Consider the following 55,910-nt stretch of genomic DNA (forward strand, 5'->3'; position numbering starts at 1 on the left):
CCCTGGACGGTGACGGCGGTGATGATCAGACGAGCCTTCGACACTCCTCAGAGCGTGGCCGAGGGTTTCCTATGTCTTGAGACATCGGTTTCCTATGTCCTGAAACCAGACACCACCGGTACCGCCAAGTAATACCGCTACTGACCAGGTCTTTTTCCTGAACTAGCGTTCGCTGCCGCGGCGCGGGGTCCACACGACGATGTGGGCTCCGTGCCCTGGCCGTGCCCCGGGCGGTTTCAAAAGCGACCACCTGACGCGGCAGTTCGTCGTAGATTGATCTCGGTTAGTACCAGCAAGCCGACATGATCCCCGACGAACTCGGGAGAACAGGTTGCTGGTACATGACTAGACGCAGTCACTTCGGAGCTGTGCGGCGGCTCCCCTCTGGCAAATGGCAGGCCCGCTACTTCGATGCTTCCGGCAGACGCCACACCGCAGGGACCTTCGGTAGTGAACATGACGCCCGCCGCGAGCTCGCCCGCGTCGAGGTAGGGATTGATCGCGGCGACTGGATCGACCCCGAAGCCGGCAACGTCAACTTCGAGAAGTTCGTCGCCGACTACCTCGAGACGCGCTCCGCCAATCTCCAGCCGACGACGATGAGCGGCTATCGCTCCTCGCTCAAGCACCTGCTGCCGACGTTCGGTCAGGTCCGCATCAAGAACATCACCCCGCTCCTCGTTGAGAAGTGGTGGGCTCAGATGACGAAAAGCGCGGCCGGTCCCCAGGTGCGACGCGCCGCCTACGTGTTGCTGTCGGGCTCGATGCGGGCGGCGGTGCGGTGGGGGATGATTCTCAACTCGCCGTGCAAGATCGAAGGGGCGTTTAAGGACGGCTCCCGTCCTCGCCCGCATCTGTCGGCCGAGCAGTACGCCGTCATCGTCGGGTCGATGCCCGAGCACTACCGGGTGATTTTCTGGACGATGCTCGGTGCTCACCTCCGGCTCGGCGAACTCGTTGGTCTCAACGCGGGGGACTTCGACCCCAAGGTGGGGACCATCACGGTTGAACGTCAGGCCACCCCCGGCGACGGAGGAGTCGAGCTGCGTGCTACTAAGACGGGTACGAGCCGTACTGTCGAGGTCCTCGAGCCGGCGCTCGGGATGCTGCGTGCCTACGTCGCCGCCCGTCCCGCGCACCCGAAGGCGCCGCTCTTCATCGGCGGGCTCGGCACGCGCATCTCGAGAAGCGTGCTCCGTGCGGTCTGGAACAGAGCTCGAGTCGTCGCGGGCCTCGACTGGGCTCATATGCACGACGTCCGGCACACCGGCCTCACCCTCGTTGCTGCCTTTGCGAGCGTGGCCGAGACGATGGCCCGCGGCGGTCACTCCAGCTCGGCCGCGGCGATGCGGTACCAGCACGCGGCACGGAGCCGCGACTCGGTGGTCGCGAAGGCGGCCGGCGCCGAACTCGCCTCGCTCGTCGGGGTCGGTACGTGATGGCCACGCATCGCAGACCGCTCCTTGCCTTGAGTAAGAGACCTTCTTCCCCCTTGTTCGGGCGTGACCTGACGAAGTTGAAGGATCTCGACATCTTTATGTTCGAACACAGCACGATCAACGCAATGAAGTACTGCACCTGGCGGTTCCCCTGCCGCCGCGCGATCTGCCCCTTCTGCGCGTCGCGCAAGGCTCGCCGGCAGTTTCGCGAGCTTGGGGAACTTGTGGACCTCGACGTGCCCGCCCTCATGTGCAGACTTTCTGTTCAGTCGTCTGACGACCTCGACCGTGCCTGGACCGACCTGGCTGCTGCGCGGAACGCCTTCGGCGTGCGTACGTGGCTGAGTTCGGTATCGAATCGTTGGTGGAGAAACACTGAACTCACTCTGAGCGTGCAGGGCATGTGGAACTTCCACGACGCCCTCATCGTGTTCGGCGACGACGGGGCGCTCTCCGTCGTCGAGAAGAGCATCGCCAGCAGATGGGCCGAGGCGGCGGACCACGGCTTCCTCAGAGTGCCGGGCAGCAAGAACGAGAAACTTGATCACCCCGTGATCGGCGGTCGTGGTGTCCAAGACGTGTCGCGTGTGCGCCTGCCCGAAGGAGCGCGCCGCTACTCGACTAAGGGTCTGATGAAGAGCGGAGAACTGGGGAAGGGACGCACTCCCGGGGACGTGCTCTGGGAGTTCTATCACGGCGACGCCGATGCCGCGGAAGCGTGGAGTGAACTCGAGTCCTTCGTCGATCGCCATCCTCGTGCTCTCATCTGGTCGCAACGGGGCAAGGGGCTGCAGCAGGCGACGAAGGAGAAGTTGCGTGCCGATTACGCGCTCACTGCCTAGCACCCGATCAACCCGGGCGACCGCCCTGGTTCAAGAACAGGAGCACTACCTAACGAACGACTACACGATCCTTGTGGACTCGTGCAGGGCTTGTCGCGGAGGCCGCAGATACTCGCGCGCAGTGGCAGGCCACCTGGGCTCCCCAGTGTCGAAGCGCAGTCGCCGGGCGTTGGCTAGGCGTACTCGTGCTCGATCCCGTTGCCCGGTGCGAGGAGACGATTGTGTACTCGCACCCGGCAGCACGGCGGCCGCTGAGCGGACCAGCGCGCAAAATCGAGAACTTGATGTCAAGTCGACTTTACGTTCTGGTAGTAAGTGGCTTTACATTTTGTAAGTTGCCTTCGCGTCGGATGACACCGGGTGCACGGATTCGATGGCACCCGGTGGTCCTTTGGAGGCAGCTCCATTCAGGACGTGAAGATCGCCGTGTCGTGTGCGAAGTCGATTCCGACTTCAAGCACGAGATCCTCTGGGTCAGAGACCCCGAATGCGAGCGGGAACGTCACCTCGCGGCCGGGTAGCAGCGTGGTGGTCGGACCTCCGCTGACGCCTTGGTCGATGTCGAAGACCTGCTCCGACTCGGTGTTCCCCGACTGCATGGATGCCGTGAACGCCGGCTCGTAGTTCTCGTCGCTTCCGTTGACGATCGTCACAGTGAACACGACGTACGCGGCCGCCTCCGGCGCATAGGCGCTTGCCGAGGGCTGGTAGCCCGCGGGTGCGCTGACCGTAATGGCCAGCCCGTCGCTCCATTCGAAGGAGTCACCGAACACCGGGTTGCCTGCTTCGGGCGGCGCCTCGGTTGTCTCCGCCGGTCGGTTGGTTCCGGTGGGTGTGTTGGTCGATGGTGAGCCGCTGACACATCCCGTCAGCATCACTGAGACGAGAACGAGGGCTGCGGCCGAGGCCATTCGAGCTGGTGCGATGCGCATCATGACTTCCTCCAAAGGTCGGGTGACTTCAGATAATGGCACATTTGTGCACTGTGCCGAGGGAGCGCCTTCGATGGGATCGTAGGCGTGCAACTTCCTCGACAACCGACGGACCCCGACATGGGTCTGTTGGCCGCGAGGCTGAAGGCTTTGCGCGAAGACCGCGGCCTCACCTACGAAGAGCTCGCCGAGGCGACGGGTCTCAGTCGGCGCGGCGTGATTTCGCTTGAACGCGGCGAGCGCAGCGGCAACGTCAGATCCTGGTTCCGGGTCGCCCGGGCCCTTGGGATCTCGATGGCCGACCTGATGTCGTCGCTGGACTCCGACCCTCCGCCGAGGTCACTCAGAAAAAATATTCCTGAAAGCTAGGAATTTCCCGCAGTTCGGGGTAGGGTCGTCGGTGAGACGAGGTACCAGTGTTCGTAGACCCCCGGATGATCACTCTGGCCCGCGAGGCGCAGGGCTGGAATCAGACGCATCTCGCCGGTCTGCTCGACGTCACTCAGGGCTACCTGTCCAAGATCGAATCGGGCAACGCCGAGGTCAGCGACGAACTCCTCGCCAAGCTCGCCCAGCACCTCGAGACTCCAGCGGCGCTCTTTTCCTACGTGGGCTCGGCCTCCACGATCGAGGTGACTTGCCTGCACCACCGCCGTCGCGCGAGCACGATGTCCGCACCGACGAAGAAGCGGATCGAAGCGCTCGCTCGGCTCACGCGCATCTCGGTCGAGGAGCTCATGAAGACTGTGCGGATCACGACAGACAAGTCGATCCCTCGGCGTGGCGATGTCGACCTCACGCCCGCGGACTTCGCCCGCGTCGTGCGGGAGTACTTCGCGATCCCGGATGGCCCCATCGAAAACCTGCTGAGCTACGTCGAACGCGCTGGGGTCCTGGTGGTTCACCGGCCGCTCGGGACGGCGTCTCAGGATGCAGTGAGCACGTGGCCGGATGGCGGCGCCCCGATGATGATCGTGAACACCGGCCTCTCGCCTGACCGCGAGCGGTTCACCGTCGCCCACGAACTCGGCCACCTCGTTATGCACGGTGCCCCAGGGGACGATCAGGAGACCGAGGCCAACGACTTCGCCAGCGAGCTCCTCGCGCCCGCCGAGCAGATCCGTGAGGATCTGGTAGGCCTAGACCGTCGCGACATGGGGCGGCTGATGCGCCTCAAGACGAAGTGGGGAATGTCCATCGCCGCACTCGTCCGGCGCGCGTGGTCGATCGACGAACTCAGCGACGAGGACTACAAGAGCTATCAGATCCAGCTGACGAAGCTCGGGTGGCGGCAGGCAGAGCCGGGTCACGTGCCCGCCGAAGATGCCACACTCGTCCGCCGCGTCATCGAGGCACGTCGTCAGCACGAGTCTCTTGATGACGACGCACTCGCGGCGATCGCGCTCATGAAGCCCGAGCAGTTCCGAAATGTGTTCCTTCCCGCCGACGAGGCGGGCCCGAAGACGGAGGTCACCATCAGTGCCTGAGCCGCTTGCCCCACTGAAGACTCCCGTCCCAAGCGCACTGCGCCCGCTCGCGATCCAAGCGAGCGTCGAGAACCTCGACCTTGCGGTCGGTCTTCATCTCGAGTTTGGATTCGACATCGTGCTCACGGCTTCGTCGGACCCGCGCCGCAACCCGTACGCCACACTCGAGGCGGCCAGCCGCACCTTCTACGAGCGCACTGGCTCGTACGCGCAACTCGATGCGAACCGCTACGCCGGCCCGAACCGCAAGATGGGCGCCTCGGATCTCCGGGTCGACTGGGCTCAGAAGCAGATTCAGCTGGGTGCTCCGCTGATCCTCACCGACGCCGGCTACATCGACGGTGACATCGCCCAGGTGCGCGAGGCCATCGCGAGCGCAGAAGAGCTGCAGAGCATCCTCGACAAGCCAGTGCTGGCGACGCTCGCCGTGGCAGCGCCGATGCTCCGCAACTTCCGTACCGAACTCGTCGACCTGGTCGGCAACAGCACTGTGTCGATTGGGCTCGCTCTTGGACACGCCGCCGACCCCCTGTCGTCGATTCAGGTCGTCGGAGCGCTCATCGAGCTGCTCTCGCTGGGCAAGGTTCACCCGCGTCGTATCGACCTGTCGGGAATCGGCGCGCTTGCTTTCGGGGCTCCCGGCGTCTCGATCGGGACCACGGCTACTCTGCGGCACGTCTACCCCGCGAAGAAGGGCGGTGGCAATACTTCGCAGTGGTGGTCCACCCTCGTTCCCGGCACGATGAGCTGGCGCACCCACGACAAGGTCATGGACGCCGCGTCGACTTTCACTGACCACCATTTTTGGCAGTGTGGGTGCGACTACTGCTTCGGCCGCGCCATCAGCATCGCGATCCAGTCGGAAGCCGCGGCAGTCCTCCACAACTTCGCGACCATCAAGTCCCTCGCGGAGCGGGTCCTGTCCAGCCCGGATTCGCGCCTTTCCTGGTTCGAGATGTGCCAGCACGCCCAGACCTATGCGTATGAGGTCATGTCCGAGAGCGGGCCCGGGTGGGAGCCGCAGGACTACCTGGGCGCCTGGCTCAGCAACAAGCCAGTGCGGGTGCCGAACTAGGCGCGGGCAAGATCCCGGAGCTGGTCCTCGCGCGTCTCGCGCCACCAGGCTTCGAGCACGTATCCCTCGGGGACGCCCTCCGCTACGACCACCCTCTCCACCGAGCCGTCGTCGATTGCGGCCACAACGCCGATCCCGCGGACGTCAAGCTCGGCCACATCAAAGAAGTGCGGCTGGTAGGACGGCGGGAGCAGGACGAAGGTATGACCGTAGGCGCGAAGTTGAAGTAGTTCTTTCAGGGCTCGCGCCGGCGGCGAGACACTAACCAGCGCGATCTCGAGTGTCGGTCGAGTTCCCTCACAGGTGCCCTCGAGCTGCGACTTCTCAAGAACCGGGAACACGAGGGAACCCGAAAGGCGAGTGAGCGGTAGTACGACCGGCTGGCTGAGCACGCCTTCTACGGCGGCCGAAACCCACGAATTCGGGTCAACGTCGCGCCAGTGCTGGCGCACGTATCGCGGCGTTTCGGCCCGCGACAGAGTCGGCTTCGCCCTCATCGTTCGTGCTCCCCAGGTCCCCGGTCCGTTCCGCCGGTTGGTCCGAACTCTAGTGGCGACGACCGGGGCTAGTCGAAGCGGCTAGCACCCGGGCGCGTCGGATGCCACGCTGGATAAGGCCACGGAACGACGATGGTGTCGCGCTGGTGTTCGTTGCTGACTCCGCAGCACATCCACCCAACCGTCCGAAAACGATCGTTTCAGACATGGAGGTTGCAGCTGATGGCTGCTGACGGTGGCATTTGATAAAGTTCTATCGATTGATTATGTCAGTTTCAACCTGTCTGAACCTGCGGTACAAAACGAGAAGTGAGGGCCTCATGCTCATCGGATACGCGCGAGTTTCAACCTCCGAGCAGAACATCGATCTACAACTTGACGCCCTGCAAGCAGCCGGCTGTAAGAAGATCTTCCAGGACATCGGCATCAGCGGATCGACGAGTTCACGGCCTGGCCTTGATGCAGCACTCGACCACGCTCGCGACGGTGACGAACTCGTCGTCTGGCGTCTGGACCGCGTCGGACGCTCAACGAAGAACGTCCTCGGGCTAGTTGACGATCTCAGTTCCCGCGAGGTCGGCTTCCGATCGCTTACCGAAGACATCAGCACATCGGGTCCGACGGGCAAGTTGCTGCTGACTCTGATCGCGGCGCTCGCCGAGATGGAGCGCGCGGTGCTCGTCGAGCGCACTCATGCAGGACTGGCGGCCGCCCGTGCTCGCGGGCGAGTCGGTGGTCGAAAGAGGTCACTCTCTCCGAAGCAAGACCGGGCTATTCGGACTATTTACGACGCTCGTCAAACTCCGATTGCGGAGATCGCCGCGGCATTCAAGGTGTCCCAGCCGACGGTCTGGCGCTCACTGAGTCGGACGCGCCCGGAGATCGAAGCCCTCGCTTGAGGCCGAAGCTCGACGATCGCCTTCTCTGGCTAACGGCGTGGCGGCTGATTGCCGCGGTTGAGAAGGATGTTGCTGGTACATCGTTGCGGGAAGTGAGCGATGCGCTCGACGGGCGCACCTTGCTCCTGAGCACCGCTGACCATCCATGCGTGTTTGCGCTCAACCAGCGTCGCGGCGTCACCGTGCTCGCACCGATCCTCATCGAACAGCGCGGCTGGCTAGAGATCGTGTCCTCGTCACTTTCGGAGTTCGTTACCGACCTGAAGTTGACGCTAGCGTGGCCGTCAAACCCGACCGGTGCGAACGGCGCCGCACGAACCCATGCTGTTATCGCTCGCCTTCTCGCGGCCGTTCTGGACGAGCAAGAGGAGTACTGGCTGAGCGGCGTCTCAAGGCTCGACGAATCGTCTAACGCATTTCAAGTGTTCCCGCTGTGGGCCGATCAAGTGGCTGCGAAGTTTCAGGATGCAGCGCTCGCAGGTGGAGAGACCAGTTCTGGCGAGGCATGGATCCTCTGGCGCGACGCGTCGCCCGTCGCGCTGTTCGATGACTCGATGGGAGTCTTCGTGGGCGGCTGCCGCTGGGATTACGGCGACCTCGCGATCGAAGTCGCCTACGACTTCCGATACATTGCTCACCAGATCCTCGGCGTCATCCAACACCACACCGAGAACCTTTTACTCCCACCTCGCGAGGTTTGAGAGCGCGCCGGCATTGGCGAAGAACTTTTTACTTGGCAGGCACGAGTCCGCACCTATCGCATTTCTCTTTTGGGTCCCATCCGCGGTAGCGAAAGCATGCTTTCCCGACCGAGGCTAAAGGCCCTCGCGCCAAGGCCGGCTGCCCGCGCTACCCTTCCGGTCATGGCGAACCCCAGGGTGCACGAAGTCGCTGCTGCGGCTGGCGTCGACCCGAAGATCGCTCTTCGTGTTCTCCAAGACATGGGTGAGTTCGTCAAAAGCGCCTCGAGCAGCATCCCACCGCCCGTCGCGCGGCGGCTCCGCGCAAATCTTGATGGAACTCGCGAGATCACCCTGCCAATGACGCAGGCAGCAGTTCGTGCATTCGAACGACTGCCCGCTGGCCTGCCGTTGCTCGTCGAAGAACTTCTCGGGCGAGAGGCCGACGTACGACGGACACTCTCGGTGCTGCGCGCCGCCGTTCCCTCGCGCTTCCTTCTTCACGTAGGTCCCGCGGCGGCGGCGGCCCTCGCTAGCCGTATCGAGACGACCCTGACCCTCGAAGACTTAGTCGAACCACGCGGAGTGGTGGCGCTGCGCACAGGTGCGGAGGCGCTCTTGCTGTCCTGGCGGCTCTCCGACGTACGCCTCGAACTGTCGCTCATCCGCGTTGAGTCCGGCCGCGCAACTGTCGTCGAGCGGGGACGCGCGGACATCCTCAACCAACAGTTCGTTGCCGTAGGTCGAGACGAGATCTCAAGAAGTCTGGCTGTGCTCGCCCGCATCCCTCACGTAGTCCCCGTCCGGATGACCCCGGGGCCGGCTGACATTGATGATGTCACCGGCCGGCCAGGATCTCCGACGCTCGAGCCGGATGTTCGAATCGTCTACCTCAGCCGCACCGTCGGAGATCCGAGCGGCCTTCGCTCGGCAGTGCTGAGGATGTCGCGCTGGATCGTTCGCGGGCACTGGCGCAACCAGTGGTACCCGAGTACGAGCAGTCACCACCGAATCTGGATCAGCGAGCACGAGTCCGGGAATCCGGACGCACCAGTGCGCATCCGCTGTATCGTCTACGCCCTCCGCTGACTCGGCGTCGTGCCGCCTCCGTCTCGAATCGGCAGCGTACGAGGCAGCCACGAAGGGCGAACTGACTCAAATCGGGTGATCTCGTCGACGTTCTTGAGGGTCGTGTCTATCTCGTCCAGGCCTTCAAGGAGTCGTGTTCGCGTGTATTCGTCAATCCCGAAGTCGTAAGCCACGCCACCTAAGGTCATTTGGCGATCGATCAAGTCGACGGCAACTGGGGTATCCGGGTGCCGGTCGAGGACGTCCCAGATCTGATCGAGAGCGGCAGGTTCTATTTCTCCGGCCAACAGGCCTTGCTTGCCGGCGTTGCCTCGAAAGATGTCGGCGAAGCGGCTACTGAATACAGCCCGGAACCCGAAATCGCGTAGCGCCCATACCGCGTGTTCCCGGGACGATCCTGTGCCGAAGTTCTGACCGGCGATCAGGATCGTCGCGTTTCGGTACAGGTCCTGGTTGAGCACGAAGTCTGGTTGCTGGCGCCACTCGTAAAAGAGACCGTCTTCGTAGCCCGACTTGGTCAGACGCTTCATGAACCGGGCCGGGATGATCTGATCGGTGTCGACATCCGTTCGTCTCAGCGGGACAGCGATCCCGTCGAGTTTTTCGAACGGCTGCACTGCCGTTCCTTAGAGGGCGACGGTCGGGTAGTCCTGTCCGAGCCAGTGCGAGAGCTTGGTCGCGTACTCGCGCTGGAATGACAGGGGGCCGGACTTCGCCATGTAGTCCTCGTCGTAGATGGCGATGTAGATCGTGAGGCAGAGGAAGAAATGAACCCCGAGCTCGAACAGCTTCACGTAGTCGTGTTCGACCAGCGCCTGGCGCTCCTCGTCCGTGAAACTCAGCCACGTGGTGCGCTCGATCGTGTGATTGGTCCCGAGTCTGGTGCCGTAGTCCCGCTCCCAGCGCTCAATGAGAGTCTCGGGTTCGGCCTTGTAGGCCGCGAGCAATTCAGGATCCCCGTCCACCTGGAACAGGAACTTATTGACGTAGTACTTGCTCATCGCGGGTCACCTTCCGGGTACCAGGTCATGTACATCTCGCGCGTGTGGAAGAGGTCGAGCTCGTCGACGTAGGCCGCCTCGATGCGTCCCGCGATTCCCATCATCAGGATGAGATCCATGAATCCGTGCGTGGCGTTGCCCGCGCCGGACATGCTCTCGAAGGTCACGTTCTGCAGGATCGAGTCGATGTCGCCGTGGGAGAGCCAGTCGATCGCATTGCGGTCGAAAACCGGGTCGGGGCCGGTCTCGCCGAACTGGCGTGGCCCGCCCAGCTCGAGGGAGAGGTGCCCGCTGCCGACCGCGGCGATGGTCTTGTCGGTGGGGTACTCGTCGATGATCTCGCGGATCGCGCGACCGAGATCCCAGAACCGCTTCGGGCTCGGCAGCGGGGGCGCGAAGATGTTCGTGTAGATCGGCACGACGGGCAGATCCGCCGCCGGTCGGGTGGTGATGATCGGGCAGATGATCGAATGGTCGATCTTGAGTTCGTGGCTGATCGAGAAGTCGAAGCCTCGGTCGAGCAGCCCTTTGAACATGAAGCCCGAAAGGTCCTCGTCGCCCTCGAGCACGTACTTGGGGATACCGAACTCGCGTTCCTCGTTGTAGAAGGTGGCGTCGTAGCGGGGCTGTTTGCCGATCAGGAAGGTTGGGTAGTTGTCGGCAAAGAACTGGTGGAAGTGGTCGGCGCCGACCATGACCAGGATGTCGGGCTCAGCAGCAGTGAGCGTCTCACGGTACGCCTCGACCTTGGCTTTCCATTCCGCCGCCTGCGGGATCTGCTCGGCGGTCGGCGTGAGCTCTGTTGCTTTGTAGAAGAACGGGTGGTGAGTGGTCGCCAGGACCGCTGAAAGTTTCGCCATGGGTGCTCCTCGTGATCTCTCGGTTCAGTTGGCGGGTTCAGGGGCAACGAACGTCGCGTTGCGGTCGACGGCGTTGTAGATCGCGGGGGCGATCGGGGTGCGTTGTTCCTCGGCGATCTGGCCGACCAGGCCGGCGGTCCGAGCGAGCAGCGAGAACCCCCGCAACATCGTGACCGGCAGGCCGAGATCGGCGAGCGCAGCACCGGCAACGCCGGCACCGTTGAGGGGGAGGCTGCGACCCAGTACCTGGTGGTGTGCGCGGCCGATAGCCGCGAAGAGTTTGAGGTGCGGGCCGAGCACCGCCTCTTCGTCGGCGATCGAGAAGATGACCGGAACGCGCGGGTCACCGTTCTTGTGCACGGGGTGGCCGATGCCGGGAACGAACTGGCCAGCCGCCTTGGTGCGCGTCACGACGTCAAGCGCCAGGGCATCCCATCGGTCCTCAGACCACCCCGTCGTGTCGTCGCTCAGATCGGCGAGCACCCGGTGAAGGAAGCCCCCCGTGTCTTCCGTGACTCCGAGGAATCGGGAGCCGCCGCCCAGCAGGCCAGCCGCGATCGCGCCCTGGATCGAGTCGGGAGCGCTGTAGTACGTCATCCGCGCAGCGATGGCGGTCGGGGTGAAGCCATGGTCGGCGAGCGACACCAGGACGGCCTCGAACAGCCGCACCTCGCCTGCCGTGGGACGACGCTGCGCCACCATCCAGAACGCCAGCTCGCCGAAACCGACCTTTCCCATGAGGTCGGTCGCGACGTTGTGGCCCATCAGCATGATGGTGTCGGCGTCGGAGGTTCCCAGCGAGGTCGGGAAGGTGTGGTCATCCGTCATTGCGGCACCTTCTCGCGTTCCAGCCAGGCCCGAATGTCTCTCCCGTGCTCGTCGAGCGCGGGCGGTGCGAGGTCATAGCGCGGGGGCGTCGCGGAGAAGGTGATCGGGTTGCGCACAGAGGGCATCGCGCTCGCGCCCTCGCCTGCGAGCACGACCGGATCCAGCCCGAGCTCTTCCGCGTAGGCGATCCCCTCGTCGATCGTGTTGATCGGGCCGCACGGCACCCCCGCGTCAAGCAGTTCGCGGAACCATTCCATCTTCGTCCGTGTCTTCAGTCGCACCAGCAGCAGCGGTCGCAAGATGTCGCGGTTCGCGGTCCGGCCTTCGTTGCGGGCGAATCGCGGGTCGTCGGCGAGTTCGGGTACGCCGAGCACGCGGCACAGTTTCTGGAACTGGGGATCGTTCGCCGCGGTGACGATGAGGTCGCCGTCGGATGTCGCCAGAGGCTCATACGGAAAGACGCTGGGATGCGCGTTGCCCATCCGGAACGGGACGACTCCGCCGGCGACGAACGCGCTCGAGTGGTTGGCCAGCCCCGAGAGGGCCGTCGAGAGGAGATTCACCTCGACGTGCTGGCCCACTCCGACAGCGTTGCGGTGGTTGAGCGCCGCGAGGATGCCGATGGTCGCCTGCAGACCCGAGGTGACGTCGAACACGGACATCCCGGCGCGAAAGGCGGGGCCGTCAGGATCGCCGGTCAGGCTCATCAGTCCTGAGATGGCTTGCACCATGAGGTCGTAGCCCGGGATCGACGCGCCGAGGCCCGTGCCGAATCCGCTGATCGAGGCGTAGATGACGCCGGGATTGGTGGCGGCGATGGAGTCGTAGTCGAGTGAGAACTTCGCCAGCCCCCCCGGTTTGAAGTTCTCGATCACGATGTCGGCGCGGGCGGCGAGTTCGCGCGCGACGTCAGCATCCTCGGGGTCGGTGAAGTCGAGTGCGATCGAGCGCTTGTTGCGGTTGATCCCGAGGTAGTACGTCGAGATGCCATCCCGTTCCGGCGGCGTCCAGCTGCGAGTGTCGTCGCCCTGTGTGCTCTCGACCTTGATCACGTCCGCACCCATGTCGGCGAGCAGCATGGAGGCATAGGGGCCGGCGAGTATGCGCGAGAAGTCGGCGACGAGCAGGCCGTCGAGTGGGCCCACAGCGTGGGGAGCCGAGTGCGAACTGAGATCGCTCATCGTTGATTCGGCCTCTCGACATCTTCGGTGGTGTCCACTACGCGGACGAGTGTCCGCAGAAGTAGTTTCCGTTCTCGAGTTTGCTTTTGTCAACCCGGCTACCGCGTCGCGGGCTCACTCACCTTCGGGATCGAGAGGTAGATGGCCCAGTCCGCGCTGATGTCGCTGGCGGCCTGCAATAACCAGGGAAGGTACTTTTCGGTGAGCGTCTCGACGCTGGTTTCGGCGGCGTTCACGGTGACGTTCAGCGCAGCGACGATGCGACCCTCCCGGTTCCGCAGCGGGGCGGCGATCGAGCGGATGCCGGCGGCGAGTTGACCGTCGGTCAGGGCCCAGCCCTTCGCCCGGATATGCGCGAGGGTCGCGTCCAGCTCCGAGCGGTCCACGACGACGCGGGGGGTAACCCCGGAGCGGCTGGGCTCGGCGAGGATCTCGTCGAGTTCTTTCGTATCCATTCCCGACATGATGACCTTGCCGAGGGAGGTTTCGGCCGCGGGGAACCGGGTGCCGACCTCCACCGCGAGGGCAATGATCTTGGGAACCGCGACACGTGCCACGTAGACGATGTCCGACCCGTCCAGCTGGGCGATCGAACTCGACTCGTGAGTCTTCTCGACCAGCTTCTCCATGTGCGGGCGCGCGACGCCCCAGAGCCCGCTCGACTGGACGTAGGTGAAGCCGAGCTCGAGGACCCGCGGCGTCAGAGTGAAACCGCCCTTCAGGGTTCGCACGTAGCCGAGGGACTCCAAAGTCAGGAGCATGCGCCGAGCGGTCGGTCGTGCCAAGCCGGTCGCATTGGCGACCTCGACGAGGGTCATCGGCTCCGGGCCGGCTTCGAACGACCTGATGACGCTGAGCCCACGCGCGAGCGCCTCGACGAAATCGGGATCGGTGGTGCGTTCCGCCATGGCTGCTCCCTGTTGCTGGTCTTGGCCCAGAGTACAAGCCTGTCGGCGATCTGTCCGCTAGGTGGACAATCTGGGCTTGACAGCCTCGCGTCGGGGGACGAATATGATGCAAACGCGCAACTGACCGCGATGCGGACAAGCGTACGCAAGTCAGCGAGACCGGGACACAGCAGTTCCGGCTCCCAATGAAGGGACCCGCTTCAGATGGACAACTACGACGTGATCGTGATCGGCTACGGTCCGGTCGGTCAGATGGCCTCAGCGTTGCTCGGCCAGTCAGGCCACAAAGTCGCCGCCTTTGAGCGGCACGCGCAGATGTACGGGCTGTCCCGTGCAGGCCACATCGACGACGAGATCATGCGGATGCTCGACCGCGTCGGGGCCGGCGAGGAGTTCCGCGAGGACGCCGTGGAGTGGGAGCTCTACGACATGCGCAACAAGGCGTTCGGGGGCGACCTGCTCATGAGCCTCGACTGGTCGGTGATCGGCCCACACGGCTACCGTTCGCACTGGATCTTCTATCAGAACAACCTCGAGCTCGCTCTCAACCGCCAGGTCGAGGCCACCGGCAACGTGGAAATCAACTTCAGCACCGAGCTGATCGCGTTCGATCAGGACGCCGACGGGGTCACCGCCACTGTTCGCAGCCGGGTGACCGGCGAAGAACGTCAGGTCCGCGCCAAGTACCTGCTGGGCGCGGACGGGGCGAACAGTTCCGTTCGACAGGCTCTGGGTATCAAGACCGTCGAGGGTGCCGTGGGCCCCAACCAGCTCGTCATTGACACCCTTCAGAAGCGTCCGTTGAAGTTCGAGTTCGACAACGGACAGTTCGCCGACCCGGAGGCACCGGGCTGCCTGTTCCAGCTCGGCAAGAACCACCGCCGCTGGGAATTCACGCTCCGTGAGGACGAGGACCCGTCCGACTACACGATTGACACCGTCTGGGAGCGCTTGAAGCCTTGGGTCGGACCGGAAGACGTCGAGATTCTCCGGTGGCCGATCTATCGCTTCCGGGAGTCGATGACCACGGAGTGGCGTCGCGACCGCATCTTCCTCCTCGGAGACGCCGCCCACACGCTGTGGCCCTTCGCTGGCGAAGGGATGTGCAACGGCCTTCGCGATGCCGCTGCTCTTGCCTGGCGCCTTGATCTCGTGCTGCGAGGCATCTCGGACCCGACGGTGCTCGACAGCTACGAGGAGGACCGCAAGCCGAACATGCAGGCCTGGATCGACTACTCGCGTGAGATCGGGTTGCCCTGCATCATCATGGACAAGGAGGCCGCCGCGCATCGCGATGAGTTCCTCTTCGCAGTCCAGAAAGACCCGTCGATCATGCCGCCTCCGACGGCGATCCCCGGGCCGCTCGCTTTCGCGCGCGACGGTGACCCGGCGGCCGGCCTGGTGGCGGTCCAGGGGCAGGTGACCAACGCCGGCCCGCGAGGCCTACTCGACGACATCGCCGGACGGGGCTTCAATCTCATCACCATGGATCGCGCCGTGGTCGATTCCCTGTCGGACCAGGAGCGCGCGGTCTTCGAACGAATCGGCGGGCACGTCGTCCTGGTGGGCGCCCCGGGGTCGGGCGCTCCGTTCGAGGACGTCGATGGGACATTCGCCGACTGGTTCGCATCGATCGGTCGCATCGCAGTGATCGCACGCCCCGACTACTACGTGTACGGATCGGCCGCGGACGCCGCCGATGTGCATGCCCTCGTCGATGCGTTCAGCGTCTCGCTGGGCCTCAAAGTCAACGCGTAATCGGAGCGACGATGACACCCGCGGAGGTGACTCCGGAATGGCGTGCGGAAGCCGATGCGCACAAGCGCGCCATGCCGCTGCAGCGACTCAGCGGGAACGGCATGGACTACGCGGACGTCGTCGAGCTCTACCACCTCGTCGATGACGGCATCTACTGGTCGGAGGCCGCCGAGCGGCTTGGCGATCGAAACTTCGCGCGCGCTACTGAGGCCCTGACTGCAGGGCATCAGCTCACGGCCGCGACGTGGTTCCGATTTGCAGCAGCATGCTTCCGCGTCGGGCAGGTGCCGCTTCTCGACGATGACCCCCGAAAGTCGCGCATGTACGGGAAGTTGATCGACGCGTTCGGCCGAGCAGGAGAGGTGGACGACCCACCGGTCGAGCACGTCGAGATCCCGTGGTCGGGCGCGGCTCTCTGCGGCTGGCTGTTGCGACCCGCCGGAGTGGTGGCACCCCCAACGGCGATTGTCTTGGGTGGATTCGACGGGTGGCGCGAGGAGTACTACGTCGGTGCGACGTACCTGCTCGCCCGAGGTATCGCGGTACTGCTCATCGACGGGCCTGGACAGGGTGAGACGCGGCTCTCTCACGGTCTCGTGATGGACGCTTCGGTCGCTGACGCGTTCAGCCGGATGGTCGACTTCCTGATCGACGATTCTCGGTTGTCGGATGTCGTGGCGATCTGGGGCAACAGCATGGGTGGCTTCCTCGCGGCGTTGACGGCGACCCAAGATGAGCGGATCGCGGCGTGTGTCGTGAACGGCGGCACGGTGCGTCCGGGCGAGATTCTCGACAGGTTCCCCCGCTTCGTCAGCAAAGTTCAGCCCCTCCTGGGGGTCGGGGACCCTGAGGAGGCCCGCGCAGCCATGGGGCAGTTTGAACTCGCGCCGGATCAGCTCGAACGGCTGACCTGCCCGCTGCTCGTTCTTCATGGCACTCCCGACCAGGTGTTCCTCGTGGAGAACGCGCGCGCGCTGTTCGACGCTGCCGGTTCCCAGGACAAGACATTCCGTGAGTGGCCCGACGGGGACCACTGCATCTACAACCACTCGCACGAGAAGCACGTACTCGTTGCGGACTGGCTCGGTGATCGGCTGAAGACCGGCCGCTAACCGATCCCCCTGAGCGGGCGAGCAAACACCAGCTCGCCTCTGTGGGCACGCCTGTGCCTGCACCCGAATGCATCACACATCCAATGGAGGAAGTAGTCATGCGCAGCACCCGAATCGGCGTCGCCGCAGTCGCGGCACTCGCCCTGTTCCTGGCGGGTTGTTCGACCGCCGAAGACACCAACGATGACGCCGGAGGCGTCGACGTCGAGGCCGCTCAGGCAGCGATCCAGCCCTACCTCGACGCTCCGAGCGCCTTCCCGGTCACCGAACCGCTGGAAACGCTGCCGACGGGCAAGCGCGTCGCGCTCCTCGACTGTGGCTCGCCCGTTTGCGGGCTGTTTGCCGCGATCGCGGTAGCCCCGGCCGAAGCGCTCGGGATCGAACTGGTACGGATCGAGGCAGGAACGACAGCCGACGGCGTTGCTGCGGCCTTCGACTCGGTCCTTGAAGGCGGCTTTGACGGGGTGTTCGTGCCCGCGTTGGCGCCGTCGCTGTGGGAGCGCCCGCTCGCCGAGCTGAGCGCGGCAGGGATCCCGGTGGTCACGTCGGGTGTCACCGGAGTCGACACGACTGCGGTCGCCGTCGCAGGTGCCTCGGAGCCGTCGACGGAGCTCAGCGGGCGCCTCATGGCGCTCTGGGCGATTGCGCAAGACGGTGCCGACACCGACGTAGTCTTCTACGTGACGCCGGAGATCACCTTCCTCAACCTGCTCGGCGAAGTGTTCACCGAGACCGTCACGGAGGAGTGCCCCGGCTGCTCGGTACGCGTCGTCGACATCCCCGTCGCGACGTTCGGGAGCACCGCGCCTCAGATCGTTGTCGATGACCTCCTCGCACACCCGAACACGACAGCTGCCGTGTTCGGAGCCGGCGAGCAGGCGATCGGCCTGCCGTCCGCGCTGACGACGGCGGACATCGAGGTGAAGACGCTGTTCAACGCGCCCGACCCTGCGGTGCTCGCCGGCATCCAGGACGGCTCTTACACGGCAGGCTTCGGGCTCGACCTTCCCGTTCTCACCTGGACGATGGTCGACTCGCTCGCGCGACTGATGACCGATCAGGAGCCTGCGGAAGCAGCCACGAACGACGAACTTGTTCGTCAGTTCTTGACCATCGACAACCTCGAGGGCGACGTGAGCCACGGCTGGACGGGATACCCGGACTTCGCCGACCGGTTCCTGGCCCTCTGGGCGGACGCGAACTAACCCCCGGCGGCCCCGGCCAATCGCCGGGGCCGCCCCACCCCCAACTCACGAGGTTGCCCACGATGTCTGATCACCTGTTGGAAGTCCGAAGCCTGTCGAAGGCGTTCGGCGACAACTATGCGCTCCGCGACGTCTCGCTGACAGTCGCGTCCGGTGAGATTGTCGCCCTTCTGGGTCACAACGGCTCAGGCAAGTCGACACTCGTGAAAGTGCTCTCCGGGGTCTACCAGGCGGATTCCGGCGACGTGTCCTGGGGAGACGCCGAACGACCTACCTCGTTGCACGTCGTTCATCAGAATCTGGGACTCATCGGCGGCCTTTCGATCGCAGAGAACATCGACCTGGCGACATCCCACCGGCCGGGTTGGATCGTTCCCACACGACGCGGCAAGGAACGACGTGAGGTGCGGGACCGATTGCGCCTGTTCGGCCTCGATATCGACGTCGATACCCCGGTGGGCCGACTCACGGCGGCCCAACAGTCGATCGTCGCGATCGCCCGAGCGTTCCAGATGGGGGGCTCGGGGCGGAACGTCCTTGTGCTCGACGAGCCGACAGCAGCGTTGCACGGCGAAGAGGCGACCCTTCTGCACGACGCGGTGAAAGCCGCCGCAGCAGCCGGGTGCGGGGTGATCTACATCAGCCATCGGTTGCCCGAAGTTGTCGACCTGGCTGATCGGGCGATCGTCTTGAAGGATGGCGAGGTTGTCGCAGAGAAGGACCGAGGGTCCTTCGATCAATCCGATCTCGTGCGGATTATCGCGGGCGGTGAGCCGCCCAAGCATCACGCGAGCACGTCGGCCGCCAGCGACGACGTGCGCTTGAAGGTGTCGGACCTTTACGCACCGTCGATTCGCGGAGCCGACTTTGAGGTGCGCCGAGGCGAGGTTCTCGGCGTTGCGGGCCTCGTCGGATCGGGGATGGAGGCTCTCAACGGGACACTCTTCGGTGCGACGACCGCCGCGTCGGGCACGATCAAGGTCGACGGGCGACTCGTCGGCGCCTCGGCAGCTCAGGCCGTGGATGCCGGCGTTGCTTTCGTTCCAGCCGATCGTCGGCTCCGCGGGAGCATCGGTCAGTTCTCAGCACGCGAGAACTTGACCCTGACGAGTCACTCGGGCCTGCTTTCTCGGCTCGGAGCCATTCGCATCTCGCGGGAGCGGACTGAGGCGACGAGCTGGATGGGCCGCGTGCGGGTTCGTCCGCTCGGGGCCGCCGAACAGCGATTCGATCTCTTCAGCGGAGGGAATCAGCAGAAGATCGTGCTGGCCAAGTGGCTCCGAACGAGCCCGGGCGTCATCCTCCTCGACGAGCCCACTCAGGGGGTCGACGTCGGCGCGCAAACCGAGATCTACCGCTTGATTTCCGAGGCCGCCGACGAGGGCGCGGCGGTCGTCGTCTGTTCGAGTGACTCCAAGGAGCTTGCTTCCCTCTGTGATCGGGTGATCGTCTTTCGCGACGGCGTGATCTCCGGCCAATACTCCGGAGCCCGCCTCACGGAGTCCGCCCTGGTTGCCGCGACAATCGCTGACGGTGCCGCCGTCCCGAAGGAAGGTGTCTCATCATGAGTCAGGAACCCACGATCAGGTCGCGTGTGCTGCGCGCCATCGGATTCCGGAACGCGAGTGCGATCTGGGTCCTCGTCGTGATCGTCGTGGTCTTCTCGATCACGATTCCTGAGACCTTCCTGGCGGCCCGAACCTGGACATCGCTCCTCGACACACAGGTCGTCGTCGCGATCACCGCGCTGGCGCTCGTGATCCCGCTCGCGGCCGGGTCGTTCAATCTCGCGGTCGGTGCGCAAGTCGGAGTGTCGTCCATGATGGTCGGTTGGATGCTGGTTAGCATCGGGCTGCCGGTCGTGCCGGCGATCGGGCTCACTCTTGCGGCGAGCGCACTCATCGGACTGCTGATGGGGCTCGTCATCGTCCGTTTCCACATCGACTCGTTCATTGCGTCGCTGGGATTCAGCTCGCTTCTCGCGGCGCTCGTCACCTTCATGTCCGGCGGGCGGCAGATCCTCGGGATGCCGAGCGAACTCGTCGACTTCGGCACCGCTCGGGTGGTCATCTTCACCTACCCGTTCCTCATCCTGATTGCACTGGCGCTGGTGTGCTGGCACGTGCTTGAACGGACGCCGCTCGGCCGCCGGATCTACGCGACCGGCGGCAACCTGGAGGCGGCACGTCTCGCGGGAATCCGCACGAACCGGATCATTGTCGGAACGCTCGTTGCGTGCGGCCTGCTCTCCGGCGTCGCCGGGGTCCTCGTCACCGCCCGGCTCGGGAACTCAGACCCGACGATCGGGCCGGCGTACCTCATCCCCGCGTTTACCGCCGCGTTCCTGGGCTCCACCCAATTCAAAGGTGGTCGATTCAATATCTGGGGGACCTTGCTGTCCGTCTACGTCCTCGCCGCCGGGGTCAAGGGCCTCCAGCTCTCGGGAGCGCCGACGTGGATCCCTGATGCGTTCAACGGCATCGCGCTCCTGGTCGCCGTCGGACTCGCGTCATCTGCACGCCTGGGTGGCCGCCCCTCTCTCTTCGAGCGACTACGGCATCGGCGCGTGACGGCGCAGCCTCTCGAACCCCTCCAACAGAAAGACGCATGACGATGACCAGTGACATTCCCGGCGGCCGCATCCTGATCCGCGGAGCTCGTATCCTCACCCAGGACCCCAAGCTCGGGGAGTTCACCGGCGACATCATCGTCGACGGTGGCGTCATCGCCGAGATCGGCCCCAAGCTCGACGACACGGGCGCGACGGTGATCGACGGGACCGACAGGGCCGTGCTGCCCGGCTTCGTCGACACCCATCGGCACACCTGGCAGGGCGCCGTGCGGCAGACCGGAATCGGGTGGGACTTTCCGTCGTACCGGCAGCACATCCAGCTCACCTGGGGCCCCGAGTACACCCCTGACGACGTCTATTGGGGCAACCTCCTCGGCGCTCTCAACGCTCTCGATGCAGGCATCACCACGTTGCGCGACGAGTCCCACATCCAGAACAGTCCCGCCCACACCGACCAAGCGATCACAGCGCTACAGGACTCCGGCATCCGCGCCGCTTTCGCGTACGGGTGGCCGTCCATCGACTCGAACACGTGGATGCTGCGCGGAGAAGCCACCCATCCGGAAGACATCCGACGGGTTCGTTCCGACCTCCTGGCAGATGACAACGCCCTGGTCACGTTGCAAGCCATGCTCCGCGGGCCGGAGCTCTCGACGACCGAGGTCAGCGCGAAGGATCTCGGCCTGGCCCGCGAGCTCGGCATCCGCTCGAGCATGCACGTCGGCAACGGGGTGTGGGGCCCGATGTTCCGCGGCATCGGCTCGCTCGGCGAAGCGGGGCTCCTCGGCGACGACCTGCTCTTCATCCACTGCTGCACGTCAGACGACGACGAACTGAAGATGCTCGCCGACTCGGGCGGCACGGCGTCGGTTGCTGCTGCCCTGGAAGCCGTGATGCCCGGGCTCGGAGCTCCTGCAACGGGTCGTCTGCTGAAGTTCGGCATTCGGCCGAGCTTCAGCATCGACACCGAAGCAACGGTGGCCGGCGACATGTTCAACGTCATGCGCGCCGCCATCGCCGCCCGCGGCGTCGGGCTCTCGCTCCTCCCCGAGGTCTACGACGACCTCCCGAGCTTCACTCCGGCTGACCTTCTCGAATTCGCGACGCTCCAGGGGGCGCGGGCGACCGGTCTCGACGGGCGCACCGGGAGCCTCACGGTCGGCAAGGCGGCCGACCTCATCGTCATCAGACTGCACGACCTGGCGACCCAGCCGGCTACCGACGCCGCAGCAAGCATCGTGGGAGCAGGAAGTCCCGCACTGGTCGAGACCGTTCTCGTCGCCGGCGAGGTCAAGAAGTGGAAGGGTGCGCTCACCCACCCGAGCCTTGCGACGGTGCGCGCGCGGGTCGAGGAGTCACGCGACAGACTGCTCGCGACCCCGCTCGTCGATGGGTGAGCACGGGGCGAACTCGGCTCACGGCGACATCAACTTCCGCAGCCGCAAGTGGGTGCGCCCCGAAGATCTCAACGCCCACGGCACCCTTTTCGGCGGCAGCCTGCTGCGTTGGATCGACGAGGAGGCGACGATCTACGCCATCCTCCAGCTGGGCAACGGGAGGGTCGTCACGAAGTACATGTCGGAGATCAACTTCGTGAGTTCGGCGCAACAAGGCGATCTCATCGAGATGGGTCTGCTCGCGACGAGCTTCGGCCGCACGTCGCTGACCATGCGCGCCGAAGTCCGCAACATGATCAGCCGATCCAGCATTCTCACGATCGACAAGATCGTCTTCGTGAGCCTCGACGCGACCGGGCGCCCCGCGCCCCATGGTTTCACCGAAATCACCTACGCCCGAGACCGGATCCCGAGCAGTAGTTCGCTCGGCTAGGCATGCCGCGGAGACGGAGTCGGTGCGCGCGTGCCCTAGCCGTGCCCTCCAAGTCGGCCGAGAGGACTACTGTGATCCCGGGCACCGAGTCCGCTATTTCTTGAACTTGTCGAGTGTCGGAGGGCACGGGCCGGAACTCAGGGAGAGACCGAAAGGTCTCGAAAACATGTGAGGTTCATAGCCTCCGTGGGTTCAAATCCCACCGGTACCGCCAAGAAAAACCCCTGTTGATCAGGGGTTTTTCTGTCGCTAGCGACCTTCGAGACGCCGCACTCAGGTCTCTTCCGAGCGCTTCGGCAAGGTCGAGCCAACTGGCTGCAATTTGCAGTCCGCCGCCTAGAACTTCGTGAGAGTGTCGCGATGACGGTCGCAGCGCTAAGGTCCGAGGATGCTCTCGGACGAAGAGATCGCGGCCATCATCGAACTTGGGTACGAGCAGCGGTCGATCGAGTTCAAGGCTGCCGGTTCCCGGACGGATCGTCGGTTCCTTGCGCTGATCGCGCGTGCCGCGCTTGCGCTCGCAAATCAGCGCGACGGGGGTCACCTACTCATCGGCCTGTCCGAAGAGGGTATCGACGCCGACTCCTCGGGCCTGTCCGATGAGCAGGTCGACGAGTGGCTCTCATACGACGACTTGTCGGATCAGATCAACTCGTACGCTGACCCGCCTGTGGCCATTCAGGTTCAGAGGCGGTCGCTCCCAAATAGTCGCCCAATTGTGGTCATCGAGGTCGCCGAGTTCGCAGAAGTCCCGACCCTCTCGAAGAAGGACTATCCGGGCGTGATTGCGAACAGAAGTCTTTACACACGTTCGATGGCCAAGCCCGAGAGTTCAGCGTCGCACTCACAGAACGAGCTACGGGAGATCTTGAACCTCGCCACCGAGAAGCAGCTCTCGCGTTTCATCGAGACAGCTCGGCGAGGCGGGCTGTCCTTCTCCGGGCTCCCGACTGATGCGGACGCCTTTGGCGCACAGGCTGCATCGGTTCAAGGCGGCCCAACCTACTTCGCTGTCCCCGAGGTTGAGCACGCCCTGATCGAGATCCACCCCTCGACGTTTGACCCGGAATTGATCGAGTACAGGGCGCTTGCCCGCTCCGTGCGCGAGCGCGCGGTCAGTTGGCGAGGTTGGCCCTTCCCATTCGTACGAGACCCCCAACGAGGAGACGACTGGGTCGGCGAGAGCGTCGATACGCTCGACGGAATCGAGGTGTGGCAGTTCTTTCGCAGCGGACTGTTCGTTCACTACGAGACGATCGGGACTCGCCCGCCAGACTTCGGGTCGGCGGAAGGCGATCGTCTGCTCCCGATCTGGATGCCACTCCTGCACTTCACTGAGGCGCTTGAGTTCGCCAGTCGCCTTCAACGCGCTCACTGGCCAGAGTCGAGCACAGTGGTTCGAGTATCGCTGAACAACATCGAGGGGCGTCACCTTGTAGCGGGTCGGCACCGTAACCCGCTTCATGGCCAATACGTCTTCAACGGTGAGCAGTGGTCGAGAGAGATCGTCCTCACAGCAGAGCAGGCGCTCACAAGTACCCGGGGGAATGCGGTGCGACTTGCCCTCGACCTCGTCGAGCGTTTCGGCTGGATGCGCGGTAGTGAAGATGGTTTTCGAGCGATTCAGGACGAGGTTTTCGGTCGCGAGTCTGCTTAGACGCCGGCGCGGCTAGCATCTCGCCATGAGCGAGCCCGAAACCATGACCGAGCGACAGCAGCCGATCCCGAAGGCGCTGGGCCGCGTGTTCGGGCACATCGACTTCTGGCGCGCTCTCATTGCCCAGATCTTCGGAACCCTCGTCGGCGGCTTCTTCGCCGTGCAGGTGGCGCTTGGCGTCAACGGTCTGACTCGGTTCGACGGATGGACAACGGTCGGCCGAGTGGCCTTCATCGTTGGAGTGGTCGTAGTTTCCCTCGGCCTCCTGCTCGGCTTCGCCATCGGCATGAGCGTGGTGCTCCGACCGATCACGCTGAAGCTCAAACACACCTACTGGCGTCGGCTTCTTTGGGAGTTGTTCCTGATCCTTATCCCCATCGGAGGATCGCTGCTGCTCGTGACAGTCGCGCTACGTGAGGTGATCGAATGGACGTTCACTTGGTAGTTCGCCTCCGCGAGCATCGCCGCATTGGTCACCACTTACGCGAACGGATCGAGGGCCACAAGCGCCAATCCACACCCCAGGATGGCGGCTGACCGGTGGAGCCTGCTGATTATGGGGACTTCCGGGTCAATCGCAATGTCTCGGTGAAGACTTCGTATGCTGCTGGCAAGCAGATCGTCCAACTGGCCGATTGTGAGACGCGCAGTCGGCTCCCGGGAAGCTGCGAGATGAGCCTTTTGCCGCGCCCGAGTTTCGAGCCGATCCCAGGTAGTGGCGGTCTCGGCCGCGCGGGCGTCTGACATAACGGTCGCAACTCCGGGCGTTGTCGCAACCAGGTGATGTGCCCCGTCGTCTTCCCCGAAGTCGCTGGGCGAAACCATGGAAGAGGAGGCCAACACCTGCCCACCTGAGTAGGCGTTGTCGAACTCCAACTGGCGATGAAAGACCGGCGCTGCGTAGTAGATGTCGCCGGTGCCTGGCGACAGAGCGAGCTTTTCCTCAAGACGAAGAAGAGCACGATGCTGATGGCCATCCGTGTCAATCGAGTAGCGATAGTGGGGCGCCATGACCCCATCCCAAGTCGGGGACTTGGGATGCCTTCTGCTGACGAACGCTGGTCGCTTGAACTGGAGGAACAGGGCGTAGTCAACGAAGGCAAGATGGACGTCCCACCCCAGCAACTCCTCTTCGACCAAGGATGGAAGCTTGGGCGCGTGAGCTAGTTTGTAAATCGTTCCGAGACCGACCTCCGCCTCTCTGATGGCCGCGTAGCCATACGAGAATTCTGAGAACTCGGCGTCCATGAGACGAAGTTAGCGGAGAGCGTCAGTCCCAAGAAGAGACAACGAGGTTGCCGCTCCAGCCAGGAGTATGCGCGGATGGCCGCCCGACGAAGCCCTCAGGTTCACGGGCCCAGCGGAGCCGCCTCAGCGACGCTTCCTCTTCAATCCCTTGCGAGCCGAGGTAGACCCGGGCTTCGCACTAGGCGGCGGTGGGCTCGCCATTGCGCCGACCGGGAGTAGCTTCGCTATTACGCGATCCATCTGGGGGTCAGGATGAGGGAGCGTCCCGTCATAGGCAACGTCGAGCAGCTCCTTTGTCCCCTCGTCATAGATGAGGACCGCGCCGCGGGGGAACTTGAGTTGGTACTTCTTGGCTTTCAGATAGTCGTGCGCCAACTGTGTGATCTCACCTATGTCGCGCTGCGTTGGCCTGGACATCCAGACGAGAAGCCAAGAATCACCGAGGGTGTTTCCAATGGGAACAGTGAGTGTTCGTTCGCGGCCGTCGCGTGAGGATCGGGCGAGCAGTTGCTTCGGCGCACGTGACCAACCCGCCTGCACTTTGGTGGAACCAGATAGCAGGGTCGCCCCGAGGCTCAGCCACGCGTAGAAGCCCCGCGATTGAAGCTCGTCCGCTAGTCCGATCATCGGGCTACCGCTAAGGGTCGGTTTGGGTGCTGGGGGCAGGGCGCTGTTGACCCGGGAGTAATGCCACGCATCTAGGGGGTCGGTCCGAGTGCTGATAAGGGCGCGCCCTTGCTTGGCGCGTCGGCGAAGGTCGCCTGTGCTTGGCGCTGACAGGTGCGGGAGCGCCGCAACCATCTTGACGGGGTCAGGTGCAACGTAGAGCCCTCGTTCATAGAAGTAGAGGAAGAGGTCCAACTCGTCCGGGGCTGTGTACGCGAGTGAAACTTCAGGGTCACGACGGCGTCGGAGGTAAAGCAGAAACTCCGCGGGACGATCGACCACATCCACAATGATTTGGAGGTCATGGATGGAGACGACCCACGGGATGTGACTCTGATCAAGAAGCCCTGCGTCGATCAGGTCACTAGTCGCGGTAGCAACCCCGGAGAGGTCTTCGAGGCTAAGCGCGACAGTGTGGATCTCACGAACGTGACTCAGGTCGAGCCACCCCCCAGCGTGCAACCGGGCTCCGCCGTCCTCTTCGATTCGTCGCTGCAACCGGGCAGCCTGCTCCGACGCTTTGCTGATCAGGTCCGTCAGGTTGCGGCGGAGCTTGCGTGTGTCTCCGGCGCGAGCCGCGGGAGTGATAGCCACCGCTTTAGCCTCGACAATGATCGCGACATCATCGAGAACGAAGAGCATGTCCCCCTCGACCTTCTTCGTGTACGAGGCAGGATCCGCGAGGCCTTCCTGGTCGTTGGCCGGAACAAAGTAGTCAAAGCCCAAATAGGCGGTCGCGCCTGGAAGTACCTTTTCAAGAGCGACCTTGCCGATGTCCTCAAGCAGATCGCCGCGCCATTTCGCGTACTCATCCCACGCTGGTAGCCCCTTGAGCGCTTGCTCAAGGTTCTCCCTGATGGCTGGTTGGACAAGTGCGTCGTGAACCAGCATGAACTGCCCTCGGTCGGTACGGATGACCGGGTTCGTACGAAGCGGGTTGTCGCCCACCATGAACCCGTCCACGATCTCGCGGGTGGTTTGCGTGTGAAGATCGACAGCGAACCGGTCAAGCACTGCTTCGACAACCTGGATATCGAGTCCTGTCGCGGATGCGACATCCGTCGATGAAATCGCGACGAGGTTGGCAGTCGGTTGCCAAGCGGTGTTCCACATCTCCCGCATCTTCGCAACGTGCGCAGGATCCGGGTCCGAAGGCGGAGTCGCAGAGGCCTTGTCCAGGAATCCAAAGCTGGCCTCCAGCCGCTGATTCATGCCTTCAGTCTGGAGCTCGTGCAGTTTGGTCATGACGCTGTGGGCGTCTCGAGCGTCGAACCCCAGGGCAGCAGTAAGTGCCGACGGGGTCGAACCGTGGCCGAAAAGCCGATCATGGGTGGTTTGAATCATGTCGGGATACGACGTGTTACGAATCCAGACCTCGCGCGCGCGCGCATGCATGCTCACTCGCTCAAGGTCCTGCTCTGGCGCGCCTTTCAGGGTCAGCAGAAGGCGGGCCTCAAGCAACTGAATGATTCGACCGACTGCCTCAGCCCACTCGTGAGCCTCCTGGTAGAGAGCGTTAGGAACTTCGTCCGCAGCGGATCCATCAGTCGCTGCGCCGGAGCTGGTCAGTGCGATGAGCGAAAGAAGCTCCGCCTTTACAATCCCACCCTCGGTATCGGGCTTGATCAGACCGGCGATGGCCCACGGGAGGCAAGCCAACCTCGCCAACTCGACCACGCGCTCCGGTCGGTGTTGTTGAAGTTTGATCTTCAGGCCATCTAGTTCTAACTCGATCTGTCGGTCCGCCTCGTCAAGGGGAGCATCGGCGGACAAGAGCTCGTGCATGACCGCCGCCAAGCGCGCAACGGAGTCGGCGACGGCTTCCGCGTGAATGTCCGGTGTGCGCTTGGACGCGGCTCGCGGCCCCCTGCTTCTTCCCTTTTTGCGCCGACTGCCGCTCATGGAGTCACTGAATCACACGCTGCCGACAACGGCTTTGCCGATCTTGCCCGATATCGAGACGACGCGAACTCCCGTCGACCCATCGCAGTTACGTCCTCCGAGGTTGGACGACTTGCGGTCAGAAGTTCGTGGTCGGCTGGTATGCCTCAACTGCTTGCAGTGATGCCCGCGCGAATAGACGCCACCACCCAACGCGTGCTGAGGTAGCACGTGGCTGATCTCGTCTACTACTCCCACTGCTCGCTCGACGGACTCATCGCGGATGAAGCGGGCGACTTCTCGTGGGCCTTCCCGCCCGAGGATGTGCATCGCGCCGCCAACGAGGCGACCGCCGGCACCGGCATCCACCTGCTCGGCCGCCGCACCTACGAGATCATGCGCTACTGGGACGAGCCGCAAGACGGAGGATCCGACATCGAGGCCGAGTTCCAACGCGCGTGGGCACCGGCGAAAAAGGTCGTCTACTCCCGCACCATCGACGAGGTGGGGCCGAACGCGCGGATCGAGCGGGAGTTCAACCCGGCATCCGCGCGGGCGCTCGCCAACGCATCCGATTCTGATGTCGCGATCGGTGGCGCCGATCTGGGCGGGCAGGCGCTGCGGGCCGGCATCGTGGATGTGCTCACGCTCGTGCTGTTCCCGGTGATCGTCGGGCGCGGGCTGCGGGTGATCCCCGACGACGTGCGGGTCGATCTCGACCTCATCGAGCGGCGGGACTTCAGCGGCGGCATCGTGCGGCTCAGCTACCGAGTAGCCCGAGCGCGCTAGCTCTGACCTCGTACGAGGTGTACGTGCGCGGGCGGCTGAAGTTCCGCGTCGGGCAGATGGTCGACGCGGCGTTCTCGCTCGTGGTCGAGGCGTGGCGGATGGTCGTGCTCCAGAAGGTCTCTCGCGCCTACGACATCGCCCACCCGGACGGACCCAACTAGGGCTTGCCTCCGGCTGACCCGGAGGCGGCCTCGACTGCGGCCTCGTCCGCCGGAGGAACTATGTCGGCGGCTCGGCGGCGCAGTCTCCAACTCCGAGTGAGGCCGACGACGATCGTGACGAGAATCACGACGACCCCGGCCAAACCCACCCATTCGATGCCTGGAATCGAATTGAGGAGTGGGGTGAAGAAGCCCAGCACGGTCAGGACCGCCCCGAACACCAGGAGCACAACGACGAGCGTGACGCCCGGCCGACGCCGTGAGTGCCCGAACAGCAGGATGCCGGCCACGATGTCCGTCACGAAGATGAGGAGCAAGAAGCTGTAGAGCACGGTCAGCCCCGTGCCGATGACCCGATCCCGCCGCAGTTGCACGATGCTCGCCCAGCCATAGACCGAGGTCGAGACCATCGCCAGGTAGGTGAGGGCGACCTCGAGCGGCACAAAGGCCAGAAACACGATGCCGGCCGCGCGCAACATCACGGTGCCCGCGGCGGTGATCACCGCAAGCAACGCAAAGTTGATCAGGAAGAAGGGGATGGCGCTGAGCTTCACCACGAAGAGGTCGGTCGCGAGCTGTCGCGTCTTTCCCGCTCGGACCTTCCGCACGCCGTCGATGGCCACCAGGATGAACGTGACGAAGACGAGGATGTTCCAGCCGATGAAGGCGGCGGGGACGACCCACAGCGCGTCCGCCCTGGAGAGTTCACCGAGAAACTTGATCACGAGGACGTAGATCACGGCTCCCAGCAGCATGACGCCGGCCTGAACGAATCTCACGGTCGGCAGCCTAGGGGCTCGGGTCGGCTCCGACAGGTAGGGACAACCCCCGGATCACGCCCCATCCGCCGGCAGGCTGTGCCAGATGTCGAAAGCCACGGCTGACGCCTGCTGAGCATCCCGGCTCGCGAGCAACTCGATCAGCTGCTCGTGCGCCGCGACGGACTCCTCGCCGCCGCGACTGAAGCGCTGGCGTTCCGCTCGCCGCACGAGGGGGCCGAAGTGGTCGAGCACGGTCTCGAGTGCATGGTTGCCGAGCGCTTCCACCGGGATGCGATGGAGTTCCTCGTCGGCGTCGAGCGCCGCCCCGACATCGCCGGCCGCCAGCGCTTTGGCGAACCGGCGGTTGGCATCCCTCATGCGATCCAGTTCGTCGGTCCGGAGGCGGCCGGCCATCTCGCGCACCGCGAGCGCGTGCATCGCGGCGATGACATCACGGGCGTCGCGCACGGCGGGTGCGTCGATCGCCGAGACGGTGGTCGACCGGCCGGGCACCGCCACGACCAAGCCGCTGGTGGCGAGACGCAGCAATGCCTCGCGCACGGGCGTTCGACTCACCCCGAGCCAGTCTGCGAGTTCGCCGTCCTTGAGCTGCTCGCCGGGGCTGAAGGTTCCGTCCACGATGGCGTCGCGCAGGCGATTGAAGACGTCGTCGCGGAGGAGCGAGCGATCGACGCGGGCGGCGTCTGCGGGAATCGGCATGCAATATGTTGCGCACGCTTCCTGGCCAGATGCAAGTCAGGAAACCTTTGGGAATATTTGCGGCATGCAATATATTACACATCACAGACAGGCAGAAGCCGTCGCAACGAAAGGGAAGATCATGAGCAACACCGACCACGCCATCAAGAACGTCGTGCTCGTCCACGGCGCGTTCGCCGACGGATCCGGATGGCGCAACGTCTACGACAACCTGACGGCCCAGGGCTATCGGGTGTCGATCGTGCAGAACCCGCTCACCTCGCTGGAGGACGACGTCGCGGCGACGACCCGCGTGCTCGAGCGGCAGGATGGGCCGACGATTCTCGTCGGCCACTCGTGGGGCGGCACCGTCATCACCGAGGCCGGCGTGCACCCGAATGTGGCCGGTCTGGTCTACGTCTCGGCGCTCGTGCCCGACGCCGGTGAGACCACAGCGCAGCAGTACGAGGGTTTCGCCGCGACGCCGAACTTCGTGATCGACGTCGGTGACGACGGCTTCGGCTTCCTCAACCCCGAGAAGTTCAAGATCGGGTTCGCCGCCGACACCAGCGACTCCGACGCCGCGTTCCTGCGCGACTCGCAGGTGCCGATCAACATGTCGGTGTTCGGAACCGCCGTGAAGAACGCCGCCTGGCGCGACAAGCCCACCTGGGCTGTCATCGCGACCGAGGACCAGTCGTTCGATCAGGCGATGCTGCAGCACATGGCGGCTCGCGCCGGCGCCACCGTCACCAACGTCTCGGCGAGCCACGCGCTCTACGTGACGAAGGCGGATGTGGTCTCCGACGTGATCGCCACCGCCGCGCAGGAAGCTCTCGCCGGCGTCCGCTGACACGGCTCGGGACCGGCCCGCCGATCGCGCGGGTCGGTCCCGCCACACACGAAGGAGACACGCATGGCCATCGCACCGTTCCAGGTGACGCTGGGGATCGAACTCGTCGCCGCGGGCCTCGGAGGCCTTCAGGGTGCTCTCATCGCGGCGGGCGAGCGCCATCGCCGCATCGACGTGCTCGGTGTCATCGTCATCGGACTCACCGTGTCGCTCGGCGGGAGCCTCCTGCGGGACGTCGTGCTCAACCAGCCTCCGGTCGTGATCTGGGCGAACTGGTACCTGCTCGTGGCTGCCGCATCCGCCATCCTCGGCATGATCCTGCAGCCGCTGTTCGCGCGCGCCGACTGGGCGATCACCGGGCTCGATGCCGTCGTGATGGGCCTCTTCGGCGCGATCGGCGCCTCGAAGGCTCTCTCGCTCGGCGTCGGTCCCGTGGGCGCGCTGGTGGTCGGCGTCATCGGCGCAATCGGGGGAGGGATGCTGCGGGACCTCATCCTGGCGCGCCCGGTCTCGATCCTGCAGGTGGGCACTCTCTACGCCGTCGCCGCCGGCGCGGGCGCCGGGTCGCTCATCGTGCTCGTCGGATTCGACGTGCCGGTGCTGATCGCGGGACTCGTCGCGGTCGTGGTGACGACGGCGGTTCGGATCCTCGCCGTCGTGTTCGGGTGGGCGTTCCCCGAGCAGCGCTCCCTCATCAGCGGACACTGACCCCGCTGGGTGGGTGCCGTCAACGCACCGCTGGTCTCGCTTTCGCGCGGTGGATGGCGGGGATCAGCGATCACGATGCGCGGGACGACGGGATCCGCTTACGGGGCGATGGCCGCCGTGCATAGACTCGCCCATCACGTGGTCGGACACCCCGCTTACGCACACGGAAGGCGATGAAGCCCATGGCGCACGAACAAGCCGCGCCCCTGCGCATCGGCATCCTCGGGGCCGCGGGGATCGCCGAGCGCGCAATGGTCGAGCCGGCGCGACAGCTCGACGGGGTCAGTGTCGAGGCCGTCGGCTCGCGCGATCCAGGCCGTGCGCGCGCACTCGCCGACCAGCTGGGCGTCCCCTCGGCCGGCACCTACGATGCCGTCCTCGAGCATCCGGACATCGACCTCATCTACATCGCGCTGCCACCGACGGAGCACGTCCGCTGGGCGAAGCGAGCCCTCGAAGCCGGGAAGCACGTGCTGTGCGAGAAACCCCTGTCGGCGAACGGGACGACGGCGGCCGAGATCGCCGACGCGGCCAAGGAGCACGGCCGCCGAGCTTTCGTGGGTTTCCACTACCGCCTGCACCCCTTCACCCAGCAGCTCCTCGAGGTCATCGGGAGCGGCGTTCTCGGCGACGTCAGGCAGGTCGAGTTCGACTTCAGCATCCCGCACTTCGTCGTGAAGCCGGGAAACATCCGGCTTGACGGTGCACTGGGTGGCGGCGCGGTGATGGACGTCGGGTGCTACGCCATCGATCTCACCCGGGCCGCCTACGGCGAACCCGCCGTCGAGTCGGCCACCTGCGTCCTGTACCAGGACGACCCCCGGGTCGATCTGCAGACCGATGCCGTGCTCCGGATCGGGGACGGCGTGCCGGTATCCATTCGGTCATCGTTCATCGGGGATGACGCCGGCAGCATGACGTTAAGAGTGTCCGGCACAGACGGAGTGCTGGATGCGAGCAGCGTCATCGTGCCGCAGTGGGGCGCCGAACTGCGCGTCACCGCCGGCGACCGGGTCGTCCGGGAGATCACGGCCGACCCGGCAGACAACAGCTATCGGGAGCAACTGGCGCACCTGGTCGGCGCGATCCGCAGCGGCGACCCCAGCATCCTGGACGCGGAACGGGGAGTCGGCACCATGCGCACCGTCGATGCGATCTACCGCGCAGGCGGCCTGCAACCGCGCTAACAAAGTCGCGGTGACCGAGCCGCCGGGTGTCGCACGTGCGTGCGACGATCCGGCCATCGAACGGCGGGAGGCGGCATGCGGGGCGAGGCGACCGTGTTGCACGCTGACCTCGACGCCTTCTATGCCTCGGTCGAGCAACGGGATGCGCCGAGGCTGCGCGGTCGGCCGGTGATCGTCGGCGGCGGGGTGGTGCTCGCGGCGAGCTACGAGGCGAAGGCTCGCGGGGTGCGCACCGCGATGGGCGGCAGGCAGGCGCTCGACCTGTGTCCGGATGCGGTGGTCGTTCCGCCGCGGATGGATGTCTACTCCCAGGCCAGTAAGGACGTGTTCGCGATCTTCCGTGACACGACCCCGCTCGTGGAGGGCATCTCGATCGACGAGGCGTTCCTCGAGGTCGGCGGGCTGCGTCACATCGTGGGCACGCCCGAGGAGGTCGCGGTGCGGCTGCGGGAGCGAGTGCGGGTGGAGGTCGGGTTGCCCATCTCGGTCGGCATCGCCCGCACCAAGTTCCTCGCGAAGGTCGCCAGCGCGGTGAGCAAGCCCGACGGGCTGCTCGTGGTCGAGCCCGACCGGGAGCGGGAGTTTCTGCACCCCCTGCCGGTAGAGCGACTGTGGGGCGTCGGCAAGGTGACCGCCGAGAAGCTGCACCGCCTCGGCATCCGCACGGTCGGTCAACTGGCCGAACTCGAAGAGGCGACGGCCGAGCGGCTGCTGGGTAAGGCATCCGGAGCCCACCTGCATGCGCTGGCCCGGTTGCGCGACCCTCGACCGGTCGACACCACGCGGCGCCGCGGGTCGATCGGCTCGCAACGCGCCCTCGGCCGACGCCCGCGTTCCCCCGACGAGCTCGACCTCATCCTCACCCAGATCGTCGACCGCCTGGCCCGCCGCCTGCGCGACGGCGATCGCGCGTGCCGCACGGTCGTGCTGCGTCTGCGGTTCGGCGACTTCGCGAAGGCGACCCGATCGCACACCGTCGGCGCCCCGACCGATCGCACCGCCGTGCTGCTCGCGGTCGCCCAGGGTCTTCTCGCCGACGCCCTGCCCGAGATCGCCGAGCGGGGCATCACCCTCATCGGCGTCTCGCTGTCGCAGCTGCGTCGGGCCGGCGACCTTCAGCCGGAGCTGCCGATCGACTGGGGCGAGGGGGTGCGCCTCGACACGGTGCTGGATGCCGTGCGCGAGAAGTTCGGCGCGACATCTGTCGCCCGTGCCGGGCAGCTCGGTCGCGATCCGGGGTGGTCGACCCCGCTGCTGCCCGAGCATGAGTGAGGAGAACATCCTCGGTGCGGGCCTCGTCAGTCGGAGACGAGCGTTCCGCCGTCGACGACGATGTTCTGCCCGCTGGTGAACGAGCCGGCCGGCGACGCGAGCCACAGCACGGTTCCGGCGATGTGCGAGGGCTCGCCGAACCGGCCGAGCGGCGTCTTCGCGAGACGGGCCTCGGCAAGGGCGGGGTCGTCGGTGATGCCGCGCGCGAACTCGGTTGCGATGACTCCCGGGGAGATCGCGTTCACGCGGATGTTGCGGTCGCCCCACTGCACCGCGAGGTTGCGGGCGAGCTGGGCGTTGGCGGCCTTCGTGATGCCGTAGAGGCCGATGGTGCGGTTGCCGCGCAGTCCGGCGAGGCTCGACATGATGATGAAGCTGCCGCCGCCCTTCTCGGCCATGAGCGGCAGCGCCAGGTTCGCAGTGCGCAACACGCTGCGCACATGAAGGTCGATCATCGCGTCGAGTTGCGCGTCGGTGCTGACCAGGTGCGGGCCTTGGTCGAGCGCGACCCCGGCGTTGCAGAAGACGGTGTCGAGGCGTCCGAACTCGTCGCGCACGCCCGTGATGAGCGCCGCGAGCTGGTCGGCGTCGGTGACGTCGCAGTCGACGCCGCTCAGCCGGTCGGCGTAGGGCGAGGCGGCCGCCACCTCGGCCGGACGATCGCCGGGCAGTGACGCGATGATCGTGCGAGCACCGGCGGAGGCGAGAACCTCGGCTGCGGCCAGGCCGATCCCCGACGCGCCGCCGGTCACGAGAGCGACGGTGCCGTCGAGCGAGAACAGCTCCTGCGCCGACGGGGTGGAAGTCACCCGACCATCCTCGCTCAGGCGGGGTGTGCCGGCGCGCCGATTTCGACGCGGCGGGCGGGCGCGTCGGGCGCCAGGAATCGCAGCAGCGACGAGCCCTCCTCGATCAGTTCGGCCACGTCGGCGTCGGCGAACGGCTCCTCGAGCGGTCGGATGGTCAGCGTCGCGGTGCCGTCGTCGCCGCGCTCGACGACCCAGTCGCCGGCGGTGAACCCGTCGACCAGCACCGCTTGCGGAATCACCCCGCGCCGCTGGAAGCTGCGCGTGTGCGCCTCGGTGACGATGCGCGACCGGTCGGCGAACGACAGCAGCGCGTTGTCGAAGTCGTAGAGGAACCGCGGGGATGCCGGGGTCGCCTCATCCGGCCGCGACGCGTCGGGCAGGTCGAAGAGTTCCACGCCCTGCTCGTCATGGAACGTCAGCAGCTCGGGCCGCATCGGGTCGACCACCTCGCGCAGCTTCGTGAGACCCGACCAGGTCTGCATGTCGCGGATGCTTGCCGGGCCGAACGCCGCGAGGTAGCGCCGGATGATGCGGGCCGGGTCGACCGGCGGGGTCGGGGCATCGCCGAGCCAGGCCTCGGCCGACGTGTGGGCGATCGCGCCGCTGCGGCCCCACACCCCGCGCGGCGGCACCTGCACCAGGGGCAGCTGGTTGCGCACCGCGTAGACGAGGGTTCCGGGTGGGGTGTCGGGCCAGTGCGGGGCGAGGATGTCGCCGAGTTGCTTGTTGGTCAACGCCCCGTCGGCGAGTGCCGCCCGGGCCGCCGCGACGACGGCGGGCACGTCGACATCCGCGATCGGTTTGCCGTGCAGCTGATTGCGGTACAGGTCACGGTCGAGCACCGGCTGGATCCACGGCCGCAGCGCCGCGAGGTCGCTCGGGGTGACGAGGTGCAGGGTGGAGCGCATGAGCGCCAGACGCACCAGCTCGCGCCGTTCGAGCAGCGCGCCCACGGCATCCGCATCGAAGTCCGCGAGCCGTGACCACAGCCCGACGTACCAGGTGTGCGGCGTCTGCGCCTGCACCCCTACGAGATGCTCGACGGCGTCGGGCACCGGCAGGGGGGAGCGTTCCAGCAGCAACTGCCGTTCGAGGGTGGCACGGTTGAGCGAGCGCCGCCCGAGCACCGTCGTCATCACCTTGGACGATAACGAAGGCGTGCGACATCCACCCGATCAGGACGGGTGGCTGCCGTCCCGTTGAGACGACACGTGCCACGCCGTGCGCCGCACCACGCGCTCAAGCTCATCGGCGCGCGAGCGGAACTCGTCGGCCGAGACCGACACCGAAACGGCACCCACCGTCGAGCCGCGTGCCGACCGCACCGGTGCCGCGATGCAGGCGAGGAGGGGCATGTACTCCTCCACCTCGATCGCGAGTTGCTCCCGGCGAACGCGGGCGAGCTCGCCGCGGAGTCCCGACGTCGAGGTGATGCTGTGCCGGGTCAGGGCACGGCGTTCCGTGCTCTCCAGAGCATCGTCGAGGTCGCCCGGGTCCATCGAGGCGAGCATGAGCTTGCCGAAGGCGGTGGCGTGGTTGGCCTCCGCGAAGCCGACATGGAGTTGTCCGATGCGCGGATGCTCGGGGGAATCGGAGATGTGCGAGACGACCACCTCGCCCCCCTGAAAGGCGGTGAGGTAGACCGGCGCGCGCAGCTCGTCCCGGGCGGCGTTCAGCAACCGCTGCACCGCGGGGGTCGCGAGAACCTGTTGCTGCAGTGCGATTCCGAGCAGCCCGACGGTGCTGCCGAGCAGGTAGCGGTGGCCTGGCGCCTGGCGGCGCACATACCCCTGCCTGTGCAGAACACCGACCAGCCGGTACGCGGTGGAGGTACTCACCCCGACCACGTCGGCGATGTCGCCGATCTCGAGACCCGCCGGGCTCGCTGCGATGGCTTCGAGCACGCCGAGCACCCGCTCGACCGACTGCGCACCCGAGCGACCCTCCTGCTCCATCGCAGTCGTCACGCGGCCATGCTACGTCGCACCGCGCCGACCGCGGCAGGCGGATTCGCCGACCTTTCGCACATCGTGGGAACCGCCGTTGTCGCGCGTTCGGCTTCGAACGAGCATTCAGGCATGGATGGCGCATCACGCGTCATCCCCGACAAGGAGGTCGTGCCCATGGCCAAGATCATCATCCTCACCGGTGACGCCGCCGAGACGCTGGAGGTCTTCTACCCCCTGCAACGGCTACAGGAGGCCGGATACGAGGTGCACATCGCCGCACCCGAGAAGAAGAAGCTGCAGTTCGTGGTGCACGACTTCGTCGACGGGTTCGACACCTACACCGAGAAGCTGGGACACATGTGGGATGCCGACATCGCCTTCCGCGACGTCGACCCGTCGGACTACGTGGCCGCCGTCGTCCCGGGCGGTCGGGCTCCCGAATACATCCGCAACGACGAAGACGCCAAGCGCATCGTGCGCCACTTCATGGAGGCGGGTGCCCCGGTCGCCGCGCTCTGCCACGGCCCGCTCCTGCTGGCCGCCGCGGGCACCCTGAAAGGCCGCACCTCGTCGGCCTATCCCGCCCTCGCGGTGGATGTCGAGTTGGGCGGCGGCGTGTTCGAGAACGGCGGGGCGGTCGTCGACGGCAACCTCGTCACCGGTCGCGCGTGGCCCGACAACGGAGTGTGGATGGCGGCGTTCCTCGAGGTGCTCGAGCGACAGGGTGCCGGCCTCGTGGCGCAAGGCGCTTCCCGGTAGGCCGGGACGACCGGTCAGGCGTGCGCCAGGCCGCCCGAGACGTAGAGGGTCTGACCTGTGACGAAACTCGCATCGTCGCGCACGAAGAAGGCGACCGCGGCGGCGATGTCCTCCGGCTGACCCATGCGGCGCACCGGCACCTCGGCAGCGATCGCGGCGATGAACTCCTCGAGCGGCTTGCCGATGCGTTCTGCGGTCTGGCGCACCATCTCGGTGTCGATGTAGCCGGGGGCGATCGCGTTGGCGGTGATGCCGAACGGGCCGAGCTCGATCGCGACGGTGCGGGTGAAGCCCTCGATGCCCGCCTTCGCCGCCGAGTAGTTGGCCTGACCGCGGTTGCCGAGACCCGAGATGCTCGACATCGAGACGACGCGGCCCCACTTCGCCTGCGTCATGAACGCCTGGCAGGCGCGGGTCATCAGGAACGCGCCGCGTAGATGCACGTTGATGACGGCATCCCAGGTGTCGCTCGTCATGCGGAACAGCAGATCGTCGCGCAGGATGCCGGCGTTGTTGACCAGCACAACGGGCGGGCCGAGTTCCGCGGCGCACCGGGCGACCGCCGCGGCGACGTCGGCTTCGTCGGAGACGTCGGCCCCGAGCGCCAGCGCCCGGCCCCCGGCGGCCCCGATCGACTCGACCACCTCGGCGCAGTGCGCCGGGTCGAGGTCGAGCACGCCCACCTGGAATCCGTCGGCGGCGAGGCGCCGGGCGACCGCCGCCCCGATGCCGCGGGCGGCTCCGGTGACGATCGCGGTGCGAGCATCCATGCGACCCAAGCTAGCTGATGCCCCCCGGAGCCCACCTAGGATCGGCGTCATGCGAGTCGCCGTGGTCGGAACCGGGGGATGGGGAGAGCAGCACGCCCGGATCTTCTCGAGGCGGCCCGACACCGAGCTGGTCGGCGTGCTCGGGCGCGACCCCGACCGCACCGCGGTGCGCGCCGCCGCCTACGGCACGTTGGGATTCACCGACCTCGACGTCATGCTCGAGCGGGCCCGGCCCGACCTGGTGACCGTGTGCCTGCCCAACGAGCAGCACTTCGAGGTGACCTTGCGGCTGGTGAAAGCGCGAGTGCCGCTGCTCGTGGAGAAGCCGCTGGTCTTCGACCTCACCGAGGCCGACACGCTGCTCGTCGAAGCCGCGAAGCGGGGTCTGTTCTTCGCGATCAACTTCAACCACCGCTATGCCGAACCCGTCAAGCGCGCCCATGCCGCGATCACCGACGGCGCCATCGGCACCCCCGTGTTCGCGACTTGGCGGTTCGGCGGGGAGGCGAACCACGGCACGTCGCGGCACGCGAACCTGATCGAGACCCAGTGTCACGGGTTCGACATGCTCGAGCACCTGGTGGGCCCGATCTCGTCGGTTGCGGCGCAGATGACGGATGCCACCTACGGCGACTGGAGCACCGTCGCGCTCGCCCTCGAGTTCCGGAATCGCGCGGTCGGCACGATGCTCGGCAGCTACGACTCGTCGTACGCCTACCCCGACTCGCAGCTCGTCGAGATCAACGGCACGGAAGGTCGTCTGATGATTCACGACACCGTGCGGGAGCTGAGCATCCAGCGCGCAGGCGACGAGACGGCTCAGGTCTGGCGCGCCGGGTACTTCAACGATGAGGCGCGCGATTTCCACGGCACGTTCGACCGGCACGTGGATGCCGTGCTTGCGGCCCTTCGCGCGGGCGAGCAGCCTCCGGTGCATGCCTCGGCCGGGCGCCGGGCGCTCGAACTCGCGCACGCCGCGATCACCTCGCACGAAACCGGGCGCCGGGTTTCGGTCTGACCGAGAGAGTGATCGGATGCCGCGCGGTCATCCGATCACTCGGGCGCGCAGCCAGGATTGCATCATTCATCACATGTATGATCTAATGGTGCGCACGCGGCCAGGTTCGGCCGTGCAGTCGTCAAAGACGTCGACAGAAAAGGACGCGACATGTCAGCACAGCATCACCGTCTCCCCCGCATCCGACGCGCGATGAGCCTGACCGCCGCAGCCGCGACCGTCGTGCTTCTCGCGGCCGGCTGCTCAGGCGGCACCGGAACAGACGATAGCTACGGATTCCCCGCCGTCGAGCAGGTGCCCGACAGCCCCATCACCATCTGGGTCGACGCGGACCGCACGGCGATCGTGGAAGCCTTCCAGGAGGATCACCCCGAGATCCCCGTCAACATCGAGACGTACGACGGCAACTCCGGCGGCAGCGACTCGTTCCACACCAAGATCTCGCTCTTCGACCAGGCGGGCGAAGGCTGGCCCGACGTCGTGTGGTCGACACAGGTGAACGACGCCAGCTGGGCGGCCCGCGAGCAGAACGGCGTTCAGGCCTTCGCCGCGGCTCTCGACCAGGGAGTGATCGACCAGGAGTGGCTCGACGGCTACACGGCGAACGCGCTCGACCCCGTCACGGTCGACGGCCACGTCTACGGCGTCCGCGACAACCTGGCGCCCGTGGTGTTCTGGTACAACAAGGCCCTGTTCGACGAGTTCGGGTACGAGATCCCGGAGACCTGGGAGGACTACCAGGCGCTCGGAGACAAGCTCGCCGCCGAGCACCCCGGATACATCCTCGGCTCGATCGGTGATCCCTTCACCGCCGTGCTGACGAACATGTGGAGCGCCCAGGCGCCGATCTACACGGTCGACGGGGACACCTTCTCGGCCGACTTCTCAGACGACCACACGACCCGCATGATCGACCTCATGGACCACATGTTCGCGAACGGCACCCTGGCGATCGAGGGACTGTTCACCGCCGACTTCCCGGCGGCGTACAAGGACAAGGTGCTCGGCATCCCCGGCCCGACGTGGTTCACGGGAGCGATCATCCAGAACCCCGACATCCTCGACGCGCCCGCGGGCACGTGGGGTGCCGGCTACCCGCTGCACTGGGAGGGCGAGGACATCGCCACCGGCAACGTGGGTGGCGGGTTCTGGTACGGCTCGAGCCACTCGAAGAACCTCGAAGCCGTGGGCGCCTTCCTGCAGTACGCGGTGAGCGGCCCCCGTTCCGTCGAACTGATCACGGGTCTCCCGGCCTACGAGTCGACCGCGAGCGAGTGGCTGGACGTGCAGGCCTCCAGCGGTTACTGGGCGAATTCCGACACGTTCAAGGATGTCGTCAGCACGGGAGCCAGCAACATCTGGCAAGGGTGGGGAGCGACGCTGGCCTTCAGCTCCGAGCCCGCCTGGGCCGAGATCGTGGCTCCGGCGCTTGCGTCCGGCGGCACCATCGCGTCGGTCGTCGACGAGTGGCAGACCAAGTACGAGAACGATGCCCAAGTCAACGGCTACACGGTCAAGTAGAGAGCGACAGCACCATCTCGCATCCTGACACCACGGTGCCCGCTGCCGCCCCCGCAATGGGGCGGCAGCGGGTCGCCAAACGCCCGCGGAGCCGAAACCGGGCGCAGACACTGATCGGCTACCTGTTCTCCAGCGGCTACGGAGTACTGCTTCTGGTCTTCGGCGTTCTGCCCATGGCCTACGCCCTGTACCTCTCGCTCACCAAGGCCGGGCAGTTCGTCGGCCTCGACAACTTCGTCAAGATCCTCGGCGACTTCCGGTTCTTCCCGGCGGTGCAGCACGTCGCGATCTTCGTGGCGATCTGGGTCGTGTCGCTGATCGTGCTCGTCGTCGTGCTCGCGCTCATCGTGCACGCCGTGCGCGTCCGGTGGCTCTCGTCGACCACGCGCTTCCTCTTCTACATCCCCGGGGCATTCGCCGGTTCGGCGGGCGTCATGCTCTGGCTCTTCCTGCTCGACCCCAGCGTCAGCCCGGTGTCCGTCGTGCTGGGGCAGTTCGGATTCACGAGCTTCATCCAGACCGTCGCCCAGCCCAACCTTCCGGTGATCTTCACGGTCATCGCGTTCTGGACGGGCGCCGGCGGATGGATCATCATCATGTTCGGCGCCCTCAACAACATCTCCCAGGAGATCATGGAGGCGGCCCGCATCGACGGCGCCGGCCCCATCAAGACCGCGTGGTACATCCAGATCCCGCTGTTGCGGAAGTGGATCGCGTACATGGCCGTCATCTCGCTCGCCTTCGGCAGCCAGTTGTTCGTGGAGCCCAAGATCCTCAGCCTGGCGAGCCGGGGCGTGGTGCCGAAGGACTACTCCCTCAATCAGCTCGCCTACCTCATCGCGTTCGGTCCGCAGGGGGACTTCAACGGCTCCGCCGCGATCTCGATTCTTCTGCTCGTCGTGGCGATGGCACTTGCCGCGTTCTTCGTCTTCAAGGGAGGACTCTTTGAGCGCGACTGAGTCTTCGAAGGCGGCCAGGCTCGGCGCCGATCCCACCGGGTTCGCACCCGGACGCTGGGTGGGCCGCGTACTCGCCGGGGCGGTCATCGTCTTCTTCACGCTGTTCTTCGTGTTCCCGCTGGTGTGGCTGCTGCTCGCCCCGACGAAGAGCACGACCCAACTCAACGGCCTCGACGGTGAGCACCCTCTGAGCTTCGGCTCGTTCGACCAGCTCGCCGAGAACTGGAACGCGCTGGTCGGCTTCCAGGACGGCATCATCTGGACCTGGCTCGGCAACTCGGTGCTGTACTCGGGCGCCGCGTTGGTGCTCACGCTCATCGTGACGATCCCCGCCGGCTACGCGCTCGCCATGACCAGCTTCCGGCTGCGCCGGCCGCTTCTCGTCGCGACTCTCATGGTGATGCTCATCCCGAACACGGCCCTCGTGCTGCCGATCTTCCTCGAGCTGAGCGTCGTGCGCCTCATCGGGTCGCCGCTGGCGGTGATCCTCCCGTTCTCGTTCTTCCCGTTCGGCGTCTATCTGGCGTACATCTACTTCTCGACGAGCGTCTCGCGCGACCTCCTCGACGCCGCCCGCATCGACGGCGCCGGCGAGTTCAAGGTGTTCTGGCGCATCGCGATGCCGCTCGCGACCCCGGTCATCGCACTCGTGGGCTTCTTCAACTTCGTCACGAACTGGAACAACTACTTCCTGCCCTTCGTCATGGAGCCCGGGTCGCGGAAGATGCCGGTGCAGGTCGGTCTGGCGGAACTGATCTCGAACGTGCCCCTGTTCAATCCGACCACCGTCTCGTCCATCACGATCAGCCTTCCCCAGCTCGCGCTCGCGACGCTCATCGCCGTCGCCCCGGTGCTGGTGATCTTCCTGTTCTCGCAGCGATTCCTGGTGAGCGGCCTGCTGGCGGGGGCCACCAAGGAATGACGCGGCGCTTCGGGATGGTGTGCCGGCTGCGGCCGGAACGCCGGGAGGAGTACCTGCGCTTGCACAGTGCCGTCTGGCCGCAGGTGGAGGCGACGATCACCGACTGCGGCATCCGCAACTTCACGATCTTCGTGCGCGGCGACGTGCTCTTCGGCTATTTCGAGTACATCGGGGAGGACTACGCGGCCGACCAGGCTCGCATGGCGCAGGATGTGGTGACGCAGGAGTGGTGGGCGCACACCGCTCCCTGCCAGCTGCCGTTCGATGCTGACTCGCCGGAGCCGAACTGGCAAGAGCTCGACGAGGTCTGGCACCTCGACTGAACCCAGGAGACACGACATCCGCACTCGAAAACTGCGCACCGGGGTCGCCCTCACCGAGCTCGGACTGGGCGCATCCTCGTTCGGCAACCTCTTCCGCGAGACGACCGACGAGGCGACCCACGCAGCGGTCGACGTGGCCTGGAACGGCGGGGTGCGCTACTTCGACACCGCCCCGCACTACGGCCTCGGCCTCTCGGAGAGGCGCCTCGGCGCCGCGCTGCGCGACCGCCCGCGCGACGAGTACGTCATCTCGTCGAAGGTCGGCCGGCTGCTGGTCCCCACCCCGGAGCGGGCGCACGAGCTGGATGTCGCGGAGCACTTCCTGGTGCCGGCCGCGTTCGAACGTCGGTGGGATTTCAGCCGCGACGGCATTCTGCGCTCCGTGGAGGGGAGCCTCGAGCGGCTCGGGCTCGACACCATCGACATCCTCTATCTGCACGACCCCGACCAGCACTGGGATGCCGCGTCGACGACGGGTGTCGACGCCCTGATCGAGCTGCGCGAGCAGGGCGTCACCCGCGCGATCGGGGTCGGCATGAACCGGTCGGCGATGCTGACCGACTTCGTGCGGCAGTGCGACATCGACGTCGTGATGCTCGCCGGCCGCTACACCCTGGTCGACCGGTCGGCCCTCGACGACCTGCTGCCGGCCGCCGAAGAACGCGGCGTCGGCGTCGTCGCGGCCGCCGTCTACAACTCGGGGCTGCTCGCCCGCGCCGAGGTGCCCGACGACGCGATCTACGAGTATCGCGACGCGCCCGCCGACCTCGTGCGGCGCGCCCGCGAGCTCGCCGCGATCTGCGAGCGGCACGGGGTGACGCTTCCGGATGCGGCGGTGCAGTTTCCGCTGCGGCATCCGGCGGTCGTCTCCGCCGTGCTGGGAGCGCGAGATGCCGCCGAGGCGGCGAGCGGCGTCGAACGCTACGCGCGCCCCATCCCGGAAGCCCTCTGGGACGAGCTCTAGCCGGCTCAGCCCTTCGGCGCGCGAAGTCCGTACTTTCGCCCGATGCCCGAGGCGAAGCAACCGGCCAGCCTGGGGAGGTGACCACACAGACTCCCACCCCGGCATCCACCCGCTCGTCGCGAGCTCGGCGCCCCGCCTGGCTCATTCCCGCCGGGCTGATCCTGCTCAGCCTCGTGCCCGTGATCGCCGGGGCCCTGCGCCTCACCGAGCTCGCCGTCGGCGCCGAGGTCACCGCGGCCAACGCGCGCTTCTTCGACTCGCCCGTGCCGGTCATCGCGCACATCATCGGCGCGACCGTCTACTGCCTGCTCGGCGCCCTGCAGTTCGTTCCACGGCTGCGGACGGGCCGCCCTAGCTGGCACCGCATCGCCGGACGCATCGTCGCGCCCGCCGGCCTCATCGCCGGGCTCTCGGGAATGTGGATGGGGGTCTTCTACCCGCGACCTGAACTCGACACGGCAATGCGGCTGTTCTTCGGCGCCCTCATGGTGACCAGCATCCTGCTCGGACTGCGAGCGGTGCTGCGGCGGGACTTCCGCGCCCACCGCGCCTGGATGATCCGCGGGTATGCGGTCGGCATCGGCGCCGGCACCCAGGTGTTCACCGCATTCGCGTGGATCCTGCTCAGCGGTGGCGCCATGCCCGACGCCATGACGACGATCGCGCTCCTGGCGGCCGGCTGGGTCATCAACCTCGCGGTGGCCGAGGTCGCCATCCGCCGGTCGTAGCATGAGCGGCATGATCCGGCGATGGCGTTCGGTGTGGAACGCGCCCTCCGCATCGCCGGCACCTCCGACGCGGGTGTGGCGCGACTGGCTGCTCGTCGCGCTCCTGCCACTGCTGGCCGTGTTCGAGGGCCTCGTGCGCACCGACCTGCCGAATGCGCTCGCGGCCGTCGTCGTCCTGATCGCGATCGTTCCGACGCTGTTGTGGCGCCGCACGCATCCTCTGCTCATGCTGGTGATCTCGTTCGCCGTCACGAGCGTCTTCCGCCTCGTCACCGGCCACGACCTGGGTCTCTACACGAGCGTCCTCTTGCTGCTGATCATCTACTCGGTGTTCCGCTGGGGCTCGGGCCGCGCGATCGTCGTCGGGCTCGCGATCATGGTCGCGTCGACCCTGGCCTCCACGCTCGCGCCGCCGATCGACCTCACCAACCTGATCGGCGGGTTCGCGTTCCTCAGCGTGGTGGGACTGCTCGGCCTGCTGCTGCGGTTCGCGGCCCGGTCGCGGATGCGCGAACTCGACCGCGCGAAGGCGAACGAACGCGCGGAACTGGCCCGCGACCTGCACGACACCGTCGCGCACCACGTCTCGGCGATCGCGATCCAGGCGCAGGCCGGCCTGGCGACCGCGGGCACGAATCCCGATGCGGCCACGACGGCGCTCCGGGTGATCGAGGGCGAGGCATCGCGCACGCTCAGCGAGATGCGCTCGATGGTACGGATGCTGCGCGGCGACGATGAGCCGACTCTCGCGCCCGCCGGGCGGCTCGACGATCTGCACCGACTCGCCGACGGCACCCCGCCGGTCGCGCTGACCTCGGCGGGCGACCTCGACCGCCTGCCCGAGCTGGTCGCGGCGGCCGTGTACCGGATCGCCCAGGAGTCCATCACGAACGCCCGCCGCCACGCCCGCGGAGCGACCCGCATCGACGTGCACGTCGCGGTCGAGGGCGACCGCGTGCACCTCACCGTGCGTGACGACGGCGCGGGCGGCGCGGCCGTTGCGCCGGGCTACGGCATCACCGGCATGACCGAGCGCGCCGCCCTGCTCGGCGGAGTGTGCACCGCCGGTCCGGCGCCGGGCGGCGGCTGGATCGTCACCGCCGATCTGCCGCGCGGGGGAGCACTCGCATGACGATTCGCGTGCTCATCGCCGACGATCAGGAGCTGGTACGCACCGGGCTGCGCACGATTCTCGACGCTCAGGACGACATCGTGGTCGTCGGCGAGGCGGCCGACGGCGAGGAGGCCGTGGAGGCCGCCCGATCGCTGCGACCCGATGTGTGCCTCTTCGACATCCGGATGCCCCGGCTCGACGGCCTCGACGCGACCCGCATGCTCGCCGGGCCGGGAGTCGAGAATCCGATGGCCGTCGTGGTGATCACCACGTTCGATCTCGACGAGTACGTGTACGCCGCGTTGCGGGCGGGGGCGCGGGGGTTCCTGCTCAAAGACGCCGGGCCGGCGCTGCTCGGCCAGGCCATCCGCGCCGCCGCCGAGGGTGACGCACTGATCGCACCGAACGTCACCGTGCGGCTGCTCGAAGCGTTCGCGCGACAGCCGCAGCCCGAGCCGGTGTCGCAGCCGCTCGAGCCGCTCACCTCGCGCGAAGAAGAGGTGCTGGCGACCGTCGCCCGGGGCCTCAGCAACGCCGAGATCGCCGCCGAGCTGCACATCACCCTCAGCACCGTGAAGACGCATCTGGCGAGCCTCATGACCAAGCTCGCGGTGCGCAATCGGGTCGAGATCGCGATCTGGGCACTCGGTCGCCGACGACCCTGAGCAACGCCTTCAGCGGATGACGGGGTCGCCTGAGCCGAACGCGTCGAGATCGCTACGGCGCGGCAGGCTCTCCCAGTCGCCGGGGCCGAGGCAGGCGAACGCCCCGCAGCGAGCGCCCTGGCGCAGGCGGTCGGCCGGGGCGAGGCCGTCGAGAAGCGCGACGAGGTAGCCGGCGACGAAGGCATCCCCGGCTCCCACGGTGTCGAGGGGGGTGATCTGCTCAGCGTGCGTGGCGAGTGCCTCGCCGTCGATCGAGGCGACGCAGCCGTCTTCGCCGAGCTTCACGATCACCTGGGCCGGGCCGAGGTCGGCGATGCGGCGAGCGAGTTCGGCGGGCGAGCCGGGGCCGACCAGCAGTGCGGCCTCCTCGGGCCCGGCGAAGACGATCGTCGCGAGCTCGGCCACCCGCCGGTACGCGGCCCGGGGGTCGCGGTCACCCCAGAGCGCCGTGCGGTGGTTCACGTCGAACGACACCGGCACACCGGCTTCGACGGCGGCGTCGACCGCGGCGAACACCGCCTGCTCGGCGGAGTCCGACAGTGCGAGGGTGATGCCGGTGACGTGCAGCACCCCGGCGGAGGCGATCGCGTCGAGATCGAGATCGCCGACGTTCAGCCGGCTGCCGGCGCTCGCCGACCGGTAGTACGACACCCGGGTCGTGCCCTGCGTCGGCGACTCCTTGAGCATCAGCCCGGTGCTCGCCTCGGGGTCGACCACGGCATCCACCGCGACCCCTTCGGCACGCAGCTCGCGCAGCACCCGGCGGCCCAGCGCATCGTCGCCGACCCGGCCGATCCACACGGCGGAACGGCCGAGCCGAGCCGCCCCGATGGCGACGTTGCTCTCCGCGCCGCCGATGTGCAGCGCGAAGTCCGACATGTGCTCGAGCGAGCCGATGCCCGTCGCGCGCAGCAGCCCCATCGTCTCGCCGAGGGTGACGACGGCGCCGGTCATCCGGCACCTGCCAGGGCGACGGCCTCGCGGCTCAGCCGCTCGATGGTCGCCACATCCCGGGAGGCGAGCAGCTGCCGCCCCGCCATCCAGCTGCCGCTCACCGCGGGCACGTTCGGGTGGGCGAGGTAACTCGCGACGTTGGCGGGCGACACCCCGCCGCTCGGCACGAAGGCGACGTCGGGGAAGGGCCCGGCGAGGGCGGCGATCAGGTCGACACCGCCGAGGATGTCGGCCGGGAACAGCTTCACGGCGCGCAGCCCGCTGCGCAGCACCGCGAGCACGTCGGTCGCCGTCGCCACGCCCGGCAGGATGTCGAGGCCGCGCTCACGCGCCAGGTCGATGACCTCGCGGTCGACCCCGGGCGTGATGACGAACAGCGCCCCGGCATCCGCCGCCCGGTTGAGGTCGTCGGGGGTCACGACGGTGCCGACGCCCACGAGCGACGTTCCGGCGTCCGCGATCGCGGTGATCGCGGCGAGGGCGGCCGGCGTGCGCAGGGTGATCTCGACGCAGCCGATGCCGCCCGCTGCCAGGGCGGCCGCGGCATCCACGGCGAAGCCGGCGTCGTCGATCACGAGCACCGGCACGATCCGATGCCCGGAGAGTGCCGGCGGCAGGGCGATCATCGGCCCAGCCAACCACCGTCGACGGGAAGCACAACACCTGACACGTAGTCGGAGGCCGGGGACGCGAGGAAGACCGTCGCCCCGGCGAGATCGGAGCCCGACCCCCACCGGCCGGCCGGGATGCGGGCGAGGATCGCGGCCGAGCGTTCCGGGTCGGCCCGCAGCGCCTGCGTGTTGTCGGTGGCGATGTAGCCGGGGGCGATCGCGTTGACGGTGACCCCGTGCGGCGCCCACTCGTTCGACAGCGCGCGGGTGAGTCCGGCGATGCCCGACTTCGCCGCGGCGTACCCGGGAACGTTGATGCCGCCCTGGAAGCTCAGCAGCGACGCCGTGAAGATCACCTTGCCGCGCCCCCGTTCCAGCATCCCGCGGCCGACGGCCTGGGTCAGCACGAACGGGCTCGAGAGGTCGATCTGCAGCACCCGGTCCCACCACTCGAGCGGGTGCTCCGCGGCAGGGGCGCGCTCGATCGCGCCGGCGTTGTTGACCAGGATGTCGATGTGCCGGCCGTCGAGCTCGCGCGTGAGGGCGAGGGTGGCGTCGCGGTTGGAGAAGTCGCACGACAGCGCCTCGAACTCGCGGCCATGGGCCCGAACGGCGGCTTCGATCGCGCTGCCCGTCGCCTCCTGCTGCGCGCTCACTCCGATGATGTCGGCTCCCGCGGCGGCGAGGGCTTCCGCCATCGCGAACCCGATGCCGCGACGGCTTCCGGTGACGAGGGCCGTGGTGCCGTGCAGGTCGAACGCGCTCACGAGTGGTCCCTCACATCGACGAGGATCTTCATCGCGCGGCCGGCCTCGAGGTCGGCGAAGGCCGCCCCCGTTCCGCTCAGCGGCACGATCTTGGTGATCAGCAGGTCGGCCGGGATGACGCCCCGCGCCAGCAGGTCGACGGCCGCTTCGAAGTCGGTCGCCTCGTAGACCCGGGCGCCGAGCAGCCGCAGCTCGCGCCAGAACATGCGCTGCAGATCGATCGGCCGCGGGGTGGGATGGATGGCGACGACGACGATCGTGCCGCGCACCTTCGCCAGGCCGGTGGCTCCGAGCACGGCGGGGGCGGCACCCGAGACCTCGAAGACGACGTCGGCGCCGGCCCCGCCCGTCCACTCCTCGACCCAGGCGACCTGGTCGGCGGCGGTCGGGTCGAGCGTCGCGAACCCGAGGTCGGCGATCTGGGCCCGTCGCGCGGCGTCGAGTTCGATGACGACGACGTCGGCGCCGGCGTCCCGGGCGACCGTCGCGATGAGCACGCCGATGGGGCCGCCGCCGATCACCACCGCCTTGTCACCGGGCGCGAGTTCGGAGCGGCGCACGTCGTGCACGGCGACGGCGACCGGTTCGACCAGGGCCGCGTGATCGAGCCGCAGGCCGGCGGGCAGCCGCACGAGGGTGCGGGCGGGCACGTTCCACACCTCCTGCAGAGCGCCGGGGGAGTCGATGCCGATGAAGGTCAGGTTCTGGCAGATGTGCTGGTGGCCGGCGAGGCAGGCCGGGCAGGTGCCGTCCCAGTCGAGGGGCATGACGACGACCGGATCGCCGACCGCCCATCCGGTCACCCCGTCGCCGACGGCGGCGACTTCACCGCTGGCCTCGTGACCGAAGATCAGCGGCCGGGTGACCCGGCCATCCATCGCGCCGTGCAGGATGTGCAGGTCGGTGCCGCACAGGCCGTTGTAGGCGACGCGCACCTGGACCTGCCCCGCGGGCGGCGGCTCGGGCTGCGCCTCGGCGGTGTCGACGGCGCGATCGCCGAGGTAACGGGCAGTCAGCACGGGGCCTCCTTCGGCCAAACACTAGATGTTTCCGGCAATCTTACGATGTTTTGGCCGCTGAATTGACGTTCCGAGCCCGAAACATCTAATGTTTGACTCGACACGCTTCAGTTCCAGTTCCGGGCGCACGCTGGAAGACGTCGGCGGCGTGACAGAACAGGAGCGCTCACCCCATGACCACGATCACGTCGGTCTCCGTCACCGACATCCGATTCCCCACCTCGCTGAGCATGGATGGGTCGGATGCGATGAACAAGGACGGCGACTACTCGGCCGCCTACGTGCACATCGTCACCGACGACCCCGACCTCGCCGGCTTCGGCTTCACCTTCACCATCGGCCGCGGCAACGATCTCTGCGTCGAGGCGGCCCGGCAGCGCGCGCTCCCGCTCATCGGGCGCGAGGTCGCCGAGGTGATCGGCGACCTCGGGGCCACCTACCGCGACCTGCAGAGCGACTCGCAGCTGCGCTGGCTCGGACCCGACAAGGGCGTCATCCATCTCGCGCTCGCCGCCGTCATGAACGCCGTCTGGGATCTCGCCGCCCGCGCCGCCGGGGTGCCGCTGTGGCAGCTGCTCGCCGAGATGAGCCCCGAGCAACTGGTGGATGCGGCCGACCTGCGCTATCTCTCCGACGCCCTCACCCGCGAAGAAGCCATCGCGATCCTCGCCGAACTCGCGCCGACGCGCCAGCAGCGCATCGCCGAGCTCCAGGGCACGGGCTACCCCTGCTACACGACGAGCGCCGGCTGGCTGGGCTACTCCGACGAGAAGCTGCGTCGGCTCTGCCAGGAGGCCGTGGATGCCGGCTACCGGCACGTGAAGCTCAAGGTCGGGGCGAACCTCGACGAAGACATCCGCCGGCTCTCGATCGCCCGCGAGGTGATCGGCCCCGACGCGGCCCTGATGATCGACGCCAACCAGGTGTGGGATGTGCCGCAGGCGATCGAGTGGGTGAACGCGCTCGCGCCGTTCGCGCCGCTGTGGATCGAGGAGCCGACGAGTCCCGACGACGTACTCGGGCACGCCGCCATCCGCCGCGCCGTCGCGCCGATCGGCGTCGCCTCGGGGGAGCACGGCATGAACCGGGTGCTGTTCAAGCAGATGTTCCAGGCCGGAGCCCTCGACTTCTGCCAGCTCGACTCCGCCCGGCTCGGCAGCGTCAACGAGATCCTCGCCGTCTACCTGATGGCCAAGAAGTTCGGCGTGCCGGTCTGCCCGCATGCCGGCGGCGTCGGGCTGTGCGAGCTGGTGCAGCACCTGTCGGTGTTCGACTACGTCGCGGTCTCGGGAAGCCTCGAGGGCCGAGTCACCGAGTACGTCGACCACCTGCACGAGCATTTCGTCGAGCCGTGCATCGTCGAGGCCGGCGCCTACCGCCTGCCGATGGCGCCGGGCTACAGCGCCGAGATGCACCCGGCGTCGATCGAGCGATTCCGGTTCCCCGACGGGGACTACTGGGCGGGCGCGGCCAGCGAGTCGTCGTCGTGGAGAAAGTCTTCGATCGCCAGCAGGTGATGGCTCATCTGCAGCCGGGCGCGGTCCGGATCGCGGGCGATGATCGCGGCGAGGATGGCCTCGTGCTCGCGGAAGGCCGTGCGCACCTGCTCTTCGTGCTGGAGGCCGAACGTGCGCCGAGCCAGCGCGGTGCGGTCGGCGAGCGCGTCGATCAGGGCCGCGAGGGCGCCATTGTCGGACGCCTTCGCGAGGATGCGGTGAAAGGCGAGGTCGCCCTTCAGCACCGCTTCGTGGTCGATGGCCGCCTTCTCGAACACGAGATCGTGCATCTCGTCGAGCAGGGTGCGCGCCGCGGCGATGTCGTCGTCGGTGATGTGCATCGCGGCGCGCGCCGCCGCCTCGGACTCGAGAATACGGCGCACCGCGTGCAGGTCGTGCCGGTGCTCCGGACCCTGCAGGTCGACCATGAACGCCATCGGCGCGAGCAGCAGGGTGCTGTCGAGCGAGGTGACATAGGTGCCGTCGCCCTGGCGTGTCTCGAGCACGCCCATGATGCAGAGGGCGCGCACCCCTTCGCGCAGCGATCCGCGCGAGACGCCGAGCGCTTCGGCGAGATCCTTCTCGACGGGCAGCCGCGATCCGGCCGTGAGGTCGCCGCGGGTGATCATCGCCTTGATGCTCTGAACGACGACATCGGTCTGCGAGAGGCCCGGGGGAAGGGCACTCACTACAGCGTCATCAGCTCGGGTCACGTCGCCATGATAGGGCCGCTCGGGGGATAGATCAGATGAAAGGGCGCGAGTCGTCGCATCTCTCACGCCCGATAAATCTGACCTTTACCGGGCAAACCGGCCAGGCTGGGGAGAAACTGAGGCGCGACAGCGCTAGACATCGGATGATTTTCTGGTTAGAGTCGCCCCAATCAGCAAGGAGGCTGTTCGAGGTGTCTGACTCCCGCACCATCCCCGGGCCGGCCGAGCTCGCCCAGTCGCCCGCCGTCGGCACGGCATCCGAGGCCGCACGTGCGCGGCTCGTGGGCACGATGCTGTGGCTGCTGCGCCTCGGCCCCTTCCTGATCCTCGTCATCATGATCGCGGTTCTCGCGGGACTCTCGCCGGTGTTCTTCACACCCGGCAACCTCGGCAACGTGCTCACCCAGAGCGCCGCGATCGCGATCCTCGCCATGGGGCAGCTGCTCGTCATCCTCACCCGCGGCATCGACCTGTCGGTCGGATCGACCCTCGCCCTCGCCGCCGTCGTCGGCGCGCTGGTCTACGCCGAGACCGACTCCGGATTCACGACGATCCTCGCCATGGTGTTCACCGGAGCCCTCGTCGGTGCCGTCAACGGCTTCGGGTACGTGTACGGGCGGCTGCCGCATCCCTTCATCGTCACGCTCGCGACGCTCAGCATCGCCCGCGGCCTCGCCCTCGGTCTCTCGGGCGGCCAGCCGGTCTCGGGGATGCCCGAGGTCGTCACCACGATCGGCGGCGGCTCGGCGGCCTGGCTGGCCTCGTGGTTCCCCAACGCGGCCTTCCTGGTCGCCGGCGTCGCGATCCTCGTCACCCTGATGCTGCGCAACCTGGTGTGGGGCCGCTGGATCTACGCGGTCGGCGGCAGCCCCGAAGGCGCGCGGCGCCTCGGCGTTCCCCGCAACGGGGTGATCGTGTCGGTCTACATCATGAGCGGTCTGCTCGCCGGAGTCGCGGCGATCGTGACCGCCGGCCGACTCAACGCGGGCTCGCCGACTTTCGGCCAGCTCGCCGAACTCGACGCCATCGCCGCGGTCGTGATCGGCGGCGCCAGCTTCCTCGGTGGCCGCGGCAACGTCGGCAATGCGCTCATCGGCGCCCTCATGATCGGCGTCATCCGCAACGGCATGAACCTGCTCAACGTCGAAGGCTTCCTGCAGCTCATCGTCATCGGCGTCGTCATCGTCATCGCCGTCGAGTCCGATGTCATCCGCACCCGGCTCGAGGCGCGGTTCCGAGTTCTCAAGGCGGCGTCAGCATGACCGACACTCCGACCCTCGCCATCACCGGCGCGACCAAGCGCTTCGGGGCCGTGCTCGCCCTCGACGACGTCTCGTTGCACGTTCGGGCCGGCGAGATCCTCGCACTGCTCGGCGACAACGGTGCCGGCAAGTCGACCCTCATCAAGTGCATCAGCGGTGTTCACCGTCTCGACGCGGGAACCATCGAGGTCGACGGCGAGCCCCTCACGATGACCAGCCCTGCGGTCGCCCGCGACGCCGGCATCGAGACCGTCTACCAAGACCTGGCCCTCTTCGACAACCTCGACACGACCGCCAACTTCTTCGTCGGTCGCGAAGAGGCGGTGCCGCGGTGGCTGCCGCGGGGCCTGCGGTGGATGAAGCAGAAGCAGATGACCGCGCACTCCACCGACCTGGTCGGGCGGCTGAAGATCAACCTTCCCCAACGTTCCGCGCAGGTCGGCATGATGTCCGGTGGCCAGCGCCAGGCGATCGCGGTCGCCCGCTCCGCCGCCTTCGCATCCCGCGTCGTCATCCTCGACGAGCCGACCGCCGCTCTCGGGCTTCGTGAGTCGCGCCAAGTGCTCGACCTCATCCTCAGACTCCGTGACGAAGGGTGCGCGGTGATCGTCATCTCGCACGCCATGGATCACGTGATGGAACTCGCCGACCGCGCGGTCGTCATGCGCCGGGGCCGCGTGGTCGGTGAAGAAGTCCCCACTCCTGCGAATCGAGCCCGGCTCGTCTCGCTCATCGTCGGAGGAGACGACTGAGCGACGCCCCAATGGCCCCCAGAACCCCGGCAACCACCTCAACCAAGAAAAGGAATGCGATGAAGAAGATGCGCTACTTGCGCGCTGCCGCAGCTGCGGCTGCAGCGGCCGTTGCGCTGTCGCTGACAGCGTGTAACACGCCCGCCCCCGGGGGCGGTGACGACGATGTGATCACCATCGGGTTCATCACCAAGTTCCCCGTCGACTTCTTCGACATCATGGTCGATGCCGCGAAGGCGTGGGACGAGGCCGAACCCGGCGCGGAGGTGCTGTTCGCCCAGGGCGAGAGCGGAACCGACGACGAGGGTCTGATCGCCGCGATCCAGTCGTTCGTCACCCAGGGCGTCGACGCGATCGCCATCACCCCGACGAGCCCCGCACTCGCCGACGAGCTGCAGAAGGCCGTCGACGCCGGCATCGAGGTCGTGCTCATCGACAACGACATCCCCGACTGGGACGGCAAGTCGACGGTCGTGACGACCGACAACTACGCCGGCGGTCAGCTCGCGGGCACCTGGCTCGCCGAGAACCTGCCGGACGGCGCCACCATCGCCGTCCTCCAGGGTGTGCTGGGCAACCCGTCGCTCGACGCTCGCGTCGACGGCATGCTCGACACGCTCGGTGACGCGGCCGAGGTCGTCGCGACGGTTCCGACCGACTGCGACCAGACCAAGGGTCTCGACGCCGGCCAGGACATCATCACGGCCAACCCCGGCCTGACCGCCATCTACGCCGCCTGCGGCCCGCCGCTGCTCGGCGCGCTGGAGGCCGTCAAATCGGCTGGGCTGTCGGGTCTGATCACCGTCGGATTCGACGCGTCGCCCGACGAGGTGGCCTCGATCCTGGCGGGTGACCAGACGGCGTCGGTCGCGCAGTTCCCGGCCAAGATGGGAGAACTCGGCGTTCAGGCGGCGTTCGACGCGGCCAACGGCGAGGACCTCCCCGACCTCATTGACACCGGCACCGAGATGGTGACCAAGGACAACGCGGCCGACTTCCAGTAATCCCTCTCTCCCCCAACACACGCGCCGTCGTGCCGGTCGAGCTCCCCCACTCGACCGGCACGGCGGCCGTGTCACGGAACGACCACGATTCAAAGGAACACCGTGAACTCCGCGCGCATCATCGACAGCCACGTGCACTTCTGGGACCGCGAACGGTTCACCACCCTCTGGCTGCAGGACGCCGACGCGGCCCTTCAGCCCTCCCACCTGCCGCGCGACCTCGCCGCCACCGGCTGGTCGGCGGACGCCATCGTCGCCGTGCAGGCCGAATGCGTTCCCGAGCAGGGCATCGCCGAGGCGCGCTGGTTCTCGCAGCTCGCGCCCGAGGCCCCGGTCGAGGCGGTCGTGGCCTTCGCCCCGCTCGACGTGCCGAGCGACCTGCCCGCGCACCTCGCCGCGCTCGCCGAGCTTCCCCTCGTGGTGGGCGTGCGCCGCCTACTTCAGGACGAGAACCCGCAGCTGGCGAGGTCGCCCGAGTTCGTCCGTGGGGTGCAGGCGCTCGCCGCCTACGACTTCACGATGGATCTCTGCATCCGTCAGCTCCACTTTCCGGCGGTCATCGAGCTGGTGGCGCAGTGCCCCGACGTGCAGTTCGTGCTCGACCACCTCGGCAAGCCGACGATCCAGGCCGACGCCTTCGATTCCTGGGCCGCCGACATGGATCGGCTCGCCGCGCTGCCGAACGTCGTCGTGAAGCTGTCGGGGCTCCTGACCGAGGCGGCACCCGACCAGCGGACGACCGCCACGCTCGCCC

The 55,910-nt window shown here is 66.8% G+C and carries 59 protein-coding genes (1 of these 59 running past the window's edge); 38 read left to right on the top strand and 21 right to left on the bottom strand.

What is annotated here, in order from left to right:
• Positions 1–341: 341 nt before the first annotated feature.
• Complete coding sequence (locus IE173_RS12325; RefSeq protein ID WP_191283807.1) at positions 342–1,439, top strand: site-specific integrase; 1,098 nt, start codon at positions 342–344, stop codon at positions 1,437–1,439.
• Between the two features lie 53 nt (positions 1,440–1,492).
• Positions 1,493–2,281 (top strand): hypothetical protein, encoded by a 789-nt coding sequence (locus tag IE173_RS12330; protein ID WP_191283808.1) that lies wholly within the window; start codon positions 1,493–1,495, stop codon positions 2,279–2,281.
• Positions 2,282–2,688: 407 nt separating this feature from the next.
• On the opposite strand, the gene IE173_RS12335 is transcribed toward IE173_RS12330, so the two are convergent.
• The gene (locus tag IE173_RS12335; protein ID WP_191283809.1) at positions 2,689–3,216 is read right to left on the bottom strand and encodes a hypothetical protein; all 528 of its coding nucleotides are present in this window, start codon (positions 3,214–3,216) and stop codon (positions 2,689–2,691) included.
• Positions 3,217–3,333: 117 nt separating this feature from the next.
• Between IE173_RS12335 and IE173_RS12340 the strand changes: the two genes are divergently transcribed.
• The 3 genes from IE173_RS12340 (at position 3,334) to IE173_RS12350 (ending at position 5,775) form a co-directional block, all read left to right on the top strand.
• The gene (locus IE173_RS12340; protein ID WP_191283810.1) at positions 3,334–3,582 is read left to right on the top strand and encodes a helix-turn-helix domain-containing protein; all 249 of its coding nucleotides are present in this window, start codon (positions 3,334–3,336) and stop codon (positions 3,580–3,582) included.
• Between the two features lie 65 nt (positions 3,583–3,647).
• Positions 3,648–4,700: an ImmA/IrrE family metallo-endopeptidase gene (locus tag IE173_RS12345; protein ID WP_191283811.1), complete on the top strand. Its 1,053-nt coding sequence runs from the start codon at positions 3,648–3,650 to the stop codon at positions 4,698–4,700.
• Entirely contained in the window at positions 4,693–5,775 is a 1,083-nt protein-coding gene (locus IE173_RS12350) for a hypothetical protein (protein WP_191283812.1), read from the top strand. The genes IE173_RS12345 and IE173_RS12350 overlap by 8 nt, the downstream gene beginning before the upstream one ends.
• On the opposite strand, the gene IE173_RS12355 is transcribed toward IE173_RS12350, so the two are convergent.
• Positions 5,772–6,272, bottom strand: a complete 501-nt coding sequence (locus IE173_RS12355) for a hypothetical protein (RefSeq protein WP_191283813.1) — start codon at positions 6,270–6,272, stop codon at positions 5,772–5,774. The two genes, IE173_RS12350 and IE173_RS12355, sit on opposite strands and share 4 nt — an antisense overlap.
• A gap of 320 nt (positions 6,273–6,592) precedes the next feature.
• Here IE173_RS12355 and IE173_RS12360 point away from each other — a divergent pair, with 320 nt between their 5' ends.
• The 3 genes from IE173_RS12360 (at position 6,593) to IE173_RS12370 (ending at position 8,940) form a co-directional block, all read left to right on the top strand.
• A complete protein-coding gene (locus tag IE173_RS12360) occupies positions 6,593–7,171 on the top strand; it encodes a recombinase family protein (RefSeq protein WP_191283814.1) in 579 nt (192 codons plus the stop codon).
• Positions 7,168–7,872, top strand: a complete 705-nt coding sequence (locus IE173_RS12365; RefSeq protein ID WP_191283815.1) for a TY-Chap2 family putative peptide chaperone — start codon at positions 7,168–7,170, stop codon at positions 7,870–7,872. The genes IE173_RS12360 and IE173_RS12365 overlap by 4 nt, the downstream gene beginning before the upstream one ends.
• A gap of 162 nt (positions 7,873–8,034) precedes the next feature.
• Positions 8,035–8,940, top strand: a complete 906-nt coding sequence (locus tag IE173_RS12370) for a hypothetical protein (protein WP_191283816.1) — start codon at positions 8,035–8,037, stop codon at positions 8,938–8,940.
• On the opposite strand, the gene leuD is transcribed toward IE173_RS12370, so the two are convergent.
• The 6 genes from leuD to IE173_RS12400 all read right to left on the bottom strand — a co-directional run bounded on the left by leuD (position 8,925) and on the right by IE173_RS12400 (position 13,718).
• The gene (gene leuD, locus IE173_RS12375; RefSeq protein WP_191283817.1) at positions 8,925–9,557 is read right to left on the bottom strand and encodes a 3-isopropylmalate dehydratase small subunit; all 633 of its coding nucleotides are present in this window, start codon (positions 9,555–9,557) and stop codon (positions 8,925–8,927) included. The genes IE173_RS12370 and leuD overlap by 16 nt on opposite strands.
• Positions 9,558–9,566: 9 nt before the next feature.
• Positions 9,567–9,941 carry a hypothetical protein gene (locus tag IE173_RS12380; RefSeq protein ID WP_191283818.1) on the bottom strand — a complete coding sequence of 125 codons (375 nt, stop codon included), beginning with the start codon at positions 9,939–9,941 and terminating at the stop codon, positions 9,567–9,569.
• Positions 9,938–10,801: a DODA-type extradiol aromatic ring-opening family dioxygenase gene (locus tag IE173_RS12385; RefSeq protein WP_191283819.1), complete on the bottom strand. Its 864-nt coding sequence runs from the start codon at positions 10,799–10,801 to the stop codon at positions 9,938–9,940. The genes IE173_RS12380 and IE173_RS12385 overlap by 4 nt, the downstream gene beginning before the upstream one ends.
• 24 nt (positions 10,802–10,825) lie before the next feature.
• Positions 10,826–11,629 (bottom strand): citryl-CoA lyase, encoded by an 804-nt coding sequence (locus tag IE173_RS12390; RefSeq protein WP_191283820.1) that lies wholly within the window; start codon positions 11,627–11,629, stop codon positions 10,826–10,828.
• Positions 11,626–12,774 (bottom strand): CaiB/BaiF CoA transferase family protein, encoded by a 1,149-nt coding sequence (locus IE173_RS12395; protein ID WP_229842089.1) that lies wholly within the window; start codon positions 12,772–12,774, stop codon positions 11,626–11,628. The genes IE173_RS12390 and IE173_RS12395 overlap by 4 nt, the downstream gene beginning before the upstream one ends.
• A 134-nt stretch (positions 12,775–12,908) precedes the next feature.
• On the bottom strand, positions 12,909–13,718 hold the full coding sequence (locus IE173_RS12400; protein WP_191283822.1) for an IclR family transcriptional regulator domain-containing protein: 810 nt from the start codon (positions 13,716–13,718) through the stop codon (positions 12,909–12,911).
• Between the two features lie 204 nt (positions 13,719–13,922).
• Here IE173_RS12400 and IE173_RS12405 point away from each other — a divergent pair, with 204 nt between their 5' ends.
• From IE173_RS12405 to IE173_RS12445, 9 genes are all read left to right on the top strand, one after another.
• Positions 13,923–15,476, top strand: coding sequence for a bifunctional 3-(3-hydroxy-phenyl)propionate/3-hydroxycinnamic acid hydroxylase (locus IE173_RS12405; RefSeq protein ID WP_191283823.1), 1,554 nt, complete (start codon positions 13,923–13,925; stop codon positions 15,474–15,476).
• A gap of 11 nt (positions 15,477–15,487) precedes the next feature.
• Positions 15,488–16,588, top strand: a complete 1,101-nt coding sequence (locus tag IE173_RS12410) for an alpha/beta hydrolase family protein (protein WP_191283824.1) — start codon at positions 15,488–15,490, stop codon at positions 16,586–16,588.
• 98 nt (positions 16,589–16,686) lie between these two features.
• Positions 16,687–17,793, top strand: a complete 1,107-nt coding sequence (locus tag IE173_RS12415) for a sugar ABC transporter substrate-binding protein (protein ID WP_191283825.1) — start codon at positions 16,687–16,689, stop codon at positions 17,791–17,793.
• Between the two features lie 62 nt (positions 17,794–17,855).
• A complete protein-coding gene (locus tag IE173_RS12420; protein ID WP_191283826.1) occupies positions 17,856–19,361 on the top strand; it encodes a sugar ABC transporter ATP-binding protein in 1,506 nt (501 codons plus the stop codon).
• A complete protein-coding gene (locus IE173_RS12425; protein WP_191283827.1) occupies positions 19,358–20,404 on the top strand; it encodes an ABC transporter permease in 1,047 nt (348 codons plus the stop codon). The genes IE173_RS12420 and IE173_RS12425 overlap by 4 nt, the downstream gene beginning before the upstream one ends.
• A 2-nt stretch (positions 20,405–20,406) precedes the next feature.
• A complete protein-coding gene (locus tag IE173_RS12430; protein WP_191283828.1) occupies positions 20,407–21,762 on the top strand; it encodes an amidohydrolase family protein in 1,356 nt (451 codons plus the stop codon).
• A complete protein-coding gene (locus tag IE173_RS12435; RefSeq protein ID WP_191283829.1) occupies positions 21,755–22,195 on the top strand; it encodes an acyl-CoA thioesterase in 441 nt (146 codons plus the stop codon). The genes IE173_RS12430 and IE173_RS12435 overlap by 8 nt, the downstream gene beginning before the upstream one ends.
• Before the next feature lie 388 nt (positions 22,196–22,583).
• On the top strand, positions 22,584–23,852 hold the full coding sequence (locus IE173_RS12440; protein WP_191283830.1) for an AlbA family DNA-binding domain-containing protein: 1,269 nt from the start codon (positions 22,584–22,586) through the stop codon (positions 23,850–23,852).
• 25 nt (positions 23,853–23,877) lie between these two features.
• Positions 23,878–24,297, top strand: a complete 420-nt coding sequence (locus IE173_RS12445) for a hypothetical protein (protein WP_191283831.1) — start codon at positions 23,878–23,880, stop codon at positions 24,295–24,297.
• Between the two features lie 35 nt (positions 24,298–24,332).
• Here the strand turns inward: IE173_RS12445 and IE173_RS12450 are convergent, their stop codons facing one another.
• Both IE173_RS12450 and IE173_RS12455 read right to left on the bottom strand, forming a co-directional pair.
• Positions 24,333–25,100 (bottom strand): hypothetical protein, encoded by a 768-nt coding sequence (locus tag IE173_RS12450; protein WP_191283832.1) that lies wholly within the window; start codon positions 25,098–25,100, stop codon positions 24,333–24,335.
• 123 nt (positions 25,101–25,223) lie between these two features.
• Positions 25,224–27,668, bottom strand: coding sequence for a preprotein translocase subunit SecA (locus IE173_RS12455; RefSeq protein ID WP_191283833.1), 2,445 nt, complete (start codon positions 27,666–27,668; stop codon positions 25,224–25,226).
• Positions 27,669–27,878: 210 nt separating this feature from the next.
• On the opposite strand from IE173_RS12455, the gene IE173_RS12460 reads away from it, so the two are divergent.
• Both IE173_RS12460 and IE173_RS12465 read left to right on the top strand, forming a co-directional pair.
• Positions 27,879–28,436 carry a dihydrofolate reductase family protein gene (locus tag IE173_RS12460; RefSeq protein ID WP_191283834.1) on the top strand — a complete coding sequence of 186 codons (558 nt, stop codon included), beginning with the start codon at positions 27,879–27,881 and terminating at the stop codon, positions 28,434–28,436.
• 23 nt (positions 28,437–28,459) lie between these two features.
• On the top strand, positions 28,460–28,597 hold the full coding sequence (locus IE173_RS12465; protein WP_191283835.1) for a hypothetical protein: 138 nt from the start codon (positions 28,460–28,462) through the stop codon (positions 28,595–28,597).
• On the opposite strand, the gene IE173_RS12470 is transcribed toward IE173_RS12465, so the two are convergent.
• Positions 28,594–29,376 (bottom strand): hypothetical protein, encoded by a 783-nt coding sequence (locus IE173_RS12470; RefSeq protein ID WP_191283836.1) that lies wholly within the window; start codon positions 29,374–29,376, stop codon positions 28,594–28,596. The genes IE173_RS12465 and IE173_RS12470 overlap by 4 nt on opposite strands.
• Before the next feature lie 54 nt (positions 29,377–29,430).
• On the bottom strand, positions 29,431–30,078 hold the full coding sequence (locus IE173_RS12475; RefSeq protein ID WP_191283837.1) for a GntR family transcriptional regulator: 648 nt from the start codon (positions 30,076–30,078) through the stop codon (positions 29,431–29,433).
• Positions 30,079–30,199: 121 nt separating this feature from the next.
• Here IE173_RS12475 and IE173_RS12480 point away from each other — a divergent pair, with 121 nt between their 5' ends.
• The 4 genes from IE173_RS12480 to dinB all read left to right on the top strand — a co-directional run bounded on the left by IE173_RS12480 (position 30,200) and on the right by dinB (position 34,077).
• On the top strand, positions 30,200–30,910 hold the full coding sequence (locus tag IE173_RS12480) for an alpha/beta fold hydrolase (protein ID WP_191283838.1): 711 nt from the start codon (positions 30,200–30,202) through the stop codon (positions 30,908–30,910).
• A gap of 63 nt (positions 30,911–30,973) precedes the next feature.
• A complete protein-coding gene (locus tag IE173_RS12485; RefSeq protein ID WP_191283839.1) occupies positions 30,974–31,618 on the top strand; it encodes a trimeric intracellular cation channel family protein in 645 nt (214 codons plus the stop codon).
• 182 nt (positions 31,619–31,800) lie between these two features.
• Complete coding sequence (locus IE173_RS12490; RefSeq protein WP_191283840.1) at positions 31,801–32,805, top strand: Gfo/Idh/MocA family protein; 1,005 nt, start codon at positions 31,801–31,803, stop codon at positions 32,803–32,805.
• Between the two features lie 75 nt (positions 32,806–32,880).
• Positions 32,881–34,077 carry a DNA polymerase IV gene (gene dinB / locus IE173_RS12495; protein ID WP_191283841.1) on the top strand — a complete coding sequence of 399 codons (1,197 nt, stop codon included), beginning with the start codon at positions 32,881–32,883 and terminating at the stop codon, positions 34,075–34,077.
• Between the two features lie 26 nt (positions 34,078–34,103).
• Here the strand turns inward: dinB and IE173_RS12500 are convergent, their stop codons facing one another.
• The 3 genes from IE173_RS12500 to IE173_RS12510 are packed head-to-tail and all read right to left on the bottom strand — an operon-like array spanning position 34,104 to position 36,853.
• Entirely contained in the window at positions 34,104–34,886 is a 783-nt protein-coding gene (locus IE173_RS12500; RefSeq protein ID WP_229842090.1) for an SDR family NAD(P)-dependent oxidoreductase, read from the bottom strand.
• 14 nt (positions 34,887–34,900) lie between these two features.
• A complete protein-coding gene (locus IE173_RS12505; RefSeq protein ID WP_191283842.1) occupies positions 34,901–36,022 on the bottom strand; it encodes a winged helix DNA-binding domain-containing protein in 1,122 nt (373 codons plus the stop codon).
• Positions 36,023–36,061: 39 nt separating this feature from the next.
• The gene (locus IE173_RS12510) at positions 36,062–36,853 is read right to left on the bottom strand and encodes an IclR family transcriptional regulator (protein WP_191283843.1); all 792 of its coding nucleotides are present in this window, start codon (positions 36,851–36,853) and stop codon (positions 36,062–36,064) included.
• 111 nt (positions 36,854–36,964) lie between these two features.
• Here IE173_RS12510 and IE173_RS12515 point away from each other — a divergent pair, with 111 nt between their 5' ends.
• Positions 36,965–37,594, top strand: a complete 630-nt coding sequence (locus tag IE173_RS12515) for a DJ-1/PfpI family protein (protein ID WP_229842091.1) — start codon at positions 36,965–36,967, stop codon at positions 37,592–37,594.
• Between the two features lie 14 nt (positions 37,595–37,608).
• On the opposite strand, the gene fabG is transcribed toward IE173_RS12515, so the two are convergent.
• Positions 37,609–38,364 (bottom strand): 3-oxoacyl-ACP reductase FabG, encoded by a 756-nt coding sequence (gene fabG / locus IE173_RS12520; protein ID WP_191283844.1) that lies wholly within the window; start codon positions 38,362–38,364, stop codon positions 37,609–37,611.
• A 49-nt stretch (positions 38,365–38,413) separates the two neighbouring features.
• On the opposite strand from fabG, the gene IE173_RS12525 reads away from it, so the two are divergent.
• The 9 genes from IE173_RS12525 to IE173_RS12565 all read left to right on the top strand — a co-directional run bounded on the left by IE173_RS12525 (position 38,414) and on the right by IE173_RS12565 (position 46,578).
• The gene (locus IE173_RS12525; protein ID WP_191283845.1) at positions 38,414–39,382 is read left to right on the top strand and encodes a Gfo/Idh/MocA family protein; all 969 of its coding nucleotides are present in this window, start codon (positions 38,414–38,416) and stop codon (positions 39,380–39,382) included.
• A 150-nt stretch (positions 39,383–39,532) separates the two neighbouring features.
• Positions 39,533–40,903 carry an ABC transporter substrate-binding protein gene (locus tag IE173_RS12530; protein ID WP_191283846.1) on the top strand — a complete coding sequence of 457 codons (1,371 nt, stop codon included), beginning with the start codon at positions 39,533–39,535 and terminating at the stop codon, positions 40,901–40,903.
• A gap of 35 nt (positions 40,904–40,938) precedes the next feature.
• Positions 40,939–41,862 carry a carbohydrate ABC transporter permease gene (locus IE173_RS12535; protein WP_229842092.1) on the top strand — a complete coding sequence of 308 codons (924 nt, stop codon included), beginning with the start codon at positions 40,939–40,941 and terminating at the stop codon, positions 41,860–41,862.
• Entirely contained in the window at positions 41,849–42,784 is a 936-nt protein-coding gene (locus IE173_RS12540) for a carbohydrate ABC transporter permease (RefSeq protein ID WP_191283847.1), read from the top strand. Before IE173_RS12535 ends, IE173_RS12540 begins: the two co-directional genes overlap by 14 nt.
• Positions 42,781–43,107 (top strand): L-rhamnose mutarotase, encoded by a 327-nt coding sequence (locus IE173_RS12545; protein WP_191283848.1) that lies wholly within the window; start codon positions 42,781–42,783, stop codon positions 43,105–43,107. The genes IE173_RS12540 and IE173_RS12545 overlap by 4 nt, the downstream gene beginning before the upstream one ends.
• 16 nt (positions 43,108–43,123) lie before the next feature.
• On the top strand, positions 43,124–44,071 hold the full coding sequence (locus tag IE173_RS12550; protein WP_191283915.1) for an aldo/keto reductase: 948 nt from the start codon (positions 43,124–43,126) through the stop codon (positions 44,069–44,071).
• 77 nt (positions 44,072–44,148) lie between these two features.
• On the top strand, positions 44,149–44,799 hold the full coding sequence (locus IE173_RS12555; RefSeq protein WP_191283849.1) for a DUF2306 domain-containing protein: 651 nt from the start codon (positions 44,149–44,151) through the stop codon (positions 44,797–44,799).
• Between the two features lie 10 nt (positions 44,800–44,809).
• The gene (locus IE173_RS12560) at positions 44,810–45,931 is read left to right on the top strand and encodes a sensor histidine kinase (RefSeq protein WP_229842093.1); all 1,122 of its coding nucleotides are present in this window, start codon (positions 44,810–44,812) and stop codon (positions 45,929–45,931) included.
• Positions 45,928–46,578 (top strand): response regulator, encoded by a 651-nt coding sequence (locus IE173_RS12565; protein ID WP_191283851.1) that lies wholly within the window; start codon positions 45,928–45,930, stop codon positions 46,576–46,578. The genes IE173_RS12560 and IE173_RS12565 overlap by 4 nt, the downstream gene beginning before the upstream one ends.
• 9 nt (positions 46,579–46,587) lie before the next feature.
• Here the strand turns inward: IE173_RS12565 and IE173_RS12570 are convergent, their stop codons facing one another.
• From IE173_RS12570 to IE173_RS12585, 4 genes are read right to left on the bottom strand one after another with little or no spacing between them, the layout of a single operon-like run.
• Positions 46,588–47,532, bottom strand: coding sequence for a sugar kinase (locus IE173_RS12570; RefSeq protein WP_191283852.1), 945 nt, complete (start codon positions 47,530–47,532; stop codon positions 46,588–46,590).
• Positions 47,529–48,158: a bifunctional 4-hydroxy-2-oxoglutarate aldolase/2-dehydro-3-deoxy-phosphogluconate aldolase gene (locus tag IE173_RS12575; RefSeq protein ID WP_191283853.1), complete on the bottom strand. Its 630-nt coding sequence runs from the start codon at positions 48,156–48,158 to the stop codon at positions 47,529–47,531. The genes IE173_RS12570 and IE173_RS12575 overlap by 4 nt, the downstream gene beginning before the upstream one ends.
• Positions 48,155–48,910: an SDR family oxidoreductase gene (locus IE173_RS12580; protein WP_191283854.1), complete on the bottom strand. Its 756-nt coding sequence runs from the start codon at positions 48,908–48,910 to the stop codon at positions 48,155–48,157. The genes IE173_RS12575 and IE173_RS12580 overlap by 4 nt, the downstream gene beginning before the upstream one ends.
• The gene (locus IE173_RS12585; RefSeq protein WP_191283855.1) at positions 48,907–49,929 is read right to left on the bottom strand and encodes a zinc-dependent alcohol dehydrogenase; all 1,023 of its coding nucleotides are present in this window, start codon (positions 49,927–49,929) and stop codon (positions 48,907–48,909) included. The genes IE173_RS12580 and IE173_RS12585 overlap by 4 nt, the downstream gene beginning before the upstream one ends.
• 173 nt (positions 49,930–50,102) lie before the next feature.
• On the opposite strand from IE173_RS12585, the gene IE173_RS12590 reads away from it, so the two are divergent.
• Positions 50,103–51,446, top strand: coding sequence for an L-fuconate dehydratase (locus IE173_RS12590; protein WP_191283856.1), 1,344 nt, complete (start codon positions 50,103–50,105; stop codon positions 51,444–51,446).
• Here the strand turns inward: IE173_RS12590 and IE173_RS12595 are convergent.
• Positions 51,383–52,138, bottom strand: a complete 756-nt coding sequence (locus IE173_RS12595; RefSeq protein ID WP_229842094.1) for a FadR/GntR family transcriptional regulator — start codon at positions 52,136–52,138, stop codon at positions 51,383–51,385. The genes IE173_RS12590 and IE173_RS12595 overlap by 64 nt on opposite strands.
• A 191-nt stretch (positions 52,139–52,329) precedes the next feature.
• Here IE173_RS12595 and IE173_RS12600 point away from each other — a divergent pair, with 191 nt between their 5' ends.
• From IE173_RS12600 to IE173_RS12615, 4 genes are all read left to right on the top strand, one after another.
• Positions 52,330–53,400, top strand: coding sequence for an ABC transporter permease (locus tag IE173_RS12600; RefSeq protein WP_229842095.1), 1,071 nt, complete (start codon positions 52,330–52,332; stop codon positions 53,398–53,400).
• A complete protein-coding gene (locus tag IE173_RS12605) occupies positions 53,397–54,152 on the top strand; it encodes an ATP-binding cassette domain-containing protein (protein ID WP_191283857.1) in 756 nt (251 codons plus the stop codon). Before IE173_RS12600 ends, IE173_RS12605 begins: the two co-directional genes overlap by 4 nt.
• A 59-nt stretch (positions 54,153–54,211) precedes the next feature.
• The gene (locus IE173_RS12610) at positions 54,212–55,156 is read left to right on the top strand and encodes a sugar ABC transporter substrate-binding protein (RefSeq protein ID WP_191283858.1); all 945 of its coding nucleotides are present in this window, start codon (positions 54,212–54,214) and stop codon (positions 55,154–55,156) included.
• A gap of 102 nt (positions 55,157–55,258) precedes the next feature.
• Positions 55,259–55,910 carry the 5' portion of an amidohydrolase family protein gene (locus IE173_RS12615; protein WP_191283859.1) on the top strand. 212 nt of this gene lie beyond the right edge of the window, so 652 of the gene's 864 nt are visible here — the first part of the coding sequence; it begins with the start codon at positions 55,259–55,261; its stop codon lies beyond the right edge, outside the window.

Source organism: Pseudolysinimonas yzui, assembly GCF_014653215.1.
GTDB classification, from domain to species: domain Bacteria; phylum Actinomycetota; class Actinomycetes; order Actinomycetales; family Microbacteriaceae; genus Pseudolysinimonas_A; species Pseudolysinimonas_A yzui.

Excerpts from the sequence above, each read along its gene's own strand:
- IE173_RS12325 (WP_191283807.1), top strand. The coding sequence starts at position 342 with ATGACTAGACGCAGTCACTTCGGAGCTGTGCGGCGGCTCCCCTCTGGC.
- IE173_RS12335 (WP_191283809.1), bottom strand. The coding sequence starts at position 3,216 with ATGATGCGCATCGCACCAGCTCGAATGGCCTCGGCCGCAGCCCTCGTT.
- IE173_RS12340 (WP_191283810.1), top strand. The coding sequence starts at position 3,334 with ATGGGTCTGTTGGCCGCGAGGCTGAAGGCTTTGCGCGAAGACCGCGGC.
- IE173_RS12345 (WP_191283811.1), top strand. The coding sequence starts at position 3,648 with ATGATCACTCTGGCCCGCGAGGCGCAGGGCTGGAATCAGACGCATCTC.
- IE173_RS12355 (WP_191283813.1), bottom strand. The coding sequence starts at position 6,272 with ATGAGGGCGAAGCCGACTCTGTCGCGGGCCGAAACGCCGCGATACGTG.
- IE173_RS12360 (WP_191283814.1), top strand. The coding sequence starts at position 6,593 with ATGCTCATCGGATACGCGCGAGTTTCAACCTCCGAGCAGAACATCGAT.
- IE173_RS12370 (WP_191283816.1), top strand. The coding sequence starts at position 8,035 with ATGGCGAACCCCAGGGTGCACGAAGTCGCTGCTGCGGCTGGCGTCGAC.
- IE173_RS12380 (WP_191283818.1), bottom strand. The coding sequence starts at position 9,941 with ATGAGCAAGTACTACGTCAATAAGTTCCTGTTCCAGGTGGACGGGGAT.
- IE173_RS12385 (WP_191283819.1), bottom strand. The coding sequence starts at position 10,801 with ATGGCGAAACTTTCAGCGGTCCTGGCGACCACTCACCACCCGTTCTTC.
- IE173_RS12390 (WP_191283820.1), bottom strand. The coding sequence starts at position 11,629 with ATGACGGATGACCACACCTTCCCGACCTCGCTGGGAACCTCCGACGCC.
- IE173_RS12400 (WP_191283822.1), bottom strand. The coding sequence starts at position 13,718 with ATGGCGGAACGCACCACCGATCCCGATTTCGTCGAGGCGCTCGCGCGT.
- IE173_RS12405 (WP_191283823.1), top strand. The coding sequence starts at position 13,923 with ATGGACAACTACGACGTGATCGTGATCGGCTACGGTCCGGTCGGTCAG.
- IE173_RS12410 (WP_191283824.1), top strand. The coding sequence starts at position 15,488 with ATGACACCCGCGGAGGTGACTCCGGAATGGCGTGCGGAAGCCGATGCG.
- IE173_RS12415 (WP_191283825.1), top strand. The coding sequence starts at position 16,687 with ATGCGCAGCACCCGAATCGGCGTCGCCGCAGTCGCGGCACTCGCCCTG.
- IE173_RS12420 (WP_191283826.1), top strand. The coding sequence starts at position 17,856 with ATGTCTGATCACCTGTTGGAAGTCCGAAGCCTGTCGAAGGCGTTCGGC.
- IE173_RS12425 (WP_191283827.1), top strand. The coding sequence starts at position 19,358 with ATGAGTCAGGAACCCACGATCAGGTCGCGTGTGCTGCGCGCCATCGGA.
- IE173_RS12430 (WP_191283828.1), top strand. The coding sequence starts at position 20,407 with ATGACCAGTGACATTCCCGGCGGCCGCATCCTGATCCGCGGAGCTCGT.
- IE173_RS12435 (WP_191283829.1), top strand. The coding sequence starts at position 21,755 with ATGGGTGAGCACGGGGCGAACTCGGCTCACGGCGACATCAACTTCCGC.
- IE173_RS12440 (WP_191283830.1), top strand. The coding sequence starts at position 22,584 with ATGCTCTCGGACGAAGAGATCGCGGCCATCATCGAACTTGGGTACGAG.
- IE173_RS12445 (WP_191283831.1), top strand. The coding sequence starts at position 23,878 with ATGAGCGAGCCCGAAACCATGACCGAGCGACAGCAGCCGATCCCGAAG.
- IE173_RS12450 (WP_191283832.1), bottom strand. The coding sequence starts at position 25,100 with ATGGACGCCGAGTTCTCAGAATTCTCGTATGGCTACGCGGCCATCAGA.
- IE173_RS12455 (WP_191283833.1), bottom strand. The coding sequence starts at position 27,668 with ATGAGCGGCAGTCGGCGCAAAAAGGGAAGAAGCAGGGGGCCGCGAGCC.
- IE173_RS12475 (WP_191283837.1), bottom strand. The coding sequence starts at position 30,078 with ATGCCGATTCCCGCAGACGCCGCCCGCGTCGATCGCTCGCTCCTCCGC.
- IE173_RS12480 (WP_191283838.1), top strand. The coding sequence starts at position 30,200 with ATGAGCAACACCGACCACGCCATCAAGAACGTCGTGCTCGTCCACGGC.
- IE173_RS12485 (WP_191283839.1), top strand. The coding sequence starts at position 30,974 with ATGGCCATCGCACCGTTCCAGGTGACGCTGGGGATCGAACTCGTCGCC.
- IE173_RS12490 (WP_191283840.1), top strand. The coding sequence starts at position 31,801 with ATGGCGCACGAACAAGCCGCGCCCCTGCGCATCGGCATCCTCGGGGCC.
- dinB (WP_191283841.1), top strand. The coding sequence starts at position 32,881 with ATGCGGGGCGAGGCGACCGTGTTGCACGCTGACCTCGACGCCTTCTAT.
- IE173_RS12505 (WP_191283842.1), bottom strand. The coding sequence starts at position 36,022 with ATGACGACGGTGCTCGGGCGGCGCTCGCTCAACCGTGCCACCCTCGAA.
- IE173_RS12515 (WP_229842091.1), top strand. The coding sequence starts at position 36,965 with ATGGATGGCGCATCACGCGTCATCCCCGACAAGGAGGTCGTGCCCATG.
- fabG (WP_191283844.1), bottom strand. The coding sequence starts at position 38,364 with ATGGATGCTCGCACCGCGATCGTCACCGGAGCCGCCCGCGGCATCGGG.
- IE173_RS12525 (WP_191283845.1), top strand. The coding sequence starts at position 38,414 with ATGCGAGTCGCCGTGGTCGGAACCGGGGGATGGGGAGAGCAGCACGCC.
- IE173_RS12530 (WP_191283846.1), top strand. The coding sequence starts at position 39,533 with ATGTCAGCACAGCATCACCGTCTCCCCCGCATCCGACGCGCGATGAGC.
- IE173_RS12545 (WP_191283848.1), top strand. The coding sequence starts at position 42,781 with ATGACGCGGCGCTTCGGGATGGTGTGCCGGCTGCGGCCGGAACGCCGG.
- IE173_RS12560 (WP_229842093.1), top strand. The coding sequence starts at position 44,810 with ATGATCCGGCGATGGCGTTCGGTGTGGAACGCGCCCTCCGCATCGCCG.
- IE173_RS12565 (WP_191283851.1), top strand. The coding sequence starts at position 45,928 with ATGACGATTCGCGTGCTCATCGCCGACGATCAGGAGCTGGTACGCACC.
- IE173_RS12570 (WP_191283852.1), bottom strand. The coding sequence starts at position 47,532 with ATGACCGGCGCCGTCGTCACCCTCGGCGAGACGATGGGGCTGCTGCGC.
- IE173_RS12575 (WP_191283853.1), bottom strand. The coding sequence starts at position 48,158 with ATGATCGCCCTGCCGCCGGCACTCTCCGGGCATCGGATCGTGCCGGTG.
- IE173_RS12590 (WP_191283856.1), top strand. The coding sequence starts at position 50,103 with ATGACCACGATCACGTCGGTCTCCGTCACCGACATCCGATTCCCCACC.
- IE173_RS12605 (WP_191283857.1), top strand. The coding sequence starts at position 53,397 with ATGACCGACACTCCGACCCTCGCCATCACCGGCGCGACCAAGCGCTTC.
- IE173_RS12610 (WP_191283858.1), top strand. The coding sequence starts at position 54,212 with ATGAAGAAGATGCGCTACTTGCGCGCTGCCGCAGCTGCGGCTGCAGCG.